This window comes from Pseudomonas sp. PvP100 (assembly GCF_017833055.1).
Taxonomy (GTDB): Bacteria; Pseudomonadota; Gammaproteobacteria; order Pseudomonadales; family Pseudomonadaceae; genus Aquipseudomonas; species Aquipseudomonas syringae.
This window is the reverse complement of sequence record NZ_JAFIBO010000001.1, coordinates 5,116,461-5,174,131: the sequence shown is the minus strand read 5'-3', so window position 1 is coordinate 5,174,131 and position 57,671 is coordinate 5,116,461. Positions and strand designations below refer to the sequence as shown.

Annotated in this window: 42 protein-coding genes and 1 riboswitch (1 of these 43 only partly in view); of the genes, 14 read left to right on the top strand and 28 right to left on the bottom strand. The window is 60.8% G+C overall.

Annotation, left to right across the window (positions count from 1 at the left end; all coding sequences use genetic code 11):
• From JOE39_RS22325 to JOE39_RS22310, 4 genes are all read right to left on the bottom strand, one after another.
• Positions 1–289 carry the 5' end (the start) of a YqiA/YcfP family alpha/beta fold hydrolase gene (locus JOE39_RS22325; protein ID WP_003366268.1) on the bottom strand. 329 nt of this gene lie to the left of the window's left edge, so 289 of the gene's 618 nt are visible here — the first part of the coding sequence; the start codon lies at positions 287–289; the stop codon falls past the left edge of the window.
• 88 nt (positions 290–377) lie between these two features.
• Positions 378–1,184, bottom strand: coding sequence for a 3',5'-cyclic-AMP phosphodiesterase (gene cpdA / locus JOE39_RS22320; RefSeq protein WP_232924100.1), 807 nt, complete (start codon positions 1,182–1,184; stop codon positions 378–380).
• 145 nt (positions 1,185–1,329) lie between these two features.
• Entirely contained in the window at positions 1,330–1,782 is a 453-nt protein-coding gene (locus JOE39_RS22315) for a DUF1249 domain-containing protein (protein WP_003393560.1), read from the bottom strand.
• On the bottom strand, positions 1,773–2,390 hold the full coding sequence (locus JOE39_RS22310; RefSeq protein ID WP_003342963.1) for an NUDIX domain-containing protein: 618 nt from the start codon (positions 2,388–2,390) through the stop codon (positions 1,773–1,775). Before JOE39_RS22310 ends, JOE39_RS22315 begins: the two co-directional genes overlap by 10 nt.
• Positions 2,391–2,597: 207 nt before the next feature.
• Here JOE39_RS22310 and JOE39_RS22305 point away from each other — a divergent pair, with 207 nt between their 5' ends.
• Positions 2,598–3,344: an RsiV family protein gene (locus JOE39_RS22305; RefSeq protein WP_024664965.1), complete on the top strand. Its 747-nt coding sequence runs from the start codon at positions 2,598–2,600 to the stop codon at positions 3,342–3,344.
• On the opposite strand, the gene cytX is transcribed toward JOE39_RS22305, so the two are convergent.
• Both cytX and thiC read right to left on the bottom strand, forming a co-directional pair.
• Positions 3,313–4,602 carry a putative hydroxymethylpyrimidine transporter CytX gene (cytX, locus tag JOE39_RS22300; protein ID WP_210078262.1) on the bottom strand — a complete coding sequence of 430 codons (1,290 nt, stop codon included), beginning with the start codon at positions 4,600–4,602 and terminating at the stop codon, positions 3,313–3,315. The genes JOE39_RS22305 and cytX overlap by 32 nt on opposite strands.
• A gap of 740 nt (positions 4,603–5,342) precedes the next feature.
• Positions 5,343–7,232, bottom strand: coding sequence for a phosphomethylpyrimidine synthase ThiC (gene thiC, locus JOE39_RS22295; RefSeq protein ID WP_010407496.1), 1,890 nt, complete (start codon positions 7,230–7,232; stop codon positions 5,343–5,345).
• Positions 7,233–7,386: 154 nt separating this feature from the next.
• A riboswitch (TPP riboswitch) is annotated at positions 7,387–7,491 on the bottom strand.
• 167 nt (positions 7,492–7,658) lie between these two features.
• Between thiC and JOE39_RS22290 the strand changes: the two genes are divergently transcribed.
• Positions 7,659–9,098: a TolC family outer membrane protein gene (locus JOE39_RS22290; protein ID WP_003392099.1), complete on the top strand. Its 1,440-nt coding sequence runs from the start codon at positions 7,659–7,661 to the stop codon at positions 9,096–9,098.
• A 122-nt stretch (positions 9,099–9,220) separates the two neighbouring features.
• Here JOE39_RS22290 and waaA read toward each other — a convergent pair whose 3' ends face one another.
• Positions 9,221–10,501 carry a lipid IV(A) 3-deoxy-D-manno-octulosonic acid transferase gene (waaA, locus tag JOE39_RS22285; protein WP_024650481.1) on the bottom strand — a complete coding sequence of 427 codons (1,281 nt, stop codon included), beginning with the start codon at positions 10,499–10,501 and terminating at the stop codon, positions 9,221–9,223.
• 69 nt (positions 10,502–10,570) lie between these two features.
• Here waaA and JOE39_RS22280 point away from each other — a divergent pair, with 69 nt between their 5' ends.
• The 4 genes from JOE39_RS22280 to JOE39_RS22265 are packed head-to-tail and all read left to right on the top strand — an operon-like array spanning position 10,571 to position 13,932.
• Entirely contained in the window at positions 10,571–10,903 is a 333-nt protein-coding gene (locus JOE39_RS22280; protein WP_003346798.1) for an SMR family transporter, read from the top strand.
• Between the two features lie 48 nt (positions 10,904–10,951).
• Positions 10,952–12,127, top strand: a complete 1,176-nt coding sequence (locus JOE39_RS22275) for an FAD-dependent oxidoreductase (RefSeq protein ID WP_210078264.1) — start codon at positions 10,952–10,954, stop codon at positions 12,125–12,127.
• On the top strand, positions 12,124–12,939 hold the full coding sequence (locus JOE39_RS22270; protein WP_024683371.1) for an aldo/keto reductase: 816 nt from the start codon (positions 12,124–12,126) through the stop codon (positions 12,937–12,939). Before JOE39_RS22275 ends, JOE39_RS22270 begins: the two co-directional genes overlap by 4 nt.
• Positions 12,940–12,975: 36 nt before the next feature.
• A complete protein-coding gene (locus JOE39_RS22265; RefSeq protein ID WP_003422356.1) occupies positions 12,976–13,932 on the top strand; it encodes a hypothetical protein in 957 nt (318 codons plus the stop codon).
• 101 nt (positions 13,933–14,033) lie between these two features.
• On the opposite strand, the gene hldE is transcribed toward JOE39_RS22265, so the two are convergent.
• Together hldE and msbA are read right to left on the bottom strand one after the other, a co-directional pair.
• On the bottom strand, positions 14,034–15,458 hold the full coding sequence (gene hldE / locus JOE39_RS22260; protein ID WP_003404685.1) for a bifunctional D-glycero-beta-D-manno-heptose-7-phosphate kinase/D-glycero-beta-D-manno-heptose 1-phosphate adenylyltransferase HldE: 1,425 nt from the start codon (positions 15,456–15,458) through the stop codon (positions 14,034–14,036).
• A 124-nt stretch (positions 15,459–15,582) separates the two neighbouring features.
• Positions 15,583–17,385 carry a lipid A export permease/ATP-binding protein MsbA gene (gene msbA / locus JOE39_RS22255; protein WP_003414429.1) on the bottom strand — a complete coding sequence of 601 codons (1,803 nt, stop codon included), beginning with the start codon at positions 17,383–17,385 and terminating at the stop codon, positions 15,583–15,585.
• Between the two features lie 115 nt (positions 17,386–17,500).
• Here msbA and JOE39_RS22250 point away from each other — a divergent pair, with 115 nt between their 5' ends.
• Positions 17,501–18,139: a toluene tolerance protein gene (locus JOE39_RS22250; protein WP_044312568.1), complete on the top strand. Its 639-nt coding sequence runs from the start codon at positions 17,501–17,503 to the stop codon at positions 18,137–18,139.
• A 48-nt stretch (positions 18,140–18,187) separates the two neighbouring features.
• Here JOE39_RS22250 and JOE39_RS22245 read toward each other — a convergent pair whose 3' ends face one another.
• Genes JOE39_RS22245 through JOE39_RS22215 form a run of 7 tightly spaced genes read right to left on the bottom strand, consistent with a single transcriptional unit; the run spans position 18,188 to position 26,312 of the window.
• Positions 18,188–19,357, bottom strand: a complete 1,170-nt coding sequence (locus JOE39_RS22245) for a hypothetical protein (protein WP_004414793.1) — start codon at positions 19,355–19,357, stop codon at positions 18,188–18,190.
• Positions 19,347–20,120, bottom strand: coding sequence for a glycosyltransferase family 2 protein (locus tag JOE39_RS22240; protein ID WP_210078266.1), 774 nt, complete (start codon positions 20,118–20,120; stop codon positions 19,347–19,349). Before JOE39_RS22240 ends, JOE39_RS22245 begins: the two co-directional genes overlap by 11 nt.
• 31 nt (positions 20,121–20,151) lie before the next feature.
• Positions 20,152–21,108, bottom strand: a complete 957-nt coding sequence (locus JOE39_RS22235; RefSeq protein ID WP_057445397.1) for a glycosyltransferase — start codon at positions 21,106–21,108, stop codon at positions 20,152–20,154.
• Positions 21,109–21,138: 30 nt separating this feature from the next.
• The gene (locus tag JOE39_RS22230; RefSeq protein ID WP_024665100.1) at positions 21,139–22,548 is read right to left on the bottom strand and encodes a PIG-L family deacetylase; all 1,410 of its coding nucleotides are present in this window, start codon (positions 22,546–22,548) and stop codon (positions 21,139–21,141) included.
• Positions 22,545–23,441, bottom strand: coding sequence for an antimicrobial resistance protein Mig-14 (locus tag JOE39_RS22225; RefSeq protein ID WP_210078268.1), 897 nt, complete (start codon positions 23,439–23,441; stop codon positions 22,545–22,547). Before JOE39_RS22225 ends, JOE39_RS22230 begins: the two co-directional genes overlap by 4 nt.
• Positions 23,441–24,571 carry a glycosyltransferase gene (locus tag JOE39_RS22220; protein WP_004409426.1) on the bottom strand — a complete coding sequence of 377 codons (1,131 nt, stop codon included), beginning with the start codon at positions 24,569–24,571 and terminating at the stop codon, positions 23,441–23,443. The genes JOE39_RS22225 and JOE39_RS22220 overlap by 1 nt, the downstream gene beginning before the upstream one ends.
• Positions 24,555–26,312, bottom strand: coding sequence for a carbamoyltransferase (locus JOE39_RS22215; protein ID WP_003431977.1), 1,758 nt, complete (start codon positions 26,310–26,312; stop codon positions 24,555–24,557). Before JOE39_RS22215 ends, JOE39_RS22220 begins: the two co-directional genes overlap by 17 nt.
• 301 nt (positions 26,313–26,613) lie before the next feature.
• Between JOE39_RS22215 and JOE39_RS22210 the strand changes: the two genes are divergently transcribed.
• Positions 26,614–32,739, top strand: coding sequence for a membrane-targeted effector domain-containing toxin (locus tag JOE39_RS22210; protein ID WP_210078270.1), 6,126 nt, complete (start codon positions 26,614–26,616; stop codon positions 32,737–32,739).
• A gap of 88 nt (positions 32,740–32,827) precedes the next feature.
• On the opposite strand, the gene JOE39_RS22205 is transcribed toward JOE39_RS22210, so the two are convergent.
• The 8 genes from JOE39_RS22205 to glnE all read right to left on the bottom strand — a co-directional run bounded on the left by JOE39_RS22205 (position 32,828) and on the right by glnE (position 42,898).
• Entirely contained in the window at positions 32,828–34,273 is a 1,446-nt protein-coding gene (locus JOE39_RS22205) for a lipopolysaccharide kinase InaA family protein (protein WP_010419751.1), read from the bottom strand.
• Positions 34,273–35,052 carry a lipopolysaccharide kinase InaA family protein gene (locus JOE39_RS22200; protein WP_010419753.1) on the bottom strand — a complete coding sequence of 260 codons (780 nt, stop codon included), beginning with the start codon at positions 35,050–35,052 and terminating at the stop codon, positions 34,273–34,275. Before JOE39_RS22200 ends, JOE39_RS22205 begins: the two co-directional genes overlap by 1 nt.
• A complete protein-coding gene (locus JOE39_RS22195) occupies positions 35,049–35,783 on the bottom strand; it encodes a lipopolysaccharide kinase InaA family protein (protein ID WP_003392143.1) in 735 nt (244 codons plus the stop codon). Before JOE39_RS22195 ends, JOE39_RS22200 begins: the two co-directional genes overlap by 4 nt.
• Positions 35,783–36,589 (bottom strand): lipopolysaccharide core heptose(I) kinase RfaP, encoded by an 807-nt coding sequence (gene rfaP, locus JOE39_RS22190; protein WP_010419759.1) that lies wholly within the window; start codon positions 36,587–36,589, stop codon positions 35,783–35,785. Before rfaP ends, JOE39_RS22195 begins: the two co-directional genes overlap by 1 nt.
• Positions 36,589–37,710, bottom strand: coding sequence for a glycosyltransferase family 4 protein (locus JOE39_RS22185; RefSeq protein ID WP_010419762.1), 1,122 nt, complete (start codon positions 37,708–37,710; stop codon positions 36,589–36,591). The genes rfaP and JOE39_RS22185 overlap by 1 nt, the downstream gene beginning before the upstream one ends.
• Positions 37,710–38,774: a lipopolysaccharide heptosyltransferase I gene (waaC, locus tag JOE39_RS22180; protein WP_003318175.1), complete on the bottom strand. Its 1,065-nt coding sequence runs from the start codon at positions 38,772–38,774 to the stop codon at positions 37,710–37,712. Before waaC ends, JOE39_RS22185 begins: the two co-directional genes overlap by 1 nt.
• 2 nt (positions 38,775–38,776) lie before the next feature.
• The gene (gene waaF, locus JOE39_RS22175) at positions 38,777–39,811 is read right to left on the bottom strand and encodes a lipopolysaccharide heptosyltransferase II (protein ID WP_161421449.1); all 1,035 of its coding nucleotides are present in this window, start codon (positions 39,809–39,811) and stop codon (positions 38,777–38,779) included.
• Between the two features lie 129 nt (positions 39,812–39,940).
• Positions 39,941–42,898 (bottom strand): bifunctional [glutamate--ammonia ligase]-adenylyl-L-tyrosine phosphorylase/[glutamate--ammonia-ligase] adenylyltransferase, encoded by a 2,958-nt coding sequence (gene glnE / locus JOE39_RS22170; RefSeq protein ID WP_210078273.1) that lies wholly within the window; start codon positions 42,896–42,898, stop codon positions 39,941–39,943.
• Positions 42,899–43,282: 384 nt separating this feature from the next.
• On the opposite strand from glnE, the gene aceE reads away from it, so the two are divergent.
• From aceE to yccS, 5 genes are all read left to right on the top strand, one after another.
• Complete coding sequence (aceE, locus tag JOE39_RS22165) at positions 43,283–45,928, top strand: pyruvate dehydrogenase (acetyl-transferring), homodimeric type (protein ID WP_003392156.1); 2,646 nt, start codon at positions 43,283–43,285, stop codon at positions 45,926–45,928.
• Positions 45,929–46,070: 142 nt separating this feature from the next.
• Positions 46,071–47,717, top strand: a complete 1,647-nt coding sequence (aceF, locus tag JOE39_RS22160; protein WP_024683423.1) for a dihydrolipoyllysine-residue acetyltransferase — start codon at positions 46,071–46,073, stop codon at positions 47,715–47,717.
• A 338-nt stretch (positions 47,718–48,055) separates the two neighbouring features.
• Positions 48,056–49,393, top strand: a complete 1,338-nt coding sequence (gene dbpA / locus JOE39_RS22155; protein ID WP_003414398.1) for an ATP-dependent RNA helicase DbpA — start codon at positions 48,056–48,058, stop codon at positions 49,391–49,393.
• A 281-nt stretch (positions 49,394–49,674) separates the two neighbouring features.
• Positions 49,675–50,853: an NAD(P)/FAD-dependent oxidoreductase gene (locus JOE39_RS22150; protein WP_198705521.1), complete on the top strand. Its 1,179-nt coding sequence runs from the start codon at positions 49,675–49,677 to the stop codon at positions 50,851–50,853.
• Between the two features lie 137 nt (positions 50,854–50,990).
• On the top strand, positions 50,991–53,189 hold the full coding sequence (yccS, locus tag JOE39_RS22145; RefSeq protein WP_057445400.1) for a YccS family putative transporter: 2,199 nt from the start codon (positions 50,991–50,993) through the stop codon (positions 53,187–53,189).
• Here yccS and JOE39_RS22140 read toward each other — a convergent pair.
• A complete protein-coding gene (locus JOE39_RS22140; RefSeq protein ID WP_024663299.1) occupies positions 53,167–53,907 on the bottom strand; it encodes a transporter substrate-binding domain-containing protein in 741 nt (246 codons plus the stop codon). The two genes, yccS and JOE39_RS22140, sit on opposite strands and share 23 nt — an antisense overlap.
• Before the next feature lie 228 nt (positions 53,908–54,135).
• Here JOE39_RS22140 and JOE39_RS22135 point away from each other — a divergent pair, with 228 nt between their 5' ends.
• On the top strand, positions 54,136–54,594 hold the full coding sequence (locus JOE39_RS22135) for a GNAT family N-acetyltransferase (protein WP_003305636.1): 459 nt from the start codon (positions 54,136–54,138) through the stop codon (positions 54,592–54,594).
• Between the two features lie 7 nt (positions 54,595–54,601).
• Here JOE39_RS22135 and JOE39_RS22130 read toward each other — a convergent pair whose 3' ends face one another.
• Genes JOE39_RS22130 through JOE39_RS22120 form a run of 3 tightly spaced genes read right to left on the bottom strand, consistent with a single transcriptional unit; the run spans position 54,602 to position 57,620 of the window.
• Positions 54,602–54,898, bottom strand: a complete 297-nt coding sequence (locus tag JOE39_RS22130; RefSeq protein WP_003392169.1) for a winged helix-turn-helix domain-containing protein — start codon at positions 54,896–54,898, stop codon at positions 54,602–54,604.
• A 26-nt stretch (positions 54,899–54,924) separates the two neighbouring features.
• Positions 54,925–55,449 carry a M48 family metallopeptidase gene (locus tag JOE39_RS22125; protein WP_003392171.1) on the bottom strand — a complete coding sequence of 175 codons (525 nt, stop codon included), beginning with the start codon at positions 55,447–55,449 and terminating at the stop codon, positions 54,925–54,927.
• Positions 55,450–55,481: 32 nt separating this feature from the next.
• A complete protein-coding gene (locus tag JOE39_RS22120) occupies positions 55,482–57,620 on the bottom strand; it encodes an EAL domain-containing protein (protein ID WP_032663053.1) in 2,139 nt (712 codons plus the stop codon).
• Positions 57,621–57,671 lie beyond the last annotated feature (51 nt).

The window sequence follows — 57,671 nt, the reverse complement described above, 5'->3', positions numbered from 1 at the left end:
GATTGACTGCCGGGTTGATCAGCACCGCCTTGAGGCCGTGCCGCTGCGCCAAATGAGTCGCATAGTAGCCGCCGAGGGAGCTGCCGACCAGTAATGGCCGTCCCAGCGCCGTGATAGCCGCTTCAAGCTGGAGCATGGCCTGACGCGGATGGTGATGCAGTTCAGGGACTTGCAAACGATCAGCCAGACCCAGGGATTTCATCAGCGCGCTTAATTGACAGGCCTTTCTCGACAAGGCCGAGCTGTTCAAGCCATGGATGTATAGCAGTGAAGGTGTGTCGCTCGTCACGCTGTCGCTCCCGGGTGCAAGGCAAAGCCGTGTAGTTTACAGGGACTTACGCTACAGCACCTCACCGGAAACGTATCCGCCTGCCCGATCAATAGCCGGTGCCGCCGTAATCGACCTCGAATTCCAGGCCGACCACTCGGGAAACAGCCGTTTCCAGCCGTCCATCGTCATGCAGTCGCAGCCAGCGATAGCCCGGCGCCGTAGTGTCCACCTTGAAATCCACACTGCCCGGGGCGAACTGAATGCAGGTCGAAGGCGACGCCAGCAGGCGCACGCCGTTACGCATCTGGTCGAACTCTTGATGCACATGCCCCCACAGTATGGCGCGAACCTGCGGAAAACGATCGAGCACGGCAAACAACGCATCGGCATTGCGCAAGCCGATCGGCGCCATCCACTCACAACCAATCGCCACCGGGTGATGGTGCAGGCAGACCAGGTGATGCCGGTCAGGCGCTTCGCTCAGCGACTGTTCCAGCAACTGCAATTGCGCAGCCGCGAGAAAACCCGGCACCGAACCGGGCACCGCTGAATCCAGCAGCGTCACCCGCCATTGACCGATATCCACCACAGGGTCGAGCAGCCCATGATGCTGCGCAACCTGTTCCATCTGCGGCAGTTCGTCGTGATTACCGGCGAACCAGCGCGCTGGCGCATCGATCCGCCCGCTTATCTGACGAAACGCTTCGTAAGACGAAGCACTGCCGTCCTGGGAGATATCGCCGCTGGCGACCACAAGATCGATGTGCGGCTGCTCGGCCAGCACCCGATCAACGACTTTTTCCAGACTGTCCCGCGTACTCATGCCCAACAACGCCTCGTCCGCCTCGGCGAACAAGTGGCTATCGGATATCTGCACCAGCAAAACTGACGATGAAAAGGCTGCGCTCGGCAAGACCGTCTCCCAGAGAGGATTCAGCGCGATTATGTGATGCGGCAACGGGCGGGTAAACCGGGAATGTGCGTGCGGACGAGCATTTGGTCACATTTGCTGATTCACGGTCTTGGGTGGCAAGAAACATCAGTGTGTCGAGAAGCGATCAGCGCACCGCCTCAAACTCATGCCCACACGCCAGGCAATGACTCAGCCATTCGCCCAGAAACAGGTTGAGCTGGGCTTTTTCGTCTGGTTGGTGCATGTCGGCGTTGGGGTAGGGATAGATGCCCCGGAAGCGCCGTGCATGTTCGGCGCCGATGACTTCGGCCATGCGTGCGTCGTGGTAGACCTGTACTTCGAGCTTGGGCACCGGTAGCCAGGGCAGGCTGTGTTCCTGGCAGACCTGCAAGGTGGTGGTGTACGGGCAGTCGAGCAGCACTTCGACTGCCAGCACGCCGAGCATCTGATCACCCTGGGTAACGGCGACGCGGCGTGAGCGCTGTTCGTTGCGCATGTCGGGTAGCAGGCGCATCAGGCGCGCGTAGTTGGCCTCGCACGCGGCCTGCAGTCCGGCAAGATCGACACGGTAGCGTTCGCGCACTGGACTCACGACCATAAACCCCTTATCTCTGCACGATTCAGCGCCAGCCATTGCAAGGCGATGATCGTCGATGCGTTCTTGATTATTCCGTCTTTCATCGCCTGCATGGCGTCATCGAATGACCAGACCGTGACCCGGATGTCTTCGCCTTCGGATTCCAGCCCGTGCAAGCCGCCCGCGCCTTCGCTCGTGCAGCGCCCCAGAAACAGGTGAACATACTCGTCGCTGCCACCCGGCGAAGGGAAGTATTTGGTGATCGGCCACAACGCTTCGAACTTCAGCCCAGCTTCCTCTTCCGCCTCGCGATGAGCAACTTCTTCCGGCTGCTCGTCCTTGTCGATCAGACCTGCGACCAGTTCGACCAGCCAGGGGTTGTTGGTCTTTTTCATGGCGCCTACGCGAAACTGCTCAATGAGCACGACTTCGTCACGTTTGGCGTCATAAGGCAGCACGCAGACGGCGTCGTGGCGAACGAACAGTTCGCGGCTGATTTCCTTGCTCATCCCGCCCGCGAACAATTCGTGGCGCACATGCAGCTTGTCCAGCTTATAGAAGCCCTTGAAGCAGTTTTCACGCTTTATGGTTTCAAAAGCGCTTGGTGCAGATCGTGTGGTCTGGGTCATGGGTTTCTCGCTTGCCGCCGTGTTTGACATCGGGCCATCCTAACGCGCATCGGCAGTCAGATGCAGCCCCCTTGAAGATGCAGGGTAGACGGCCGGGACTTAAAACAATTCTAATCTGCCATGATCGAACCGAAGACGTTGTTTACAGTCCAACCAGCCTGCATACGTACAACGCAACCGCCTTTACTGACACTGCCAAGGATCAACATGTCGTTATTGAGGATCACTTCACTGGCTTGCCTGGCCCTGTTGCTCGGCGCCTGCCAAAGCCTCTTCACGCCCAACATGCGCGCACCGCTGCAAGTCCAGCGCGATGCTTCCGAGCTGATCAAGCCGGGCTGCACCACGGCCGACTGCCCGTTGGTGAACATCGATACCGTGCATTTCCCCGATGAGCCGCGCCTGGACGCCATTGTTCAGAAAACGTTACTGCAACTGACCGTTGCCGACAGCAGCGCATCGCCGCCTGTGTCGATCAAAGCCTATCAGGAACAGTTTCTGAGCCAGGCCCAGGGTCGCAACGCCAGCTATCTGCAGGCCAAGGTACGCGAGCAGCATGACGGTATCGTAGTGGTCGAACTGTCCAGCTATCTGGAGACCGGCGGTGCCCACGGCAACCCGGGTCGGGCGTTCATCAACTATTCGCGTCAGCAGCAGAAAGTCCTGACCCTGGCTGACATGATCATCCCGGGCAAGGAAAGCGAGTTCTGGCAGAAAGCCCAACTGGCCCACCAGGGCTGGCTGGTATCGACCAAGATGAATGAAGACAGCGAGTTCATGAAGACTTGGCCGTTCAAGCGCACGCCCCACATTGCGCTGACCTACGGTGCAGTGATCCTCAAGTACTCGGTCGATACCATCGCGCCGTATTCGATGGGTCACATCGAGCTGAAGATTCCTTATCCGCAGCTCAATGGCATTCTCAAGCCGGAACTGTTCCCCGGCCGCGGTTGATCGCACCGCCGATCAGCAGCTGCAACACGCCAGCGACAATGAGCGCTGGCAGTGTTGCGCCCACTTCAGGATAAAGATTGGCCAGCAGATGATAGGTGCTGAGCCCGCCGAGCCACGCCAGCAGGCTCATCCAGCGCAAACCGCCCTCCGCTACCTGACCACTGCGACCACGCAGGATGAAATGGTCAACCAGCACGACGCCGAACAGCGGCGCGAATACCGAGCCGATCAATAACAGAAAGTTCTGATACTGCGCCAACGGTGCCAGACAGGCGATCAGCGTACAGACCACGCCAATCGCCAATGCCAGATGCTCGACTTTGATGCGTGACAGCAGAGCACTGGAGACTGCAGCCGAGTGAATATCGGCGAACGCATTTTCCGTCTCGTCCAGCAGAATCAGGAGCAGCGGGATACCCAGGCCTGCGCCGGCCAGCGCCAGCAGCAAGGCATTGACCTCGCCGCTCGGGGCGAATGCCAGGGTGTAGGCGACGCCCAGGCTCATGAGCCAGAAGTTGCCGATGAAAAAGCCGGCAGCCGTGCCGCCAAAGACACTTTTCGCACGCTGCCCGAAGCGTGAGTAGTCGGCAATCAGCGGCAGCCACGACAGCGGCATGGCGATGGCAATGTCGAACCCCGAGGCAAACGGCAGCGAACCATCGCCGGAGGTTGCCCACAGCGCGGGCAGATCAGCCTTGGCCAGCAGGTTCCAGGTCAGCCATGCACACGCCGTCAAGAGTATCCACAGGCCCCACTTGCGCAGAAACCGGCGCACGAAGGTCAAGGGTCCGCTGACGGCCAACAGCGTGGCCAGTGCGCCGAACAACAGCGTCCAGAGCAGCGGACTGCTCCACAGGCTGCCCTCTGCAAAGGCCCGAGCGCCGAGCAGACTGGCTGCGTCGCGCATGACGATGATCTCGAACGAGCCCCAACCGATCAGTTGCAGCAGGTTCAATACAGCGGGTAGCGACGCGCCCTTGCTGCCCAGGCTGAGCTTGAGCGCAGCCATGGACGACAGGCCGGTATCGCTGCCGATCACGCCGACGCTGGCGAGCAGCAAGACGCCCACCAGCGTGCCGAGGAAGATCGCCAGCATCGAGCCGGACATGCCCAGCTCTGGTGCCAGCAAGGCCCCGGTCTGCAACACCATCAGGCCAATGCCGAGGGAAAACCACAGGGAAAACAGATCCCGCCCGCCGAACACGCGCTGGCTGGCGGGGACGGGGGTGTCGGGAGAATAGGTGCCGGGTGTATTCACAGGGGTGTCTCGTGTGGAAAGTCTAGGAACCGGGTGCAGACGCACTGCACCTTCAGAATCGGACGCAGAGCGGGCTTCTGGCCGTAGGCCGTAGGAGCGAACTTGTTCGCGAAAGGGTCGTTACATCCGCTGAAGATGTATCGCCCGGAATAAAGCTTTCGCTCCTACGCCCTTCGGGCAGAAGCCAAGCCCTTTCGCGAACAATGCGGATCGCCGCCCCGGTCGCTCCTACGCCCTTCGGGCAGAAGCGTGCTCTGCGTCCGATGCATCGCTATGCACAAGTCCGCTTCTGATTCTGGCCGAAGGCCGTGGGAGCGAACTTGTTCGCGAAAGGGTCGTTACATCCGCTGAAGATGTATCGCCCGGAATAAAGCTTTCGCGAACAAGTTCGCTCCTACGCCCTTCGGGCAGAAGCCAAGCCCTCTCGAGAACAATGCGGATCGCCGCCCCGGTCGCTCCTACGCCCTTCGGGCAGAAGCGTGCTCTGCGTCCGATGCATCGCTATGCACAAGTCCGCTTCTGATTCTGGCCGAAGGCCGTGGGAGCGAACTTGTTCGCGAAAGGGTCGTTACATCCGCTGAAGATGTATCGCCCGGAATAAAGCTTTCGCGAACAAGTTCGCTCCTACGCCCTTCGGGCAGAAGCCAAGCCCTCTCGCGAACAATGCGGATCGCCGCCCCGGTCGCTCCTACGCCCTTCGGGCAGAAGCCAAGTCTCTCTCCCGGAGTGGCTATCGCTCTCTACACCTTCTTGTACAACTGGCTGCCTTCCTGCTTGAAGCGCTCGGCCTGTTCGGCCAGTCCCTTGGCGACGTCGACGTCTACCGCTTCAATCCGCTGATTGGCGGCGTACTCGCGGACTTCCTGAGTGATCTTCATCGAGCAGAATTTCGGCCCGCACATGGAGCAGAAATGCGCGACCTTGGCCGAATCCTTGGGCAGGGTTTCGTCGTGGTACGAACGCGCGGTGTCCGGGTCCAGGCCGAGATTGAACTGATCTTCCCAGCGGAACTCGAAACGCGCCTTGCTCAAGGCGTTGTCGCGGATCTGCGCACCCGGATGGCCTTTGGCAAGGTCCGCTGCATGAGCCGCGATCTTGTAGGTGATGATCCCGGTTTTGACATCATCCTTGTTCGGCAACCCCAGATGTTCCTTGGGCGTGACGTAACACAGCATGGCGCAGCCGAACCAGCCGATCATGGCCGCCCCGATGCCCGAGGTGATGTGGTCGTAACCCGGCGCGATGTCGGTGGTCAGCGGGCCAAGGGTGTAGAACGGCGCTTCGTCGCAGCATTCCAGTTGCTTGTCCATGTTCTCCTTGATCAACTGCATCGGCACATGGCCAGGGCCTTCGATCATGGTCTGCACATCATGCTTCCAGGCGATCTTGGTCAATTCGCCCAGCGTTTCCAGTTCACCGAACTGCGCCGCATCGTTGGCATCGGCAATCGAGCCAGGACGCAGGCCATCGCCCAGCGAGAAGCTGACGTCGTAGGCCTTCATGATTTCGCAGATGTCTTCGAAATGCGTGTAAAGGAAGTTTTCCTTGTGGTGCGCCAGGCACCATTTGGCCATGATCGAACCGCCACGGCTGACGATACCGGTGACACGCTTGGCAGTCAGCGGCACGTAACGCAGCAGCACCCCGGCGTGGATGGTGAAGTAATCGACGCCCTGCTCGGCCTGCTCGATCAGCGTGTCGCGGAACAGCTCCCAGGTCAGGTCCTCGGCTGCACCCCCCACTTTTTCCAGCGCCTGATAGATCGGCACCGTACCGATCGGCACTGGCGAATTTCGGATGATCCACTCACGGGTTTCGTGAATGTGCTTGCCGGTGGACAGGTCCATGACCGTGTCCGAGCCCCAGCGGATGCCCCAGGTCAGCTTGGCGACTTCCTCTTCGATGGAAGAGCCCAGTGCGCTGTTGCCGATGTTGCCGTTGATCTTCACCAGGAAGTTGCGACCGATGATCATCGGCTCAAGCTCGACGTGGTTGATGTTGGCCGGGATGATCGCGCGGCCCCGGGCAATCTCTTCACGTACGAACTCGGCAGTGATTTCTTTCGGAATGCTCGCGCCAAAGCTGTGCCCGGCATGTTGCTGGGTCAGCAGACCTGCGGCGCGGGCTTCCTGGAGCTTCATGTTCTCGCGGATGGCGACGTATTCCATCTCGGCAGTAATGATGCCCTGACGCGCGTAGTGCATCTGGCTGACGTTGGCGCCGGCCTTGGCCCGGCGTGGGTTGCGTACATGAGCAAAGCGCAGCGCGGTGAGTTCGGCATCGCTCAGGCGTTGCTGGCCGAAGTTGGAGCTCAGGCCCGGCAGACGCTCGGTGTCATTGCGCGAGTCGATCCATGGCGAACGCACGTCAGCCAGGCCTTTGCGCACGTCGATGATCACATTGGGGTCGGTGTAGGGGCCGGAGGTGTCATAGACCGTGACCGGGGCGTTAATCTCGCCGCCAAAGTCAGTCGGGGTGACGTCGAGGGTGATTTCGCGCATCGGCACGCGGATGTCCGGGCGCGAGCCCTGAACGTAGATTTTCTGCGAACGGGTAAACGGCTGTACCGATCCGGAATCGACCTGCGCCGACTCACTCAAATGGGCTGCGTTTTTTGCTTTTATACTCATCACGGCTCTCCAGACATCCAGTTGCGGATTTATTGTCGGAGTGACCTGACATGACGGACGGGTGCACCAATGCTGGTGCTGAGTATCGAAAGGAGGCGAAACTGTTCATTATTTGAACAATCGACCCCGGACGGCACTCAAGAGGACTCGCCGGGAGACGAGAAATCTTGTTCCCTACGCAGGCGCTAACCTGATCAGGTTCAACGGGATCCGGTTTAACCGATCTCAGCCTCATAGCAAGGCACCCCGACAAGAACGCTGCCAGTCTATGACGGGGTGCCGTCGCAACGCCAGCCTATTTGCACGGGGCTCGATAAATGGCGCAAATCGACGATTGTTGCCAAAAGCGTCTGGCTCTACACTCCCTAGCCCGGTTTCTCTTCAACCCGAGCTCTAATTACTTTCTTCATGAACAGGGAATGCCTCATGTTGCGCAAACTTTCGTTGGTCGTGGCTGTTTCGTTTGCGTCCAGCGGGTTGACTTGGGCAGCCGAATTGCCAAGGCCAACGCAGACAGGGCTGTTGAGCGTTTATCAGCAGGCAGTGGACAACAACGCCGACCTAGCAGCCTCACGCGCCGATTATGATGCGCGCAAGGAAGCCGTGCCGCAGGCCCGCGCCGGTTTGCTGCCGAACATTTCCGGCAGCGCCCAGAACAGCAGTACCCGGACCAGCATCGATCAGCCCAGAGCCGTGGCCACCCGCAGCGGCAACCTCTACCAGGCCACGCTGAGCCAGCCAATCTTCCGCGCCGACCGCTGGTTCCAGCTGCAGGCTGCCGAAGCGAGCAACGAACAGGCGGCGCTCGAGCTATCGGCTACCGAGCAGAATCTGATCCTGCAATCGGCGCAAAGCTATTTCAGCGTACTGCGTGCACAGGACAATCTGGCCTCGACAAAGGCCGAGGAAGCGGCCTTCAAGCGCCAACTGGATCAGGCCAACGAGCGCTTCGATGTCGGCCTGTCGGACAAGACCGATGTACTGCAGGCGCAGGCCAGCTTTGACACGTCACGCGCCAGCCGACTCATTGCCCAACGCCAGGTCGACGATGCCTTTCAGGCGCTGGTGACGCTGACCAACCGCGAATACAACTCGATCGAAGGCATCGTGCATACCCTGCCGGTGCTGGCACCGACGCCCAATGACGCCAAGGCCTGGGTCGATACCGCCGCGCAGCAGAACCTCAATCTGCTGGCCAGCAACTACGCAGTCAATGCCGCCGAAGAAACCCTGCGTCAACGCAAGGCCGGACACGCGCCGACGCTCGATGCCGTGGCGACCTATCAGCGTGGCGATAACGATGCACTGGGTTTCAGCAACCCCAACTACACTGGCCGCAACTACGGCGGCGATGTCGAGCAGCGCAGCATTGGCGTGCAGTTGAATATCCCGATCTACAGCGGCGGGCTGACCAGCTCACAGGTACGCGAAGCCTATGCGCGCCTTAGCCAGAGCGAGCAACGCCGTGAAAGCCTGCGTCGTCAGGTGGTGGAAAATACGCGCAACCTGCATCGCGCGGTGAATACCGATGTGGAGCAGGTCCAGGCCCGCAAACAATCGATCATTTCCAACCAGAGCGCGCTGGAAGCCACTGAAATCGGTTATCAGGTCGGCACCCGCAACATCGTCGACGTGCTGGATGCGCAACGCCAGCTGTATGCCTCGGTGCGGGACTACAACAACACGCGTTACGACTACATCCTCGACAACCTGCGCCTCAAGCAGGCAGCAGGCACCCTGAACCCGGGCGACCTGCAGGACCTGTCGCGCTACCTGAAGGCCGACTACAACCCGGACAAGGACTTCCTGCCGCCGGACCTGGCGACTGCCGCGCAGAAGAACTTCGAGCGACCTGCAAAGCGCTGACAGGTGACGCAGAGCGTCACGAAATGCATTCCCACGCTGGAGCGTGAGGAACGAGAATCTCAACTATCGTGCCGACGCTCTGCGTCGGCATGCCGTTCCGGACGCTCCGCGTCCTCCCCGACTCAGCGCCTGCTCATCAATCGCCCGATCCCGTCGAGCAGGCGTTGCAGTGCGCCCTGATTGGCTTTCATCACCGCAAGCCCGGCATCGGCCATGTTGCGCGCCTGCTGCGGCTGGTCGAAAAGGCCCTGCACGGCGGCGGCCAGCGCTGCTGCATCGTTGACCTCTTGCAATGCACCGGCCTTGCGCAGCATTGCGGCAATCTCAAGAAAGTTGAACAGGTGCGGACCGCTGAGTACCGGCATGGCCAGTGCTGCAGGCTCCAGCAGGTTGTGCCCGCCGTTGGGCACCAGGCTGCCGCCAACAAAAGCGATGTCAGCCAGCGCATAGAGAAACAGCAATTCCCCCATGGTATCGCCCATCAGCACCGAGACATCCGCCGTGACAGCCTGCGCGGTTGAGCGTCTTACCGTCGCAAAACCCTGTTGCTGACACAACGCATGCACGCTGTCGAAACGTTCGGGGTGGCGCGGCACCAGAATCAGTAGCGCATTGGGGTGACTGGTCAGTAACGTGCGATGAGCCGCCAGCACGCTTTCATCCTCGCCCGCATGCGTGCTGGCCGCGATCCAGACCGGACGCTGCGTGGTCTGCCATTGTTCACGCTGCTGGGCGGCACGCTGCAGAAGTTGCGGGTCGATGCTCAGGTCGAACTTGATCGAGCCGGTCACCGCCACGCACTCGGGGCGTGCGCCCAAATCACGAAAGCGCTGCGCCTCAGCTTCAGTCTGCACCGCGAACCAGGCCATTTCCGCGAGCATCGGTCGCGTCAGCCCGGCAAAGCGCGCGTAACCCCGCGCCGAACGCTCCGACAGCCGGGCATTGGCGAGCACCACGGGAATCCCGCGCAGGGAACACTGATGGATGTGGTTGGGCCACAGCTCGGTTTCCATGATGATCCCCAGCCGTGGCTGTACCTGATCGAGAAAACCCGCGGCCGCCCACGGCAGGTCGTAGGGCAGGTAGCAATGCTGAATCCGCGGCTCGCTGGCGAACAGCGCCTTGATTCGTTCCGAACCTGTGGGCGTCATGCAAGTCACAGTGATCGGCAATTGCGGATATTGCACCAGCAGCGACCGAATCATCGGCGCTGCGGCGATGCTTTCACCCACCGACACCGCATGCACCCAGATACCGCCCCGCTGCATGACCGGCAAGCCGCGGGCGAAGCGCTCGCCGATGCGCTGGCGATACGCCGGGGCCTTGCGCGCACGCAACCACAGACGCAGGGCAACCAGCGGCAGGCCGAGATGGAACAGTACGGTATAAAGAGTTCTATTCATGGGCGCGGAGTTTATCAGCCCGCCATCACAAGTCGCTAGAATGCGCAGCCTGACGAAAAGGAATGCACCATGAACGCTTATTACCTGTTGGCTATCGCCGTTTGCGCGGAAGTCATCGCCACCACGTCCATGAAAGCGGTGAAGGGATTCAGCACCCCGCTGCCCCTGGTGCTGCTGATTACCGGCTATGCGATCGCGTTCTGGATGCTGATTCTGGTGATGCGCACAATCCCGGTGGGCATCACTTACGCCATCTGGTCGGGCATGGGCATCGTCATGGTGAGCATCGCGGCGTTCTTCATCTACGGCCAGAAACTCGACCTGCCCGCGCTGCTGGGCATGGGCATGATCGTGGCAGGCGTGGCAGTCATTCAGCTGTTCTCGAAAACCGCCGGGCATTGAAAACCCGATCCTTTATAATGCTGGTACTTTTCGCTCACTGAGGTGCTCATGCCATCGGTTATTTCCACTGACGTGCTGATTGTCGGGGCTGGCGTTGCCGGTCTCTGGCTCAATGCCCGGTTGCGTTGTCAAGGGTTCTCGACAGTGCTGGTAGAAAGCGCCAGCCTGGGTGGCGGGCAAAGCCTCAAGTCTCAGGGGATCATCCATGGCGGCGCCAAGTACGCGCTGCACGGCGCGCTGTCGGGTGCCTCCGAAGCCATTGCCGACATGCCGCGCCGCTGGCGTGAGGCCCTCGATGGCAAGGGCGAGCTGGACCTGTCCAGTGTACGCCTGCTGTCCGAGGCCCATTACCTGTGGTCGCCAGGCACCATCGCCGGCAACCTCACCAGTTTCTTCGCCAGCAAGGCCGTGCGCGGCCGTGTGGATCAGGTCAAGGGCGAGCAACTGCCGCCAGCCCTGCAAAACCCCAAATTCAAAGGCAAGGTCTATCGACTGGCCGAGCTGGTGGTCGATGTACCCAGTCTGATCGGGCGGCTTGCCGAGCTGGCCGGTGACAGCCTGCTGGCCGGTCAGCACATCGAGCCGCTCTTCGAGGGCGATGAGCTGATCGGTCTGCGCGTCGATGGTCGCGATATCCATGCGCAGCGCATCGTGCTCAGTGCCGGTGGCGGTAATGCCGATCTGCTGAACGCACTGGGCGTGTCGCAACCGCAGATGCAGCGCCGTCCGTTGCACATGGTGCTGGTCAAGGGGCCGACCTTGAAGCCACTGTACGCTCATTGCCTGGGTGGCGGCCCCAAGCCACGCATTACCGTGACCACGCACCCGGCAGCAGATGGCCAGTGGGTGTGGTATCTGGGCGGCGATCTGGCCGAAGCCGACGGCGTTGCCCGCCAACCGGACGCGCAGATCGCCGTCGCACGCAAAGAGCTTGAGGCGCTGCTGCCGTGGGTCGACCTGAGTCAGGCGCAGTGGGCGACCCTGCGTGTTGATCGTGCCGAGCCGGCTCAATCAGGGCTGGTGCGCCCGGACAACGCCTTCCTCGACAGCCAGCAACGCCTGATGATCGGCTGGCCGACCAAGCTGGCGCTGGCACCGGACTTCGCCGACCGGGTCCTGTCGCAGCTGTCCAGAGACGGCATCCACCCGACCCCGCAAGCTGCGCTGAGCGATGTGCCACGGCCTCCGATGGCCATACCTGTCTGGGATGAACTGCTGCCATGAGCCTGAAAACCCTGCACGATCTGCATCGCCCGCTGGGCAGTACCGGCCTGAACGTATCGCCGCTGGGGCTGGGCACCGTCAAACTGGGGCGCGACCAGGGCGTCAAATACCCCAGCGGCTTCAAGATTCCCGATGACCAGCAGGCGCAGATGCTGCTGCGCATGGCCCGCGACATGGGCATCAACCTGATCGACACGGCACCCGCCTACGGTACCAGCGAAGAGCGCCTGGGGCCGCTGCTGCGCGGTCAGCGCCAGGACTGGGTAATCGTCAGCAAGGTTGGCGAGGAGTTCGTCAACGGCCAGTCGAGCCATGACTTCAGCGCCGCCCATACACGCACATCGGTCGAGCGCAGCCTGAAACGTCTTGAAACTGACTTTCTCGATCTGGTTCTGGTGCATTCGGACGGCAACGATCTGGCGATCCTCAACGACGCCGGGGTATATCAAACGCTCGCCGACCTCAAGCGCGAAGGCAAGATTCGCGGCTTCGGCTTTTCCGGCAAGACCGTCGAAGGCGGCCTGCTGGCGCTGCGTGAGGGTGACTGCGCAATGGTCACTTACAACCTCAACGAGCAGGATGAAAAACCGGTACTGGATTACGCGCAGGCTCATGGCAAAGGCATTCTGGTCAAGAAAGCACTGGCCAGTGGTCATGTCTGCCTGACACCCGGCATGGACCCGGTCCACGCCAGTTTCCAGCTACTGTTTGAACATCCGGCGGTTGCCAGTGCTATTGTCGGCACCATCAACCCGTTGCACCTGGCACACAACGTTGCAACTGCCGCTGCCGTGATTTGCCGTCAAGCCTGATTGAGGCGGCCGACCCCAACGCAAGAAGGAGCCGTTATGCCGCGAACACTGATCCGGAAGAATCCCAGCAACTTCAAGACCCTGCCGCTGTTTGTCGAGGCCACTGCGGAAAGCCTGAGCTACCAGAGCGTCGGCATGCCGATGAACTTCGCGCAGACCTTGCAGCGGCGGCGCAAGATCGACGTGCCGGACACCGAACACTTCGCCACCGAACTGGCCAATCTGGGGGTGTCCGTTCGCCTGACCGTCAATTGGCAGAACCGCGATTACTGGGTGCTGGTTCGCCAACGTCGTCAGGACCGCGGCGACGTCGTGCTCAAGCTGATCTCGGGTTACGTCCCGGCCCATGAGCTGACACTGCCGCTGCACACCGCGATTCAGGAAGTGGCCGAAGAGTGCCTGATCGAAACACCGCAGGGTTGGCTCAGCGGGCTGTTCAAGGAGACCTGGCTGCCTGCGCCCTATGCCGCCGCGCTGCATTATCGCGAGGCCATGCCCTTTCGCCTGAGCCCCCTCTCCGGCGCCGCGAGACCGGTGCGAACCGGCAGCCTGACCCTGCTGGAACGTCCACGGGCCTATGTGCATCTGCCCACAGCGTCCTTGCAGCTGATTTACGACATGCGCCTGGAAATCCCCAAGGAAGCGCGCCCGGTCAGCCTTTTCCATGTCGACGAAGCCCTGGAAAACGATCAACTGGTCGCCCGCCTCAACCGCAGCAAACCTGACCTGTACCTGATGCCGCTGGAGAATGGCGCGCCTCTGCCTGAGCTGTATACGCTCAAGCGCGACAAGCTGATTCCGGCCGGTACAAGAGGGCTGTACCTGGCCGAGAGTTTCGCCGCGCAGGATGGCTGGGTGGTGCGTGAAGAGCGGATTCGCTGGAAAGACTGGCTGCGTCAGCAGGGCATGGCCCCACCAGCGAAGAAGTCAGGGCTGAAACGCCTGACCGGCAAGGCGCGAGAGCTGTTGCACTCCATTAGTGGCAAGCTGTAAGCCTCAAGCCTCAAGCCTCAAGCCTCAAGCCTCAAGCCTCAAGCCTCAAGCCTCAAGCCTTTTGATTTGATCTGCTTTGGCTTGTAGCTTGCAGCTAACCCCTACCCCTGCCCTCGAATCTTCTCGACAATGGCGGTGGTAGAGCTGTTTTCCACCAGCCCCAGCACACGCACTTCGCCGCCGTACGCCTGAACGATATCGGCACCGACCACCTGATCGACACCATAATCACCGCCCTTGACCAGCACGTCGGGCTTGACGTGGGTCAGCAGGTTTTCAGGGGTTCCTTCCGGGAAGCTGATGACCCAGTCCACTGCCCCCAGACCTGCCAGCACCGCCATGCGCCGCTCAACGCTGTTGATCGGTCGGCCTGGCCCTTTCAGGCGGCTGACGGACGCATCGTCGTTGACGGCAACGATCAGGCGATCACCCAGGGCGCGCGCCTGCTCCAGGTAGGTCACATGACCGGCGTGGAGAATGTCGAAGCAGCCGTTGGTGAAAACGATCCTTTCCTTGTGCGCGCGTGCGTCATCGACCGCCAGCAGCAGTTGCTCCAGGCCCAGTACACCGCGCTCGGAGCCCTCTTCACGCTGAATGGCCCGGCGCAATTCAGGGGCACTGATGGCCGCGGTACCCAGCTTGCCGACCACAATGCCCGCCGCCAGGTTGGCCAGAGCCACCGCATGCGGCAACTCTTCGCCGGCAGCAATCGCTGCCGCCAGGGTAGAGATCACCGTATCACCAGCACCGGTCACATCGAACACTTCGCGGGCACGGGCCGGCAGATGCAGCGCCTGCTGATCAGGACGCAGCAGGGTCATGCCATGTTCGCCACGGGTCACCAGCAGCGCGCCGAGATCGAGCTCCTGCATCAACTGCGCACCCTTGGTGACCAGTTGTGCCTCATCGACACAATGGCCGACGATGGCCTCGAATTCGCTGAGGTTCGGCGTGATCAGGCTGGCACCGCGATAGATCGCGAAGTCCTTGCCCTTGGGGTCGGCCAGCACCGGAATGCCGCGCTTGCGGGCGGCCTGAATCAGCGCCTGATGGTTTTTCAGGGCGCCCTTGCCGTAATCCGACAGGACCAGCACCTTGATGCCATCCAGCAGGCTGTAGACCTCTGCGCTCAGGGCCAGCGGGTCAGTCCTGAACGGTTCTTCGAAATCGATACGCAACAATTGCTGGTGGCGACTCATGACACGCAGTTTGACGATGGTCGGCTGATCGGCGATGCGCTGAAAGCGCGCCAGCACACCAGCAGCCTTGAGGCTGTTGGTCAGACTCTCGGCAGCTTCGTCATCCCCCGTCACACCGACCAGCGAAGCCGGTGCGCCCAGCGCAGCGATGTTCAAGGCCACGTTGGCAGCGCCACCCGGACGGTCCTCGATCTGATCGACCTTGACCACAGGTACTGGCGCTTCAGGGGAAATACGCGAGGTACCACCATGCCAGTATCTGTCGAGCATGACATCGCCCACCACCAGGACAGGGGCCTGATCAAAGCGCGGCATGGATAGCTTCATGGAACAACCCGTACTTGAAAAATGGACAGGGGCGGAATCTTAGCACAGGGGTTTGCAACCGACAGGCTGTTGAATCACACCGCTGAAAGGCAGGCGGGCTGTGTCAGCCCGCCTGATAATGAGGTCAAACCGCGCCGGCAGGCGCTGGCTCGTCCAGCCCCATGGCATGCAGGCGGGCGTAATAGCCGTTCTGCGCCAGCAGCTCCGAGTGCGTACCGCGTTCGACGATCTGCCCGGCGTCCATGACCAGAATCAGGTCGGCCTTCTCGATGGTCGAAAGGCGGTGGGCGATGACCAGCGTGGTACGGCCCTTCATGACGTGGTCCAGCGCCGCCTGAATGTGCCGCTCGGACTCGGTGTCCAGCGCCGAGGTGGCTTCGTCGAGAATCAGCAACGGGGCGTTCTTGAGCAGCGCGCGGGCAATGGCCAGACGCTGGCGTTGACCGCCTGACAGCAGCACACCGTTTTCGCCCACCTGGGTATCGAAACCCTGCGGCAACTGGTCGATGAACTCCTTGGCGTACGCATCAGCGGCGGCCGCTTCGATGTCGGCACGCGGCGCACCGGCCAGATCGCCGTAGGCAATGTTGTTGGCAATCGTGTCGTTGAACAGCGTGACGTTCTGATTGACCTGAGCGATGTGCCTGCGCAGGTTACGCAAGCGATAATCGTTGATCTCGACGCCATCGAGCAGGATGTTGCCCATGTCGTGCCCGTAGAAACGCGGAATCAGGTTGGCCAGGGTCGACTTGCCGCTGCCGGAGCGTCCTACCAGGGCAATCATCTGTCCCGGCGCGGCGGAGAAACTGATGTCGTTCAACACCTGACGCGCCGTCTGCGGGTAGAAGAAGCTGAGGTTCTTCACCTCGAGGTGGCCGGTCACGCGCTCACGCTCGATGGTGCCGGTGTCGACTTCCTCTTCCACATCCAGCTGTTCGAAGATGCTTTCGGCACCGGCGACGCCTTTCTGGATCGTGGAGCTGACTTCCGACAGCTGACGAATCGGCTTGGGCAGCAGGCCCGCAGCGGTGATATAGGCGACCAGATCACCCGCAGTCGCTTCACCACGCAGGAACAGCACGAGGAACATCAGCACCGCCATGGCGCTGTAGATCACCAGTTGCAGCATCGGCGTGTAGATGGCGCCGGTCTTGGTCATGCGCAGCTGCTTTTTGGTGTTGCTGTTGCTGGCCTGGGCAAAGCGCGCCTGCTCGTAGGACTCGCCACCGAAGCTGCGGACTACGCGATAGCCCTGAATGGTTTCCGAGGCAACATGCGTGACATCGCCCATCGCCACCTGGATCTTCTTGCTCTGCTTGCGGAATTTCTTGCTCGCGGTGCCGACCATGACGGCAATCAACGGCAAAATCGCGAGCATCACCAGCGTCAGCTTCCAGTTCATCATCAGCAGATAGATGAACAGGAACACCACGGTCAGGCCTTCGCGAATCACCACCTTGATGGCATCGGTGGCTGCACCGGTCACCATCGTGACGTTGAAGGTGATGCGCGAGATCAGATGGCCGGAATTGGTCGTATCGAAGTAGCGATTGGGCAACACCAGCAGCTTGTTGAACAGCTCTACGCGCAGGTCATGCACCAGCCCGAGGGAAACCTTTGCCAGGAAATAGTTGCCCAGAAACGAGCCCAGCCCCTGCCATGCGGCGATCAGCACGATCAGCAGCGGCACGGCCTGCAACAGCTGCAACTCGCGCAGATAAGGAACATTGGGAAACAGCACCGCTTCAGGATTGGTCAGGCCATCGACGAAATATTTCAGGATGCCGGCGAGCATCGGCTGGGTCGAGGCGAAAATCACGAAACCAATGATGCTGAGCAGGAAAATGCCCACATACGGACGCACATAAGACAACAGGCGGAAATAGATTTTCACGCTGGAGGTTGCGGACGATTCGGAGGTTGTCATGAGAATCCGTCGTGTTAAAAAGAGGCCGAATTGTATCACAGCGGTTTTCGCGGCTGCCTGCTGCGGTAACATAGGCGGCTCGTCCATTACCAAGGGCGTAAAAACCGGAGTATCGATGCAAGCGCTTGACCACGCCCATTACCTTGAACAGGTTCAAGGTGCCGAAGTACTTGAAGCCGACGGCACGGGCGACAAGGTACTCCGCCTGCGTGACGGCTCCATGCTGAAACTGTTTCGGCGCAAACGCCTTGTCAGCTCAGCAGCCTGGTACCCCTACGCGCAGCGCTTCGCAGACAACTGTGAAACGCTGGCCAAACGCGACATTCCCTGCCCGCGCATACGCTCGGTCAGCCGCATCGCCGAGATCGAGCGCGATGCCGTGCATTATGATCCGCTGGCTGGCTTCACCCTGCGCCAGCTACTGGGCAGTGCGGTGGCCGACGACAAGCTGCGCAGGCAACTGGGAAGCTTTATTGCCGGGCTGCACGAAAAAGGCATCTACTTTCGCTCGGCCCATCTTGGCAACGTGATCCTCACGCCCGAAGGCAGCCTCGGCCTGATTGACATCGCCGACATGAAAACCTATCGCCGCGCCTTGCGCAAAAGCCTTCGCTTGCGCAACTTCAAGCACATGCTGCGCTATCAGGAAGACCGTCAATGGCTGCTGGACAACGGCAACCCGGCCTTTCTCGATGGTTACATGAGCGCTCAGTCCCTCTGCGACACCTCTGAACTGGCCCAGGCTGTTCAATAACCTGCCCCATGAAAAATGGCCGCTTTCGAAGCGGCCATTTTTTTGAGGCTATTGCTGCTGCCTGAGCCGATGCGTCTGCACCACTCGCCCCAACACCATGGACGCCGGTAACAGCACCAGTACCCAGAGCTCGTCTGGATTGCCGACCAACTGGGCTCCGTCGAAGTTAAGCATGACCAACGCGCACACAAGATAAAGACCCCAGGCATCGCCATTGCGCACGGAGTCCCACAGCGTTATCGCCATCACGACCAGAAACATCACCAGCGAAGCGGCGCCGGTGTACAGCCCCAGCGACACGAAAATATTGTGCGGGTGCTGGATCGGTATGCCGCCCGTCAGGGTCTGGGTGGTGTAGAAATCCACACCGCAGCCCAGCATCCAGCCACAGCGACGCCATTCACCGGTCATGATTTCAAACAGCTCGATGCGATAGGAATCACCTCTGACCATCAGCAGGGCGACCCACTGTTCATCCTTGACGAACCAGAAGGCGGCTGCCGCCACGACGCCCAGCGCCAGCAAGACCACTGTCGTGCGCAGCGGGAAACGGTAGAGCGCATAGGCGGTGCAGACAGCAAACAGAACGGCGCAACCCACCAGCGCAGTACGTGTCTGCACGATAAAGGCGGTTATCACCAGCGTGACAAGAACGGCGCAGACGGCCTCGACCCAGCGACGCTCTTTTGCCCACAACGGCATGGCCAACGCAAGGCTGCAGACCAGCCAGGCACTGGCGTAGATCACGTTCTCCATTCGCCCAGGCAGAATCGCCACACGCTGGCCGAACTCGAACTGCCCGGTCACCCAGCTGTGAATACTGCTCAGCAGAATGTACAGGCACAGCGCCCAGAACATGCTGCGCACGAAGACCCCGCGCCTGAAGAAGCCGTTGTCGGTAATCCCGGCGACGACAAAGACAAACAGGCTGACGTAGATGATGTGCTTGTAATACTGGAACTCCTGCGCCTGTAGCGCGGGGACCAGAAAGCAGGCCATGAACACCGCCCAGGCAATGCCCAGAGGCTTGGCAAACACGCCAGCGCCGCGGTACTTGATCAAGAAGAACAAGCCCGGCAGCGCCGTGAATGCATAAAACAGATTGTTGGTGATCTTGGCTGAGGGGTTGAGGATGAAACTCAGCAGGAAGATGACGATGGCAGCCGTAAAATACTGCTGTACTTTGCTGCCGGGCATTCTTATCGGGTCAACTGACATTATTAAGCAACCAACCTGCTACTAGGCCAGCGAGCACAGCGACGATCAGCTTGACGCGATCCCGACGTTTGCGACGCTGTTTGTCAAGCCGCTCCTGCGGCAACTCCACGTGCTCACCAAACCCGGTGTGCAACACGGCATCATTTTCCAGAATCAGAGCGTAACGGTTTTGCGCAGCGAATAATTGTGAAAGTTTCTTCTCACCACCGTGCCCGGCATAAGGCGCATGCTGCAGGTAATCAGCCAGGCGGCGCAGCCCCGGATTGAAGGAAAACCCCTGCCATTCAGGCTTGTGCGAGCCCAGCTTGTAAAACGCAATACCCTCGACCACTTCACGCTCGTTGAGGTAAACGTAAGGGCTGTGGATACGCAGATCGTGATTGTAGCTGCGCAACCAGACCTGTAAGGCTTGCGGATCGTGTTTCAGCAGCGTCATCGACTCTTCGATGAAGTGCGGACGGTAGAAATCCCAATCGTCTTCGCAATGGAACACCCAGGACGTTTCGATCAGCGAATAGGCCGCGTCGACAGAGCGCATCTGCCCCAGCTTGGGGTTGTTGATGATGAAACGCGTATGCGGGTGCCAGTGCTCGGGAACGCAGGCCTGAACCCGGTCATCGCCGGAGTCTTCGGTAATCAGCACATGGCGTATGGGCGCAGTGTTGAAATGGTCGAACGTTTCCAGGGTGCGCTTCAACAGGTCGAATCGACCACAGCTGGTGACCACCAGCGTAATGTCGCTGTTTTCGCTGAATACCATCATTCGTTCCCAATCATTGAATATTCATAATTCCCTACCATCCCAATCGTGACCGCAGACGATCGATCCAGCTCGCCGCCGGCATGCTGCGCAGTGGCGCATGCATGGCTTCCACGATGGCTTTTCCGAGGGCATGGAATGTAAAGCGTTCCTCGACCAAAGTCTGCCCATTACAAGATATTTCGCCGGCCAGTGTGACGTTATCGCGCAATTTCGCCAGTTTTTCGCGAAGTTCGGGAATGTCGCGATAGAGCACGATGTTGTGCATGTCGACAAAGCCCAGCGCGCGGTTTTCTTCAGCGCCCTGATCGAAGGCAAGCAGCACGCAGCCGCACGCCATGGCCTCGAAATTCTTGATCATGTACTCGCCCATGCCCACGTCGGCACTGACGAAAAAACGGATGCGGTTCAGGGTGTCGCAATACTCTTCGCCGGACTTGGTCCGCGTGACGAGCAGATTCTCGACCTGGCCCAACTCATCCAGCAACGCCTTGCGACCGCTGTAGGCCACGCTGTTGGTGCTGCCCACGAAAGCCAGTTCGATGTCACGCTCGCGTGCCTGCAACTGCAGCAGGCTCTGGTCATAGCCCTTGGGCACGAACACCGCATCGAAGCCTTCCTGGCGCAGCCGTTCGCTGACCATGAACCCCGAGCAGATCACTCGCGCCCAAGGCAGCTTGCGATAGTGCGCGCTGAACTTGCCGGTGTATTTGCACGGAATGTAGTTCTGGTAGGCATCGTGTTCGAGGATGACCAGATTGGGAATCGTGCGGATGAAGCCGACCTGACGCACTTCCTGCTTGAAACGCAGGAAAAACACGATCCGGTCATAGCGGCTGACGTCCACCTCACGGCGGAAATAACCACGCAGGTTGCGTTGCTCCGCAGAGCTCAGCCAGCGCACTTCGCATTCACAATGTGCAGCGATGCCGTCATAGAGACGGTCCAGAATCGCACGCTGCTCTTTCTGGACCAGCAGTAGAACTTTCATGGTTTTCCTTGCAGTACTGCGCCTGCTGAATCAGAGATCACGGCTGCACCAGAACAACTCGTGTCGTCGCACCGCCTTGCGGAAGAATTCGTTTTCGCCCTCGGCCGGCCAGTGGCGACCGGCCAGAACCCGCTGCAGCGCACGGCGCACACGGCGCTTGAACGGCATCGGCGGCAGCAGGTCATGCATCATCCCCAGCGCCATCGCCTTGTCGCGTTGCGCGGCGACCGACAATTGAAGGCTGTACGGCACCAGCGCCAGCGCGGCATCGAATACCGGCGGCAGGCTGATGCCGCTGTAGGCATCGCCCATCGGCCAGCGGTCGTTGTCGTGCAGGTGATTGGCATAACCGAGCACCACGTCCGGCTGCCATTCGAGCCCGAGCAGCGCTTCACGCACCGCAGCCTGGGCGCAGATGTGATCGGGATGGGGGTCGATGGCAGGGTGCGGCATCACCACAACCTGCGGCCGGGCCTTGAGAATCAGCGCGCGCAGGTCGGCGAGCAGGTTGTTCCAGGTCGGCTGGCCGTTGTCGCCGGGCAATGGCAGGGTATTGAACTGACGGAACAGGCGGGTATCGGTCAGATCCGCCTCACGCGAACCAATCGGCGTATCCGGCGCGGCCTGCATGGCAGGCAGTTGCAGGCAGAAATAGCCCAATTGAACACACTGCGACTCGGGCACCCCGCCCCAGCGCGCCACCGCGATACTGTCCCAAGCCCGCAAGCGGCCTTTCATGCGCGCAGCCTCGGCGCGCTCCATGCCCATCTGCTGATAATGCTCGGCCTCGATCTCACCGGCGGTCAGTGTGATGATCCACGCTTCCTCGGCCTGGCTGTAAAGCCCGAAAGCGGCCAGCTCGGCATCGTCGGCGTGCGGTGCGATGACCATGACACGCTGTTTTCGCGCATCCGGCTGACGAAACAGCCAGAGCCGCGGCGTGCCGGCCAGACGGCAGCAACGCCCGCGCAGTTTCAGCACACCTGCGGCCAGCGGCTCGCCCAGCCCGGTGAGGTTCAGATAGCGCACGCCGCAGACGCCACGCTCGAATGCCTGCTGGTCGTTCAGGCCCTGGCCTTGCAGCTCGACCACAGGGTCGAGAAAACGCCCGAGCCAGGTACTTTTGACCGTCAGCGCCAGTATCAGCGTCTCGTCGCCGTTCAGTTGCACAGCGGGGTCGATCAGCAACGTGCCGCCGTCCAGGCGTACACCCGGCACTTCGCTTTCGGCAGCAAAGGTGTACTGATAGTCGTCAGACGGCGAATAGAACAGATGATCAGCGAACCAGGCCTCATGAGCGACCCAGGCACACACGGCCAGCAGCGGGGCCAGCCACCAAGCCACCAGCACGCCCACCGCGATCAACAGGAGCAGCCCACCCAGCAACGCCAGCCGCTTGTTACGGCGATGGCGTTTGAGCAATTGCTGCTTGCGACTCAAATCTGGAACACCGGAACGGGGTTGCACCATCGGTCCTTGTACTCGCGGTCGGCACGACCGAAGGAAAAACGCAGTGATTTGCCCTGCGCGCGGGCGTTCTCCCAGGCGGACTGGGTATTGACAAAGCTGAGCACGCTGCCCGGACTGAAATCACGGGTTTGGGGATCGACACCGCCGTTGACGTACTCGATGCTGACCCACTGCGGCGCTTCGACGCGATACACCAGTTGAATGGCAATCGGCGCATCGTTGAGAAACACCACCGAACCGATCAGCAGCTCGCGCAACAGCTCAATGACCTCGGCCTTGTGCCGGGCACCGGTCGCCTCGAAGCCCCAGCGCCGCTGAAACAGATCGCAGTACATACTTGCCAGCTCCGCGCTACTGAACTCGCTGACAGGCCTTACCGTCCCGCCGGCCTCCTCCAGCAAGCGAAGCTCACGACGCTGGTTGTAACGAAATTTCTTGGACAGCTCTTCAGGCGTACGCGCCATCGCCAGGGATTCGATCTGTGGCTTGAAGGTACTGATGCGGGCTTCGTTGAGCGCAGACACATAGCGGGCCCGATGCCGGACCGGCACCTCGATATCGTTGGCCACCGGCAGAATCAGCTCGGCATTACCCAGGTCGAACAACCCTTTCTTGCCGTGGCGCTTGAGCTCGTCCTTGGACAGCGCCAGCGAGCGGCCCCAGGTGGCAATCGCCGCCTTCACTTCACCCCCCTGCTCCCAGGCCAGGTAACGCACAGCGATGCCGGAAAAGGCCGACAGGCGCGCGACCACCAGCGGATGAGTGGCGACGCTGCCGCCAAACCGCTGCCAGGCCTGCTCGTAGGCAGCCGCATCGATCTGCACCCAGCCACGCTCGCGCCAGCCCTTGAATCGATTGAGCATCAGGCCCCCGCTGTCAGGCTGGAGACTTGCGGCAGACGCCAGAAGACATTACGCACAGCGTGATCGGAAAAACGTTCGCGCAAGCGCAACAGCATGCGCTCGGCACAATCCTGACGTTGTTCGGCATCGAGGCCGGCCATATGCACCAAGCCGTGTGCCAGGCTGTGCACATCACCGAGCGGGAACAGCAGGCCAACGTCTTCGACCACTTCCTTCGCGCCGCCGCATGAGGTTGCAACCAACGGGACACCGGCGACCATCGCTTCCAGCAGGACCATGCCGAACGGTTCGTGGTCCGAGCTCAAGGCGAACACGTCGAAGGCCTTGAAGTAGCGGCGCGCGTCAGGCACCTGGCCGAGGAACAGCACCTGCGGGCCGATGCCCAGCTCCAGCGCCAGTGCCTTGAGGTCTTCTTCCAGGCGACCCTTGCCGAGAATCACCAGTTGGCTGTTCTCGGGAAGATCGGGCAGCGCTTCGGCAAAACCGCGCAACAGCGTGGCCTGATCCTTGTCGGGATGCAGGCGACCGACATTGGCGACGATCCAGGCCGACGCCGACAGGCCCAGCTCTGCGCGGGCATCTTCAGCGGAAAACTGGCTGCCCTGCAGTTGCTCGACATCGATCCGGTTGTACAGGGTCTGAATGCGCTCGGCCGGCCACTTGGGCAGGCTGCTGCGCATGTCGTCGCGAACCGCGTCGGAAACACCCAGCAGGCTCAGGCGCTTGCGAAACAGGTTGGCGAACAGCTTGCGACTGCGCCGGTGGTAATCGCCGAACGCATGATGCACACCGATCACCGGCAGCTTCGTTGCCAGCAGGGCGATGTACACCGGCTTGAAGCGGTGCGCGATGCAAAAGCTGAACGAGCGCGTCGCGGCGATCTTGCGCAGGTCGCGGATGGCGCCCAGCTTCAGGCCACGAATGGCACTGGAGCTGTACTCCATGAACAGCACTTCGTCCGAACCGCAGTCAGCCACGACATCCGGATCGGCGGCACCGGTCAGAAACACTGTCGTTACGCGATAGCCCTTGCCGGCGAACAGGCTGGCGTATTGCCGCGCGCAGTCCAGAAACGGCCCGTCATAGCCGTGACAGAACTGCAGTACGTGTCGTTCAACCGAGCGTGTCATAAGCCTCGACGCCCTCTTTGACCACCAGGATGTCTTCCATGATCAGGTACTCGAGGTCCGAGCCGAAGAACATGTTCAGCGCGTCGGTCGGCGAGCAGATCATCGGTTCGCCACGGCGGTTCAGCGAGGTGTTCAGGGACACGCCATTGCCGGTCAGGTTTTCCAGCGCTTTCATCATGTCGTAGTAACGCGGGTTGTATTCGCGCTTGAGCACCTGAGCACGGGAGGTGCCATCTTCATGGACGACTTCCGGAACTCGGGTTTTCCACTCTTCGGCCACTTCGAAGGTGAAGGTCATGAACGGCGCCGGGTGATCGATCTTGATCATCTGCGGGGCGACGGTGTCGAGCATCGACGGGCAGAAAGGCCTCCAGCGCTCGCGGAACTTGATCTGATGGTTGATGCGGTCGGCCACGCCGGTGACGCTCGGGCAACCGATGATGGAACGACCGCCCAGCGCGCGCGGACCGAACTCCATGCGCCCCTGGAACCAGGCAACCGGGTTGCCCTTGACCATGATCTCGGCAATCCGCTCCGGCGTGTTGTCGATCTGGCGCCAGACCGGCTTGCTCGGGTGACGGGCACAGGCCGCGATCACGTCTTCGTTGCTGTACGCAGGGCCGAGGTAGACGTGTTCCATCTTCTCGACCGGCACACCGCGGGCGTGCGAAACATAGGCCGCAGCACCCACCGCCGTACCCGCATCGCCGGACGCAGGCTGCACGAACAGTTCCTTGACTTCAGGACGGGCGATGATGCGCTGGTTCAGCTTGACGTTCAGCGCACAGCCACCGGCAAAAGCGATCTTGCCGGTCTCCTTGAGGATGTCACCCAGGTAGTGATCCATCATCTGCAGCGCGAGCTTTTCGAAGAGCGCCTGCATGCTCGCCGCGTAGTGAATATAGGGTTCGTCGGCCACGTCGCCAACGCGTTTCGGGCCGAGCCATTCGATCAGCTTAGGCGAGAAGTAGAAGCCCTTGCCGTTCTCTTTGTAGCGACGCAGGCCGATGACGTTGGCCAGCTCGGTATTGATGACCAGCTCGCCATTCTCGAAGGTCGCCAGACGCGAAAAGTCATACTTGCTGGCATCGCCGTACGGCGCCATGCCCATGACTTTGAATTCGCCGTCGAGCATCTCGAAACCGAGGAACTCGGTAATCGCGCCGTACAGGCCGCCCAGCGAGTCCGGATCGAAGAATTCCTTGATCTTGTGGATCTTGCCGTTTTCGCCATAGCCGAAGAAGGTCGTGGCGTACTCACCCTTGCCGTCGATGCCCATGATCGCGGTTTTCTCGGTGAAACCGGAGCAGTGGTAGGCGCTGGAAGCGTGGGCCAGGTGGTGCTCGACCGGCTCGATCTTGATCTTCTTCGGATCGAAGCCCAGTTGTTCGAGGCACCAGACAATCTTGTTGCGGTAGCGCTTGTAACGGCGGTTGCCCATCAACAGCGCATCGAGGGCGCGATCCGGCGCGTACCAGTAACGCTTGGCGTAATGCCAGCGGGCCTTGCCGAACAGGCTGATCGGGGCGAACGGAATCGCGACCACGTCGACGTCCGACGGCTTGATGCCTGCCTGTTCCAGACAGAACTTCGCCGACTCGTAGGGCATGCGGTTCTTTGCGTGCTTGTCACGAACGAAGCGCTCTTCTTCGGCCGCGGCAATCAGCTTGCCGTCGATGTAAAGCGCTGCGGAAGGATCATGGCTAAGGGCGCCGGACAGGCCAAGGATCGTCAATGCCACTAGTGTCTAGCCTCTTTAGTCTGCATGCAGGCGCAGGGCGCCCGAGAAAAGGTGTGCCCCCGCACAGCGGGCTGAGGGCAGCTAAAGGGCGGGATTATAGCGTAATGACCAACGATTGGCTCGACGCGCTGAAATGTCACCCAAGGCGGCCCGCCAGACGGTGTACGAAACGTCTCTTTCGCCACGCAGCATATTTATCTACGGCGTTGCTGCCCGTTGCATCTGATTAATTGAGGCCTTTAGTCACAGCCCCCAAGGCCGTCGATCAAACCTCAGCGCCTGGCGCAATGGAAAGCCTGTCATGACACATACACCACTCTCTCTGGATTTCACCCTTTCAACGCCGAGCCCTGTGCCGATGACGCCCGGCGATACCTGGCCTGACGCGTCCGCAGCGCTGAAAAGGCTCGACGAACTGCGCACCCTTCTGGCCAGGGAGCTAAACGCATTGCCCCAGGCTGGCGAAGCCTTGCTAAGCGCACTCACCGGCGCTGACGTGTCCGAGCGCGAACTGGAAATCTTCAGCCTGTTGCAACAGATCGACGACTACTGGACGGACCCGGGCGAAACCGGCGAAAGCCGTCGCGACCGCCTGGTACCGGCCTTGCAACGGGCCATGCTTGACGAAGCCCGCGTCAGGGTTCATGAGCGCGATCTCGACAGTGGCTACCTGGCCTGTTTGCCCGAGTCACCCGAGCAGGCGCAAGGCCCGGCGCTCGCCTACTCGACGCTGTGGGTGCAACTGCATGATGACGAACAGATTGAAATGGCCGGCGTACTGGTGATTTCCCAGGATCAGGGGCGCACGTTATTGATGCTGCCAGGTCTCGGCATCACCGGTTTTGCCACGCAGGCCATGCTGCTCGAAACACTTGCGCAGTGGCTCAACGCGCCAACGTTGCGCGATACGCTGCTCGGCAACGCGCAACGACAGCATCAGGAGCGGCTGGCCGAGATAGTTCAGGACGCCGACCTGTACCTGGAGCCCTTCACCGCTGCCGACGTGCAACTGCAGCCCGTTACCACGGCACCGTTCAAGCACGCGTTCGACCGGTTGCTGAACAAGCAGCGCAACGACATCCGTTACGCCTGCGAACAGCCGGGCACGGCGGATCGGCTCAAGCGTCAGTCGCTGATCCAGCAGGCCATCGACATGCCTGGCCTGCTGGGCCCCGCCGCCATGCTTGAACTGCGGGAACTGAGCAACAGACAACGTCAATACCAGCGAGACTTGCCCGAATGGATGAAGATCGCCAGCGCGGCTGACCTGCAGACCTATGCCTTGCACCTGCAACGCTACGACGCGGCACATGCTGCGATGCTGAGCATACTGGGCGGCGCAGCTTCCCCGGAGCAGTTTGCCGAAATGCAGTTGCGCACGCGCCTGGCCAATGATCTGGGCGTGGATCTGGACCCGCGGGCCTTGACCATCGACACCCGTCGCACACTGCCAGCGACGAGCGAGACCTACCGCGTGACGCTGCCGCTGACCGAACTGGCGCTCTATGGCCTGCATCCGGGTGACGAGACAGCAGGCTCGGACTTCCTCGACCAGACGCTCATCACCCTTGATGGCCAGCCGCTGGACGCCGCCTACTCGGCCTTGAACCCGGCCTACCTTGCCGCAGTGATTGACCAACTCGACCTGCGCGCGGTGTTTGGCAAGTTTCAACGCGAGGCCTATCAGCAGCAACACAACCAGCAGATGCTGCGCGCACTGGCGCGGACCCGACTGACCACGCTGGGCTGGGCGGCGAAGATGCAGGGGCATATCCAGCCCGAGGATTTTGCCATTGTCGCAGCGCTGACCAGCACGCCAGTGAGTGCGCCTGATCCCACGATGCGCGTGCAGCAGATCAAACTGAACGACCGCAACGTGATGGCCAGATTGCTGGTGTTTCGCAAGCAGGATGCTCAAGGCCAGACGCAACGGCTGATCATGTTCGCCAGCGAGGCGCCCGGACACCAGTATTTCAAGGCTTTCGACACCCAAACCCAACTGCTGCATGAGGTGATTGGCTGGACCGCATCGCCCACAATGACTACCTGGCTGCTCGATCAGGTAGAGGTCACTGCGCGCCCGGAACTGGACGCGCAACTGACGGCCCTCCGCGAGAAACCCCAGCCTGCAAAGGAATTTCTACAGTTCATCGATCACCCTGATTGCGAGACGGCATTGCGCAGTTTTACCGACGAACAGACTCGCATATTGATCTCCGAACAGGCCCGCCATACCCCGGACTGGTACCTGCGCGCCAGCCGCGCCCAGCGCCGGGAATTACTCGCCGTTGAACACGCCATCGAGGGCGCCCTCGGCAACTATCAGGCCCAGCCGCACACCAGGGTTCAGTCGTTCCAGGACTACGTACACCAGCGTGCCAGCCAGCAGATCGGCAAACTGCTGGGTGTCCCTGCCGGCACGGTAGACCCTGACCTGATCGTGATCACCAGCGAGCGCGAAACGCTGACCTACACCGACATGCTGCTCAAAGGCTACAACGACAGCATCGACCCCTTGCGCACGTCAGCAGCCACCGACGCCACGTTCAGCGGCCCGGAGGGTATCGACCTGAGCGCGCTGTCACCCGCAGCTGTTGCAGGCTCGGTGCGTGGCCAGTGGCTGGCGGACGAGTACATTGCGCTGATCAGAAACACCCTGCTGAACAGCGAAAACGATGGCTATGCCTACCGTCGCCAGTACAGCGTAATGATCACCCAACTGCAGATGAAGGCGGCTGCGCTGCGCAGCCTGCTGAAAGGTCATGTCGAGCCTGCGCAGTATGTCTGGCTCAAGCAATCACTGGATAACGCGCACCTGAGCGACTCGGCCTCACGGGAGCGTTTCCCCCTTTACCCCCTGCAAATACACGTGGATAAACCCCTGATCGCCTCGGGACTGACCGATGTCGATCAACTGGTTATCCCCAGCCCGCTGCTGACCCACATCGAAACCGTTCAGGGTTGCCTGATCATTTTGCCGACGCAGATCCGTCACGCCGCGCTGCTCTATACGCCGCAGGCACCTGACGGTATCGAATTCCGTCTGTTCAGCGATTTCGTGAGCTCGCTGGATAGTGAAGGGATGATCGATTACTACAAGGATCGCTGCCGCATCAAGGCGCGCCGGACCCTGTCGTTCTTCCTGCGGGACATGCAGAAAGGCAACGCCAACAAGCCTCCGGCCATCCCCAGGGCATTCATTTCAGACGTTGCCGATACCTGCTTCAACCGGCCGCTGGAGCGCAGGTTGCGCGATGTGGAAGAAACCACCAGCGGCCGCCACGACATGCTGGCCAAGCTGATCTGGGTCAGTGTCGAAATCATTGCCACGGCCCTGACCCTGCCCTTTCCACCGGCAAGCTTTGCGGTGGGCAGTCTGGTTTCATTGCATGACAGCGGGCAGGCACTGGCAGCGCTGAGCGCAGGCGACCGGGAGCGCGCCACGAACTACATGCTGTCGGCACTGTTCAACGGCCTCGGTGCAGGCAGCGATTTGCTGGTGGGTCTGAAAGGACTGGGCGTTTTGCACCAGCTTGAGAACGGCCAGCATTCGACCCCGGTGTTGCGCTCGTTCCAGCGCCAGCCTTCCCTGCCGCGTTACGAGGACCTGTACCCGGTAGAGCTGCAAGAGCAGGTGTTTCTGCTCGGCAAGCCCAACGTCCACGGGCATGCGGCGGTGTTCCAGGCACCTCATGTCGCCTCGGCACCCCCGCTGGCAACCGGTCAGTTTGCTGCGCGCGGGGGCGATGGCGCCTGGCAGCCGCTGCTCCCGCTACCACCAGTCGCACAGCAGGCGCCACCAGGGTTGCGCATCGATCTGGCCGTCGACATTTCGCTGGAGAACCTGCCACGTATCGCCGATGGTCACGCAAAAGGCGTGCATGCAATCAATGGAAAACATTACATCCAGCTGTCAGACCGGGCCTTTGAGGTTCAGTACGACGCATACTGGCGGTGCTGGCAAATCATCGACCCGGCCAATCCGTTCGCCTTCTTCGGCAAGCAGCCCGTTCGCCTGAATGATCAGGGCCAGTGGCTGCTCGTCGAACGGCAGCGCCTGCGCGGCGGTGGGCTGGACACTCCGGGCACTTATCGACCGCTACCAGAGGAAGCCAGCGCAAGCTCAAGCTCGCTGAACACCTTGAGCGACTATGAGATGCCGAGCGGCATGCGCGCGCACCTGGACATCGTTATCAACAAGGAGGTCTTCGATCCGACCGGTGCGGGCCTTGAAGTCTATTTCGAAACGTATTTCACCGAGGTGCGCCAGACCTTTACGGCGCGTCGGGAAAATCTCTATCAGGATGCCCAGGCCTTTTTTGCCCGATTCACGCCGCCACCCAGGCCGCCCCTGCCAACTTATAGTCTGCCCGGCAGCGTCGATACGCTCATCAAACACATCTTCAGTCACAATAACGGGCTGGTGTTCAGCGAAGCCCCGAAATCGGTGGCCAGCAAGCGTCTACTGCTGCTCAACATGCCCTTGCTCGCCGAGCAGCGGGTCGAGGTGCTGTACATCGAGCACCTGCTGACCGACAAACACCTGCGCAAGCTGGCCCGGTATCGCCAACTCGGTAAAAAAAGTCGCTCTGGCTCTCATGAACTCAAGTATTACCTGCAAGAGGCCAATCGCGGCGCCCTGAACAACGCAAGTAGCGAATTCGATTACTACCACCTGATCAAGGCAGCCCACCTCTACGGGATCGAAGTGCGCCCGTTCAGTTCGTCGATCAGCTATCCGTTTCTCGGCCACAGCGTGCTGGCGGCTGCCGATGACCCGACAGCCGCCATGAAAATGAGCAATTTCTTCGGGCACAGGCTCATCAGCCACGATATCGAGCCGGCCTCTGCCAGGCGCTGGGTAGCGCTGCTCGACCAGAAGCTGGCCACGACTCACGATCAGGTGCCCGGCATCGCCGAAATGCAGGGAGCCGTCAGTGTTCACGTCAAGGACATTCCCGCCGGACGTCCGACCCGCATCAGGCAAGGCGCGGGTGGGGCGCATGAACACACACCGACGCGCTGCGACTTCAGCATAGCGTTTGCCGACCCGACGCTGCCCGCCAAGCCACTGCCCCCTGCTACCGCTCTGGATAACCTGTTGATCCGCGAGCTGGGCGATCCGGCCGCGGTTGCCGAGGGTGAGCGCTGGGCGGGCGAGTACGGGTTTGTTCTGGACGAAAACGATACCTGGCTGCGCGTCGACCCCGATGACTGGAGCGTTGACAGGCCGATGACGGCCATTCAGCAATCGCTGACCGATGCCACCTATGAAATGCCGCTGGAGACCAGAGCAACACTGCATAACCTGGCGAACTTCGAAAAGAAGGGCCTTGATATGGAGTATTTTTTTGAAGACATCGAACTCGACACTGTGCGTAACACATTCGACCTGCTGCGCAAGAATCTACAACAGGACGCCGCCCGGATCAGCTCAGCTCAACTGCCGCCTCGCCCGACGTTACCAGCCATCGCACCGCAGACAAGCACTGCCGGACTGCTAGAAACCCTGTATCGCCATGCCGAAGGCCTGGTCATTGGCGAGTCACACGCTTCGGTCGCCAGCAAAAAGCTGATCATCGACAACCTGCCGTTGCTGTCACAGCAGAACGTCAAAACGCTGTACATGGAGCACCTGTTGAGCGACCTGCATCAGGCAGATCTGGATCGTTTCCTCGAAACCGGGCAAATGAGTAAAACCTTGCTGCATGACCTGAAAACCCTGGACCGCGGGCATCATACCGATCCGGACGGCATCTACACCTTCGAGCGGCTGATTATCGGGGCACGGCAGCAGGGTCTGGAAATTCGTGCCATCGATTGCGCAAGCAGTTACCACCTCAAAGGCATTGCCGGGGAACAGTCCATTACCCGCCAGCAAATGATGAATTACTTTGCCTCGCGCACGATCCGCAGGCACCAGGAGGTGGTGGGCTCGCACAAGTGGATCGCGCTGGTCGGTAACAGCCATTCCAATACCTATCAGGGCGTCGTGCCTGGCGTCGCCGAACTGCAAGGCGGGATCGGCCTGCGGGTCGTCGATGTGACACCGGGGCATTCGAGGGGAATAACGCTGGATCCGGGCGAGCTCGTCTCGGGCGGCATAGCGGATGACAAGGTCTACATCAAAGCTGATTATCGGGTGGAGATGGAGGTGCTGCGGTCACAGCCGGTCAGGCTGCCGAGCATCGAAAACCGCCTTTCCAGGCCGGGAATGTTTCTGGTGCAGGAGGGTGAAGGCAATCTGCCAACCATCATTCATCGCGCACGCGACACCTGGATTCACCACACACCGGTGCTGCGCAATGCCGAAGGCAAGCTGTACATCGAACGCCTGCGCTGGCCGCGCATCCACCTCAAACCCTTCGACGACATCGATGCACTGGTGGCAGCACTCGAAGCGATGAACCTTACGCGCATTACCTGATGATACCGATGCTCCGCGTCACACAGAGGACGCGGAGCGTCCGGAGCTGTAAGCCAACGCGGAGCATTGGCACGAGAGTCAGCTGGGCTCAGTCTGTCGCAAGCTTCGGCAAGCGCTGATCCAGCAACTGGTGCAGCGCGCTATGCGTTGGCCAGTTGCGCATGAAACGGGCCCGGTCTCGGGCGTAGGCCGCAGCGAATGACGATTTCGAACTGTGCTGCTGCATGGCGTCCAGGTCGATCATCGCCCAGCGATCGACGTGCCAGAACAGGTTATGCCCCTTGAAGTCGCCATGGCTGATACGCGCCTGGATAAGCTGCGCAAAAAGCCGATCCAGCGCCAGCAGTTCGACCTCTGGCGCATCACCGTTTTCCACATACGGAGCGAAGCGTTCGATGATGTCCGGCCCATTGATGAACTCGGTCACCAGCCAGGCCTTGCTGCGCAAGCCGAGAAAACGCTTTTCCTGCACGGCCAGCGGCTTGGGTGTGGCGATGCCGAGGAACATCAGCCGGTTGCCTTCGCGCCACGAATGCCAGGCCCGGCTGGGGCGCCAGAAGCGCTTGAGCCAATGGCTGAAATTCTTGATGTTGTAGCGCTTGATGACCAGCGGACGACCATTGATCTCAACCCGCCCGACACTCGCCGCGCCACCGGTCTTGTACAGATGGCCCTTGTCGAGCAAGGCATCCGCCTGACTCAGCACCGGCAGCATCGCAGGCTCTTCTTCGCGACGAATGGCGCGGAACACCGAAGCGCTGTCTTCGACACTGAACAGACTGCAGTCGCGCACGGTCTTGCTCATGAAGTCCTTGAGCCGCCAGCTGCGAACCTTGTCGATCTGCTTTTGCAGCGCTTCCATCGGCAAACCATGCTCGGCATTGCTCAACAGGTAATGCACCAACAGCTCTTCAGTAAACGGTTCGAAAGACCTGGGCAACTGGGCAAAGAACACGCCGAGATTTTCCAGCACTTTTTGCCGGGACAACGGCGTACCGGCCTGTTCAGCACGAATGCCGGCACCATCGATCAGGTACAGTTGCCCCTTATGGCGCAGCAGGTTGTCCAGGTGCAGGTCTTCCTGCCACAGGCCTTTTGCGTGCTGCCGGGCAATGGCCGATAGCGCCTCACCGAGCACCGCTTGCTGCTCGTCTGCCAGCGGTGGCAGGTGCTTAACAGCAGTCCAGGCATCACCCAGGCTGGGTGCCTGTTCCAGAAACTCGAACAACAGCCAGCCACCCTCACCGTCCTGCAAACCGTCGGCCAGCAAAAGCGGTGTGGTCAGGCCCTGTTCGGCAAGCAGCCTTACCCCGGCCAGCTCACGCTGAAAGTGTCGGGCCGCCTTGTCGCCCACCAGCAGTTTTGCCAGCACCGTTCGGCCTCGCCAGACACCGGCGCCGACATAGCGCTGCCCCGGCAATACCCGCAGCAGGGTCAGCAATTGCAGTTCAGCCGATCCGGCAGCATCGGCCAGCGTCAGGCTCATCGGCAACTCGGGGGTACGTCCGGCGGTCTTGAGTTCAGACAGGCGCATCAACGGGTCTCTTTATCATCGCGGTGTTGAAGGTATCGTTTGTGAGCGCCGCGCTTGCCCAGGCGCGTACTCCAGGCGTCGACCAGCAGGCTGTTCGGCGTGGCTTGCAGATAAGCCGCCAACAGCTCGCGCCGATCGGCCTCATTCCACATGGGCGCGCGGCGCAGCAGCGGTTCGAGGTCGCGGGCAAGGTCACGCCTGCCGAAGATCACCGGGCGGGTTTTTTCCAGGTCGATCAGTTGCGCCTGATACCCCGTACCGGCTGCCTGAAGAAAAATATGCTTGGGGTAGAAGCAGCCATGCACCTGTCCGGCGCCGTGCAGCGTGCGCGCCAGCTGGCCGCAGGCGTGCAGTATTGCCTGACGCTGAGGAGCGTCCATCTGGTTCCACTGCTGCAACAGTTCGTCAAGATCGGTCCAGCCGTCCAGCGCACGCGTCATCAGGATCGCCCGGCGTTCGCCGTCGACCTTGCGCTCGCCATAGAACACCGCCTGCAATGCCGGGATGCCCAGTTTGCGATAGCGACTGATGTTACGAAACTCGCGCGAGAACGACGGTTCGCCAAACGGGTGATGCAACGTGTGAGTCAGGTAGTTGCTCTGACGCTTGAGGTAAAACCCCTGACCGTCCAGGTCGAGGCGGAACACACTGCTCCAGCCGCCGCGCCCGGTATTGGGCTCATCGACCGCATCGAGTCGGATGTTCCAAAGCGATTCAAAATCAGCCAGGTTGTGACGCGCCAGTAAAGGCTGGTCGGCACTGGCAATAAAAACGCTCATTCACGGCCCTCGAAAAAGCTGACGATATGTCGAATACGTTTTTTGTCGGAGGCGTTCAAACGCGTTCGCTGGCGGTATTGCAGGTAGAAGCGCAGGCGCTGGGTGGCCGATAAGTGATACTTGGCGACCTTGTCCAGGCAGGCCAGATCCTTGGTGATCCGATAGCGCAGCATGAAGCTCCACCAGAATGCACCATTGGGGCAGTCGATGAAAAACAGCTTGCCCTCGTTATCGACCAACAGGTTGCGCCATTTCAAATCGTTATGTGTGAAATGGTTGTCGTGCATGATCCGGGTAAAGGCAGCCAGCTGGCGGCTGAGCGCGTCGACCCAGTGGCGATCGGCCAGTCGCGGATCCTTGCGTTGCGCAAGCGCCGACAAGTCTTCGGTGTTCGGCAAGCCACGTGTGATCAGTGCGCCGCGATCATACGCCGCGCCGTTGCGCTCCAGGCCCCAGGCCACGACTTCTGCGGTGGGGATGCCCCATTTAGCAAAGCGCTTGAGGTTCTGCCATTCGGACTTGACCCTCGGCTTGCCCATGTAGCGACGCAGCCCCTTGCCCGCGCCCACGTAGCGTTTGACATAGTAGTAAACCCCGGCGCGCTCGATGCGGATGACGTCGGACAGCGGATCGCGGGTCAACTGCTGTCCCTGCAAGGCAAATACGGCATCCAGGCTGCCAAATTCCGGTTCCAGGAACGCGTACTCGGGCTCGAGCTTCCAGCCCGCCATCAGAGTGCGTCTCCGTAGCGCACTTTACGCTGATACAACTTGTCGGCTTTTTTATCCAGCCAGGCCAGCAGCGTCGCTTCCTTGAGCAGGATTTCGCGCAACGGCTTCTGGAAATAGCCCTGGAGAAAACGCAGTTTGTCGCGGCGGGTCAGGCCGATGTCCAACGCTGAAAAATACAGCGCGGCCAGGTCCTTGTTGCGCCAGCGTGGCGTGATCGCACGGCGGGTCTGGGCACGGTGCAGGTCGATGACCGAGAGTTTGAAATCGTCAGCGGTCACCGGCTTGTCGGTGTGCAGCAAAAAATGGCAGATGTAGCAGTCGCGATGATTGACGCCTGCGCGGTGCATCATGCCGACCAGGCGGGCGACTTCGGCAATGAAGGCTCTCTTCAGACGCGGCTCGGGCGGCTCGTTGCGCCAGTTGAGGCTGACGTCTTCGAGGCTGGTGGTCGGTGCCAGTTCTTCGGTGACGATGAACGAGTGCTGCGCGGCAGGGTTGCTGCCACGCTCGCCATAGGCCACGGCGGTCATGGTCGGGACGCCGACTTCATGCAGGCGCTCGATGGCGTCCCATTCCTTGCCCGCGCCGAGTACCGGCAGCTTGGCGGTCGCCAGGTTCTTGGCGATCTCGCCCCAGCCAATGCCACGGTGAATCTTGACGAAGTAACCGCGCCCATCGACCTCGGTGCGCAGTGTGCGGCGCCCTTCCAGCTCGCGGTAGACCTCACCGCTCAGGCCTTCGACCTCGACGAACGCATCGTGCCCCGCCCACAGGCTCTTGAACGGCTCAGCAAGGAACAGCTTCATCAATAGTGCTCCGCCAGAATCACATCCGCAGCGTGTTGCGGCATGCTGTAAAGGTCTGCCGTGTCGGCAAAGGTCAGGCCATTGCGCGACCACGCGCTGCGTGCGGCATCGTCCTGAAGCATCTCCGACAGGTAGCGATTGAGCTGCGCCTGCTCGAACGGCTCATCCAGCACCCGCCCGCAATCGGCCTCGGCAATATAGTGAGCGTAACCACAGACCGCGCTGACCAGGACCGGCAAACCGGCAACCAGCGCTTCGAGCAGCACGGTCCCGGTGTTTTCGTTGTAGGCCGGATGAATCAGCAGGTCGGCGCCCAGCAGAAAACGCGGAATATCGCTGCGCCCTTTCATGAAGGTCACCTGATCACCCAGGCCGAGCGCCGAGCTCTGCAGTTGGAATACTTTGGGGTCGTCCTGCCCGATTACAAACAGTCGCGTGCGTTTCTTCAGCCCGGCGGGCAGAGCCGCGAGCGCCTTTAGGCTGCGATCCACGCCCTTGGTCTTGAAACCGGAGCCGATCTGCACCAATAACAGGTCATCGTCGGCAAGGCCGAACTCCTTGCGAAAGCCTGCACGGATCTCAGGTGCATCCGGCGGCGCACGGCGATCCAGGGAAATCCCCGGCGGCAGCAGATGAAAGCGCGACGGCGGGGTGTCGTAATGCTTGATGAACAGCGGCTGCTGCACTTCGGAAATCATCAGCACCTGGGTTTTCGAGTCCTTGGCGAACACTGCGCGCTCGTAGTCGGCAAAGTGGCGATAACGGCCCCACTTGCGATACAGCGGGCTGCGCAGGTTCTGCGCCTTGTCCTCGAAACAGCCGTCGGCGGCGTAATACACATCCAGGCCGGGCATCTTGTTGAAACCGATCAGGCGGTCCACCGGGCGTTTGGCCAGGTCTGCTTCCATCCAGGCGCTGAGCTTTTCGTTGCGCCGATGATTGAAGAACGCCTTGACCGGCGCCACCAGCACCTCGAAACCGGGAGGCACATCGCCTTCCCAGATCAGGGTATAGACGCGGATCTGATGGCCGCGCTGCTGGCACTCCAGCGCGATGCGCATGAAGTCGCGTTGCAGGCCGCCGAACGGGAAGTATTTGTAGAGTACAAAAGCCAGTTGCATCAGCCAGGTTCCTTTGCCAGCAACAGCGCGCCCAATTGGCTCGCTACTCGCTCGGGATTCAAGCGAGTGAAGCACATCGGCCACTCGCGCTTAAGGTCGAACCGGCGCTGATCGTCGGCGCTCGGTTGGTACGTGCATTTCTTTTGCAGGCACGGCGTACAGCCGGGGTAGTCGCTGGCCAGATGCACCTGCGACTTGCCGTAGGCCCCGGTCAGGCCCGGATTGGTCGGGCCGAACAGGGAAATGGTCGGCACATCCAGTGCAGCAGCCAGGTGGCCGATGCCAGTGTCTACCGCGACGCACGCCTGCGCGCTGGCCAGTACCCGCGCAACCCCTGCCAGATTGAGCTTCGGCAGCACGTGCGCACTGCTCAGACCCTCGGCAATACGCTCGGCGCGAGCTTTCTCTGCCGGATTGCCCCACGGCAACTGCACTTGCAGACCGCGCGCTGCCATCAATTCGGCCAGTTGCCGCCAGTACAGCTCGGGCCAGTGCTTGGTGTCCCAGGTCGTGCCATGCAGGAACAGCACGAACGGGGCCTGCAAACTGTCATCCAGGGTCGCCAGTGGCTTGAGACCGTAATCGCCCATGCCGGACGGCTGTGGATAACCAAGCGCCTGAGCGAACAGCTGACGCAGCCGTTCGACCGCATGCTGCCCGCGCGCCACTGGAAAAGCGCGATCATAAAAGCGACTGGCAACCGGCTCGCGTGCCGAATCGCGGTCCAGACCGGCCACCGGCGCATCGACATAGCGTGTCAGCCAGGCACTTTTGAACAGGCCCTGCGCATCGATCACCAGATCATAACGCTGTTCGCGCACCTGCTGTTTGAAGCGCCGCCATTCCCCGGACCTGAAGGTCTGCCAGAGGTGCTTGCGCCAGCGACGAATCGCCACCGGGATGACCCTGTCGACCGCCGGATGCCAGGCGGGAATTTCCGCGAAGCCTTCCTCGACCACCCAGTCGAAGCGAATGCCGGGCAGCGCGCGCGCCGCATCGGTCAGCGCGGGCAAGGCATGGATCACATCACCCAGTGAAGACGTCTTGATCAGCAGTACCCGCAAAATCAGGCAACCTCCACCGGCGTGCTACTCAGACGGCTGAGCGCCTGAATCACGGCGTCCGGCTCAAGCAGACGCATGCAGTTGTAATGGCCGAAACGGCAGGTGCGCTCGAAGCACGGGCTGCACTCGATGCCGAGTCGCACCACCTCGACCTCGTCGGCCAGCGGCGGCGTGAAGCCCGGCGAGGTCGAGCCGTAGACAGCCACCAGCGGACGGTTCAACGCTGCGGCCACGTGCATCAGGCCGGAATCGTTGGACACCACAGCGTCGGCGCACGACAGCAGGTCAATGGCTTCGGCCAGCGAGGTCTCGCCACTGAGGTTGACGGACTCCTCACGCAGGCCGGGAATCAGTTCCTGGCGAATGCTCTCACCGACCGGGTGATCCTTTTTCGAGCCGAACAGCCAGACCTGCCAGCCTTCGCGAATGCTCGCGTCGGCAACCTGTGCGTAATGTTCGGCGGGCCAGCGCTTGGACTCGCCGAACTCCGCGCCGGGGCACAGCGCCAGTACCGGGCGATCCAGCGTGAGGCCGAATTTGCCCAGTGCGGCATCGCGCGTGGTCGGGTCGATGCGCAGGCTCGGTTGCGGGTAAGGACGCGGCAACTCTGCGCCCTTGTCGAAGGCCAGGGCCATGAAACGCTCGATCATCAGCGGGTAACGCTGCTTGTCGAGGGTTCGTACGTCGTTGAGCAGGCCGTAGCGAAACTCCCCGCGCCAACCGGTGCGCTTCGGGATACCGGCAAAAAACGGCACTAGCGCCGATTTCAGCGAATTGGGCAGCAGGATAGCCTGATCGTATTGGCCAGCCAGAGATTTGCCGATCCGGCGACGGGTCGCCAGTTCCAGGGCACCGTGACCCAGCGGAAAACTGAGCGCAGCACGAACCTGCGGCATGCGCTCCAGTATCGGACGGCTCCATTCAGGGGCCAGCACGTCGATTTCGCACTCGGGATGACGCTGTTTCAGACACTGGAACAGCGTTTGTGCCATCACCATGTCACCGACCCAGCTAGGCCCAACGATCAGAATTTTCATGTTCTATCCAAAAACGACCAGAAACGATCAGGGAGGCCGATCAGACTGCGTGACGTTCCCACACAACCTGTCGCCTCCCTGTCATAGCTTTATAGAGTGTTGCAGCGGAATGTGGCGTTGCCGTGAGGCTCAGCTCAACCCCATCTGCGTCCAGATCCGCATCACCTCACGCCGCTGGGCATGAAACTGATCGCCGCTGACCACGCCCGCCTGCTTCTGCAAGGCCTGGCGATGTGCCGCCGAGCGATACGCCTTATAGGCTTCGCGCAGCAGGCCGGCATCCGTATCCGGCAGCAGCCCGGCCTCTTCCAGCCCTTCGAGAATCCGGATGTTGTCGGTGTATTGCAGCAGCGCGGGATGCTCTCTGGACCACGCCAAGGCGGCGTATTGCACCATAAATTCGATATCGACGATACCTCCGGCGTCCTGCTTGAGGTCGAATGGCACCGCCGCCTCGAAGGCATTGGCCGCCCTGCCGGCCGCTGTCGCGCGGGTCCCGAGGTTGTCACGCATCTTGGCGCGCATTTCGCTGACTTCGGCGCGCAGCTTGTCCAGATCGCGTTCGCGCCCCAGCACATCGGCACGGACCTTCTCGAATTGCTTGCCGACATCCCGGCTGCCGGTCATGACCCGCGCACGAACCAGCGCCTGATGCTCCCAGGTCCAGGCTTCATTGGCCTGATAGCGGGCGAAAGCGCCCAGAGAGCTGACCAGCAGGCCAGACGCCCCCGAAGGCCGCAGGCGCATGTCGACGTCATACAGCTGACCGGAGTTGGTTTGTGTGGTCAGCAAATGGATCACCCGCTGCCCCAGCCGGGTGAAGAACTGCGCAGTGTCGATCGGTTTGGCACCGTCGGTCTCAGCCTCAAGATCGCCATCATGAATGAACACCAGATCCAGATCGGAGCCGTGCCCCAGTTCGATGCCGCCGACCTTGCCGTAGCCGACGATCACGAAGCCCGGATCGCACAACGTGCCGTCCGGACGCAAAGGCGTACCGTGGCGGGCCACGCTGTAGCGCCAGGCCAGCGCGAGCACCTGATCGAGAATCGCCTCGGCCAGCCAGGTCAGGTAATCACTGACTTTCATCAACGGCAGGCTGCCGGATATCTCGGACGCCGCGACGCGCAGGCTGTGCGCCAGCTTGAAATGCCGCAGGGCCTCCATCTGTTGCTCGAGATCGTCCTCGGGGATACGAATCAGCCGCTCGCGCAGCTCGGCCGCCAGTTCCGGGGCCAGCGGCGGATTGAACAGGCGCCCCTCGTTAAGCAACTCATCGAGCAGCAACGGGAAACGCGCGATCTGTTCGGCAATCCACGGGCTGGCGGCACACAGGGTCAGCAGCTGTCGCAGCGCGTCGGGGTTTTCCGTGAGCAGCACCAGGTACGCCGAGCGCCGCGCGACGGCCTCGACCAAGGGCAGCACGCGCTCCAATACCAGGTCGGGCTTCTCATGTTCCACCGCCTGAGCCAGCAGACGGGGGATGAATGCGTCCAGCCGCTCACGGCTCAGACGCTGCATCGAACGCAGGTTGGGACTGCTGCGCAGGTTGGCCAGATGTTTCAGCGCCCTCTCGGCATCGACGAAGCCGGCCTGCAACAGTTGGCGACCCGCGGCTTCTTCGTCCTGGGACTCTTCCCACAGCGGCAGCCATTCGCCTCCCACCACCACTTCGTCATCTTCATCTTGCTCGTCGTCCGGATCAGCATCGGGGTCAGCAATGACCTGACGGAAGTGCCAGGCCACACGGCCACGCCAGTACATGAGCCGTTCGTGAAAGGCAGCCCAGTCAGCGAAGCCCATGATCAGCGCAACGCGCGCCTGATCCTGTTCGTTGTCCGGGAGCATCTGCGTCTGACGGTCGGCAATCGCCTGAATGGCGTGCTCGGTATAACGCAGAAACTCGTAGCCCTCACGCAGCTCTTCGGTCACGGCCGAGGGCAGATAACCCTGCCCCTCGAGGGTTTTCAGCACTTTGAACAGCGGCCGCTGCTGCAGACTCAGGTCGCGGCCGCCGTGAATAAGTTGAAAGGCCTGGGCGATGAACTCCACCTCGCGAATGCCGCCGGCACCCAGCTTGATGTTTTCCGCCATGCCCTTGCGCTTCACTTCCTGCTGAATGAGCTGCTTCATGGTGCGCAGCGCTTCGATGGCCGAGAAATCCAGATAGCGGCGATACACGAACGGACGCAGCATCGCCAGCAATTCGGCACCGGCCGCCTGATCGCCCCCGACCACGCGCGCCTTGATCATCGCGTAACGTTCCCAGTCCCGGCCCTGGTCCTGGTAATACTGCTCCAGCGCATTGAAGCTAAGCACCAGCGCCCCGGAAGAACCGTAAGGACGCAGGCGCATGTCGACCCGGAACACGAAACCGTCGACGGTCACCGGGTCGAGCGCCTTGATCAGCCGCTGTCCCAGGCGAATGAAAAATTCCTGATTGTCCAGCGCACGCTTGGTGCCGACGGTTTCGCCGCCCTCCGGGTAGCCGAAGATAAGGTCAATGTCCGAGGACAGGTTCAGTTCGACCGAGCCAAGCTTGCCCATGCCCAGAATGACCATGTGCTGCGGCTTTCCGGAATGACGACCGGTCGGGGTGCCGAACTGCTGGCAATGCCGGGGGTACAACCATTGGTAAGCCAGATCGATCGACGCATCGGCCATGTCCGACAGGTCACGGCAGGTTTCGATGAGATTTGCCTGACGGGTCAGGTCGCGCCAGATAATCCGTACTTGCTGGCGTGCGCGCTGTCGACGTAGATTACGCCCCAGTTCATCCTCGCTGGCGGCGCTCGACAGCGCTTCGGCAAGCTGACCGCGCAATTGGCCGGCAGAGAAGCTACGCTCCAGCTCGCCCGAATCGGCCAGCTGCAGAAGCATCTGCGGATCACGGCAGACTTGTTCGGTTACAAAATCACTGGCGGCGCAGACCCGGTCGAAGGCTGCCTGTCGCGCCTCGGGCCAAGCGTTGAAAGAAGCCAGCGCGTCCTCGGACAGGGCAGTCAGCGCAGCCTGAAACATCTGGCGGGCGCGGCTGATCGATGGCAGTAGAATGGCCGGAAATTCGGCCAGTAAAGGTAGGCTCATGGTCTATCCTTGATCGGCGTGCAGACGCCCGTCCGTCGTTACGGCGAGACGCGTCTGCCAGCACCGCTTGTCGAACAAAGGTTATAAATTGCTGGAAAAATCAAATTAGAAGCATAAAAATCCGCTTTTTACCTGCAAGATATTCAATAGCGATCAACAGTAACGTTTTAAGCTACACGACAACAGGAGCGATTGAGTCGCTTCTCTGTAGTTTTACTACTGGGTCCGATACTCGGAGGGCTGAAATCGTCGTCGATTTGTAGTAAAACTACACGCCGCCGGATCCCACCCTCCGGAAATCCAAGAATTTATGTCGTCTGCCCACAAGGCCAGTCGCAAACTCAGGCAACCGATTCTGGAAGCCTTTCCGCCCTGGAGCAAGCCATGCAAGACCTCGATCCCGTCGAAACCCAGGAATGGCTGGACGCCCTGGAATCGGTTCTCGACAAAGAAGGCGAAGACCGCGCTCACTACCTGATGACCCGTTTGGGCGAGCTGGCCACCCGTAGTGGTTCGCAGCTGCCGTACGCCATCACCACGCCATATCGCAACACCATTCCTGTCACCCACGAAGCACGCATGCCTGGCGACCTGTTCATGGAACGCCGCATTCGCTCGCTGGTGCGCTGGAACGCATTGGCCATGGTTGTCAAAACCAACATCGGCGACCCGGACCTGGGCGGCCACATCTCCAGCTTCGCCTCCAGCGCCACGCTGTACGACATCGGCTTCAACTATTTCTTCCAGGCCCCGACCGACGAACACGGCGGCGACCTGATCTACTTCCAGGGTCATGCATCGCCAGGCGTTTACGCCCGTGCATTCATGGAAGGCCGCATCACCGAAGAGCAAATGACCAACTTCCGTCAGGAAGTCGACGGCAATGGCCTGTCGTCTTACCCACACCCGTGGCTGATGAAAGATTTCTGGCAGTTCCCGACCGTATCGATGGGCCTTGGCCCGATCCAGGCGATCTACCAGGCGCGCTTCATGAAGTACCTGGAGCACCGCGGTTACATCCCGGAAGGCAAGCAGAAAGTCTGGTGCTTCCTGGGTGACGGCGAGACCGACGAGCCGGAATCCCTGGGCGCCATTGCCCTGGCCGGTCGCGAGAAGCTCGACAACCTGATCTTCGTCGTCAACTGCAACCTGCAGCGCCTCGACGGTCCGGTTCGCGGCAACGCCAAGATCATCCAGGAACTCGAAGGCGTGTTCCGTGGCGCCCAATGGAACGTCACCAAAGTCATCTGGGGCCGTTTCTGGGACCCACTGCTGGCCAAGGACGTCGACGGTATCCTGCAACGTCGTATGGACGAAGTCATCGACGGCGAATACCAGAACTACAAGGCCAAGGACGGCGCGTTCGTCCGCGAGCACTTCTTCAACTCGCCTGAACTCAAGGCCATGGTTGCCGATCTGTCCGACGACGAGATCTGGAAACTCAACCGTGGCGGTCACGACCCGTACAAGGTCTATGCGGCCTATCACGAAGCCGTCAACCACAAGGGTCAACCGACCGTGGTTCTGGCCAAGACCATCAAGGGTTATGGCACCGGCGCCGGCGAAGCGAAAAACACTGCGCACAACACCAAAAAGGTCGATGTCGACAGCCTGCGTCACTTCCGTGACCGTTTCGACATCCCGGTCAAGGACTCCGAACTCGAAGCCCTGCCGTTCTACAAGCCGGAAGAAGGCAGCGCCGAAGCCCGTTACCTGAGCGAGCGTCGTGCTGCGCTGGGTGGTTTCGTACCGCAGCGTCGTGCGCAGAGCTTCAGCCTGCCGACCCCGCCACTCGAAACCCTCAAGGCCATCCTGGATGGCTCGGGCGATCGCGAAATCTCCACCACCATGGCCTTCGTGCGCATCCTGACGCAACTGGTCAAGGACAAGGAAATCGGCCAGCGCATCGTGCCGATCATCCCGGACGAAGCGCGTACCTTCGGTATGGAAGGCATGTTCCGCCAGTTGGGCATCTACTCGTCGGTCGGCCAGCTCTACGAGCCAGTCGATAAAGAACAAGTGATGTTCTATCGCGAAGACAAGAAAGGCCAGATCCTCGAAGAAGGCATCAACGAAGCGGGCGCCATGTCCTCCTTCATCGCTGCCGGCACTTCGTATTCCAGCCACAACCAGCCGATGATTCCGTTCTACATCTTCTACTCGATGTTCGGTTTCCAGCGTATCGGCGACCTGGCCTGGGCCGCTGGCGACAGCCGCACCCGTGGCTTCCTGGTTGGCGGCACCGCCGGCCGTACCACGCTGAACGGTGAAGGCCTGCAGCACGAAGACGGTCACAGCCACATCCTGGCATCGACCATCCCGAACTGCCGCACCTTCGACCCGACTTACGGTTACGAACTGGCAGTGATCATCCAGGACGGCATGCGCCGGATGTTCGAAGAGCAGCAGGACGTTTTCTACTACCTGACCGTGATGAACGAGTCCTACGCCCAGCCAGCCATGCCGGCCGGTGTGGAAGAAGGCATCGTCAAGGGCATGTACCTGCTCGAAGAAGACACCAAGGAAGCGGCGCACCACGTCCAGTTGCTGGGCTCGGGCACCATCCTGCGTGAAGTTCGCGAAGCGGCGAAGATTCTCCGTGACGAGTTCAACATCGGTGCCGACGTGTGGAGCGTCACCAGCTTCAACGAGCTGCGTCGCGACGGTCTGGCTGCAGAGCGCAACAACCGCCTGCACCCTGGCCAGAAGCCGCAGCTGAGCTATGTCGAGGAATGCCTGAACGGTCGCAAAGGTCCGGTCATCGCATCCACGGATTACATGAAGCTGTTCGCTGATCAGATTCGTCAGTGGGTTCCAACCAAGGAATACAAAGTCCTGGGCACCGACGGTTTCGGCCGTAGCGACAGCCGCAAGAAGCTGCGTCACTTCTTTGAAGTCGATCGTCACTTCGTGGTGCTGGCAGCCCTGGAAGCCTTGGCTGATCGTGGCGATATCGAACCTAAAGTCGTGGCTGAAGCCATCGCCAAGTTCGGCATCGATCCTGAAAAACGCAATCCACTGGACTGCTAAGAGTCTGCTTCAAGAGCGCTGATCAGAGCGTAAACAGCCGAGGATGCGGAATTTACTCGACGTAAATGAGCATCCAACGCTGTTTCGTTGTAACTGAACCAGCGTATTCGTGAGTGAACAGGTTCTCCTAAGGAGAGACATAGTGAGTGAGTTAATTCGTGTACCCGACATCGGCAACGGTGAAGGCGAAGTCATTGAATTGATGGTCAAGGTCGGTGATCGCATCGAAGCCGACCAGAGCGTTCTGACGCTTGAGTCGGACAAGGCGAGCATGGAAATCCCTGCGCCCAAGGCTGGCGTCATCAAGACCATGAAGGTCAAGCTGGGCGACCGCCTGAAAGAAGGCGACGAGCTGTTCGAACTGGAAGTGGAAGGCGAAGCGGCTGCGGCCCCGGCGCCTGCTGCCGAACCTGCCGCAGCCCCTGCTGCTGCCGAAAAGCCGGCTGAAGCGGCACCTGCACCTGCGGCCGCCGCAGAGCCTGCTCCGGCAGCCAGCGCCAGCGTTCAGGACATCCACGTGCCGGACATCGGCTCGTCGGGCAAGGCCAAGATCATCGAACTGATGGTCAAGGTTGGTGACAGCATCCAGGCCGATCAGTCGCTGATCACCCTGGAATCCGACAAGGCCAGCATGGAGATCCCTTCTCCGGCAGCAGGCGTTGTCGAGAGCATCGAAGTCAAGCTGGACCAGGAAGTCGGTACCGGCGACCTGATCCTGAAACTGAAAGTCGAAGGCGCCGCGCCTGCCGCAGCTCCGGCCCCTGCCGCCAGCGCACCCGCTGCTGCCCCGGCCAAGGCTGAGGCCGCAGCTCCTGCTCCCAAGGCAGAGGCAGCACCTGCGCCGGCCGCTCCAGCGGCTCCGGCAAAAGACGGTGCCAAGGTTCATGCAGGCCCGGCCGTTCGTCAGTTGGCTCGCGAATTCGGCGTCGAGCTGAGCGCAGTCAGCGCCACCGGCCCGCACGGCCGCGTGCTGAAAGAAGACGTTCAGGCTTACGTCAAAACCATGATGCAGAAGGCCAAGGAAGCTCCAGCAGGCGGCGCAAGCGGCGGCTCGGGCATCCCGCCGATTCCGGAAGTCGATTTCAGCCGTTTCGGCGAGATCGAAGAAGTACCGATGACGCGACTGATGCAACTCGGCGCTTCCGGTCTGCACCGCAGCTGGCTGAACATTCCTCACGTCACGCAATTCGACCAGGCCGACATTACCGACCTGGAAGCTTTCCGTGTGGCGCAGAAAGGCGCTGCCGAGAAGGCTGGCGTCAAGCTTACCGTTCTGCCGCTGCTGCTCAAATCCTGCGCCCACCTGCTCAAGGAGCTGCCGGACTTCAACGCGTCGCTGGCACCTAGCGGCAAGGCAGTGATTCGCAAGAAGTACGTGCACATCGGCTTTGCCGTGGACACCCCGGACGGCCTGCTGGTCCCGGTCATCCGCGACGTCGACCAGAAGAGCCTGTTGCAACTGGCCGCCGAAGCCGCCGCACTGGCGGAAAAGGCACGCAACAAGAAACTGACTGCGAACGACATGCAGGGCGCGTGCTTCACCATCTCCAGCCTCGGCCACATTGGCGGCACCGGCTTCACGCCGATCGTCAACGCGCCGGAAGTGGCGATCCTCGGTGTGTCCAAGGCAACCATCCAGCCCGTCTGGGACGGTAAAGCCTTCCAGCCGAAACTGATGCTGCCGCTGTCGCTGTCCTACGATCACCGCGTGATCAACGGCGCAGCTGCTGCCCGCTTCACCAAGCGCTTGAGCGAATTGCTGGCGGATATCCGCACAATCCTGCTGTAAGCCCTGCAGGCCCGTCCCCGGACGGGCCTTGCTGTACACCTTTGCGAGCTGCCACGCTCGAACCTCAACCCCGCCCTCCAGCGGGGATTTTTTTGTCTGGCTATCGCGCCCATGCTCCGTGCTCATTGTTGGATCCTGTGTGACCGGGGCGGCGATCCGCATTGCTCACGAACCATCTTCTGTAGCTGTACGGGCCCCTTCGCGAGCAAGCTCGCTCCCACGACCTTTATCGCGGTGCCAGGTCTGACTGGCGGGTGATACACTACGCGACATTTTTGTTTTGCAGGTTCACCGTCGTGACTAACACCGCTTTCAATTCTCTGCCTCTGTCCGCTGCCATGCTGGCTAACCTGGAGTCGCTTGGTTATGCCGAAATGACACCGATTCAGGCGCAGAGCCTGCCGGTGATCCTCAAGGGCATGGACCTGATCGCGCAAGCCAAGACCGGCAGCGGCAAGACCGCTGCGTTCGGCATCGGCCTGCTCAACCCGATCAACCCGCGTTTCTTCGGTTGCCAGGCACTGGTCATGTGCCCGACCCGCGAACTGGCGGATCAGGTGGCCAAGGAAATCCGCCGTCTGGCGCGCTCCGAAGACAACATCAAGGTGCTGACCCTGTGTGGCGGCGTTTCGTTCGGCCCGCAGATCGGCTCGCTGGAGCATGGCGCGCACATCATCGTCGGTACTCCGGGTCGCATACAGCAGCATTTGCGCAAGGGCTCGCTGGTCCTGGACGGCCTGAACACGCTGATTCTCGATGAAGCCGACCGCATGCTGGACATGGGTTTCTACGACGCCATCGCCGACATCATCGAGCAGACCCCGCAGCGCCGCCAGACCCTGCTGTTCTCCGCGACCTATCCGGTCGGCATCAAGCAGTTGTCCTCGAAATTCATGCGTGATCCACAGACCGTAAAAGTCGAGGCACTGCACGCCGACAGCCAGATCGAGCAGATTTTCTACGAGATCTCCCCGGAGCAGCGCCTGGAAGCCGTGGTCAAGGTACTCGGCCATTTCCGGCCGACGTCCTGTGTGGCGTTCTGTTTCACCAAGCAGCAGGTGCAGGAAGTGGTCGATCACCTGACCGCCAAGGGCATGTCTGCCGTCGGCCTGCATGGCGATCTGGAACAGCGTGACCGTGATCAAGTGCTGGCGATGTTCGCCAACCGCAGCACTTCGGTACTGGTCGCCACTGATGTGGCCGCGCGCGGTCTGGATATCGACGCGCTGGACATGGTGATCAACGTCGAGCTGGCGCGTGATTCGGAAATCCACATCCACCGTGTCGGCCGTACCGGTCGTGCAGGCGAGAAAGGCATCGCGGTCAGCCTGGTGGCCCCGTCGGAAAGCCAGCGCGCCCGTGCCATCGAAGAGTTGCAGAAAGCGCCGTTGAACTGGCAGCAATACGACAGACTGAGCATCAAGGAAGGCGGCAAACTGCTGCCCGCCATGACCACGCTGTGCATCGGCTCGGGCCGCAAGGACAAGCTGCGTCCAGGCGACATCCTCGGCGCATTGACCGGCGAGGCAGGCATTCCCGGCACTCAGGTCGGCAAGATCGCGATTTTCGACTTCCAGGCCTACGTTGCCGTCGAGCGCAGCATGGCCAAACAGGCCCTGGAGCGTTTGAACAATGGCAAGATCAAGGGCAAGTCGCTGCGCGTGCGGATTTTGTAAAGTTTATCGTTGACCCTGATAGTCCCTACACGCCGCGCCGAGCGTCATATACAGGCCCCGAAGGTCCTGAAAACGCGGTTTTCAGGCTTCTGCCCGCAGGGCGTAGGAGCGAACTTGTTCGCGAAGACGGTAGTTCAGACGATAAATCTTCGGAGGACCTACCGGCCCTTTCGCGAACACGTTCGCTCCCACGGCCTTCGGCCAGAATCAAAAACAGGCTTGTGCATAGCTTGGCGCGGAGCATGGGAACGATCGTGACCTGAAGATCGAGGAACCACGCTGTGCCCGTTACTGACGTTGTAATCATTGGCGCCGGCGCTGCCGGTCTGATGTGTGCGTTCACCGCTGCCGCTCGCGGGCGCAAGGTGATGTTGATCGACCACGCCAACAAACCCGGCAAGAAGATCCTGATGTCCGGTGGCGGGCGGTGCAACTTCACCAATATGTACACCGAACCGGCCAACTTCCTGTCGCAGAACCCGCATTTCTGCAAATCGGCCCTGGCCCGCTACACCCAATGGGATTTCATCGCGATGGTCGCCAAACATAGCGTGCCTTATCACGAGAAAAAGCTCGGCCAACTGTTTTGCGACAACAAGTCCAGCGACATTCTGGAAATGCTTCTGGAAGAGTGCCGCCAGGCCGGTGTCAGCCTGCACATGGACACCTCCGTGCAGCAGATCGAAAAGACCGACGCCGGCTACAGCCTGCAGACCACGCTGGGCACCCTGAACTGCCAGTCGCTGGTGATTGCCACGGGCGGGCTGTCGATTCCGACGCTGGGCGCCACCGGCTTTGGCTATCAGGTCGGCAAGCAGTTCGGCCACACGCTGCTGCCGACCCGTGCCGGGCTGGTGCCGTTCACCATCACCGATCAGCTCAAGGAGCTGTGCACCGAACTGTCAGGTACCTCGGTGGATTGTCTGGTGAGCTGCAACGACACCAGCTTCCGCGAAAACATCCTGTTCACCCACCGCGGCCTCAGTGGCCCGGCGATCCTGCAGATCTCCTCGTTCTGGCAGCCCGGTGACACCGTGGAGATCAACCTGCTGCCCGATCATGACGTGCCCGCCTGGCTCAACCAGCAGCAGGCCGAGCGCCCCAACAGTGAACTGAAAACCCTGCTGGGCGAGATTTTCACCAAGAAGATGGCCAACCTGATCGCCGAACACTGGTTCGTTTCCAAACCGATGAAGCAGTACACCCACGCCGAACTGGCCGAGATCGCCGAAAAGCTGGCGAGCTGGCAGGTGGTCCCGGCGGGCACCGAGGGTTATCGCACGGCCGAAGTGACGCTGGGCGGTATCGACACCCGCGAAGTGTCGTCCAAGACCATGGAATCGCTGAAAGCCCCCGGCCTATATTTCGTGGGCGAAGTGCTGGACGTGAGCGGTCATCTGGGCGGCTTCAACTTTCAGTGGGCGTGGGCCTCGGCCTATGCTGCCGCACACTACGTGTGACGTAGTCGCTGATACGCAACATCACCACACTACAAACCGGTATAAATTTTGCGCGGCGGATGTACAGCCAGTCATTTGGTCTGTACATATCCTCCTGCACGATCGATCAATTGCGAACAGGGCCGTCAAGCTAACCCATGGCATCGAAATCTCTCCGTCATACATTCCGTCGATTGTGGGCGCTGGATAAATTCAGCTATAGCGTTCGAGTCTTTATCGCACTGACCGGCAGCATGGCGCTGTGCTGGTATCAAAACGAAATGGCGTTACTGATCCCGCTGTTTCTGGGGATTATCGCCTGCGCCCTGGCCGAGACCGACGACAGCTGGCAGGGCCGACTCAACGCACTGGCCGTGACACTGGTGTGTTTCAGCATCGCCGCCCTCGCCGTCGAATTGCTCTTCCCCTACCCCATCCTGTTTGTCTGTTCACTGGCGCTGGCCAGCTTCTGCCTGACCATGCTGGGCGCGCTGGGTGAACGCTATGGCGCGATTGCCTACGGCACGTTGATCCTTTCGGTCTACACCATGATCGGCGTCGATCAGCGTGGCGGTGAAGTGCTGGACTTCTGGCATGAACCGATGCTGCTGGTGGCGGGCGCAGCCTGGTACGGCCTGCTGTCGGTGCTGTGGCAGATGCTGTTTTCCAACCAGCCGGTGCAACAGGCGCTGGCGCGACTGTTTCGCGAGCTGGGCCAGTACCTGAAACTCAAGTCGACCCTGTTTGAACCAATTCGCACACTCAACGTGGAGGCCCGTCGCCTGGAACTGGCGCAGCAGAACGGCAAAGTGGTCGCCGCGCTGAACTCCACCAAGGAAATCATCCTGCACCGCGTCGGCAGCGGCCGCCCCGGCTCCAAAGTCAGCCGCTACCTGAAGCTGTACTTCATCGCCCAGGACATCCACGAGCGCGCCAGCTCGTCGCATTACCCCTACAACTCACTGGCCGATGCGTTTTTCCACAGCGACGTGCTGTTCCGCTGCCAGCGCCTGCTGCGTCAACAGGGCGTTGCCTGCCAGGCGCTGTCGGAATCCATCCAGCTGCGGCAGCCGTTCGTGTATGACCCAAGCTTCGCCGAAGCCATGGAAGACCTGCACGCGTCCCTTGAGCACCTGCGCATCCAGAGCAACCCTGCGTGGCGCGGCCTGCTGCGTTCGCTGCGCGCGCTGGCCGCCAACCTTGGCACTCTGGATCGTCTGATCAGCGACGCCAGCAACCCGGACGCCGTGGCCGATGCCACCGACAGCAGCCTGCTGGACCGCTCGCCGCGCAACCTCAAGGATGTCTGGACACGCCTGCGCCTGCAGATGACCCCGACTTCGCTGCTGTTTCGTCACGCGCTACGCCTGCCGCTGGCATTGACCATCGGTTACGCGATGGTGCACCTGATTCACCCGTCACAGGGCTACTGGATCATCCTGACCACGGTGTTCGTCTGCCAGCCCAGCTACGGCGCTACCCGGCTCAAGCTCGGCCAGCGGATCATCGGCACCGCGATTGGCCTGACGGTCGGCTGGGTGCTGTTCGATCTGGTCACCAGCCCGATTCTGCAATCGATGTGCGCCGTGCTGGCCGGGGTGGTGTTCTTCGTCAACCGGACCACGCGCTACACCCTGTCGACTGCAGCCATCACGGTGATGGTGCTGTTCTGCTTCAACCAGGTCGGCGACGGTTACGGCCTGTTCCTGCCCCGGCTGTTCGATACGTTGCTGGGCAGCCTTATTGCTGGCCTGGCAGTGTTCCTGTTTCTGCCGGACTGGCAGGGGCGGCGCCTGAACAAGGTGCTGGCCAACACCCTGACCTGCAACAGCATCTACCTGCGGCAGATCATGCAACAGTACGCCAAGGGCAAGAGTGACGATCTGGCCTACCGACTGGCGCGGCGCAATGCCCACAACGCCGACGCCGCGCTGTCGACCACGCTGGCCAACATGCTCATGGAGCCCGGTCACTTCCGCAAAGAGGCCGACGTGGGCTTTCGCTTTCTGGTGCTGTCGCACACGCTGCTCAGCTACCTTTCAGGCCTCGGCGCGCATCGTGATACGCAATTGCCGAGTGATGTGCGCGAACACCTGATCGATCACGTCGGTGCCACGCTGGCCGCCAGCATCGACGAGATCGCTGCTGGGCTGGCCGAGAAAAAGCCGGTTGCGGTGCAGAGCGATGTCGAGGAAGGGTTAGCCGCGCAACTGGAGCAACTGCCCGAAGACATGGACGAAAGTCAGCGACTGGTGCAAGCCCAACTGGCGCTGATCTGCCGCCAGCTGGCCCCGCTGCGCACCCTCGCCGCGCACTTGATCAAAGCTCCGGAGGCTACTGCAACCCATGCAGTCTGAGCAGTTCATCATAGGTGCCATCCGCTTTCATGGCGGTAATTTCGCGATCGAAGTCGGCGACGATCTTGTCGTGGTGGGGATTTTTCAGGCTGACCAGAATATGCAGGCTGTTCTCGCTCAGCGAGCCCGGTAGAAACTCGACCCGGTCACGAACCTCGTCCGGTTCCATCGCCAGGTTGTAACGGGCGACGTATTCGTCTTCAAGGGTCAGGTCGACACGCTCGGCAGCAAGCATGCGTATGGCGGTGGAGAAGTTTTGCACAGGGACTTTCTGCAACTGGGTGTCGCTGTCAAAAGCAGGGGTATAAGCGTAACCGCGCACGACAGCGATGACGTACTTGTGCAATTGCTCATGGGTCAGGGCACCAATCGGCGATTCCTTGCGCTTGATGAAGCGCACCCGATTGAGCAGGTATTGCGCAGAAAACTGGCCAACTTTCGTACGCTCCTCGCTGAACCAGGCATTGATCAGCACATCGTGACGCCCTTCACTCAAGCCCAACATCGCTCGCGCCCATGGCACTTGCTCGTACAGCGTGGTGTATCCAGCACGACGCAGCGCCGTATTGACGATATCGGTCGCCAGCCCGCCGTTGAGCAGCAGCGCGTCGGTAAAGGGAGGCCAGGGGTCGGCGACTAGACGCAGCTTTTCAGCTGCGTTGGCCTGCGCCATCAGCAGAACGACCAGCAACCCCACGGCTCGAAGCGACTGCAACATGCTCAGGTTCCTGAAAGGGGCGGCATACCCAATTTAATCCTATCGGCAGGGAAACGCTCGCGCGTTAAGGCGCCTGCCGTTTTTAATTGAAGACCTCAAGCAGGCAGTGGACAAGCCGGGCAAGCAACATGATCAACCGGCGCACCCTTCAGAACGTTGACGGCGATTATTGGGAATGTCGCCGGATACGTTTAGACTTCGCTTCTGGTTTCCCTGCGAGTCTGCGACATGTCTATCAAATGGATCTGCAAACATCACACCGAGCTAAGCATCGAGCAACTCTATGCCGTGCTGCAACTGCGTGCCGAAGTGTTTGTGGTCGAGCAGCAATGCGTGTATCTGGACGTCGACGGACAGGACCTGACGGGCGATACCTGCCACCTGATGGCCTGGCAGGAAGACAAGCTGGTCGCCTACCTGCGTTTGCTCGACCCCATCCAGCAAGGCGGCGACGTGACCATCGGCCGGGTGGTGACAGCGCCTTCGATTCGCAGCAGGGGCATCGGCCATGAGCTGATGGAGCAGGCCCTGGAAAACGCCGAACGCAAATGGCCCGACCAGCCCATCTATCTATCGGCCCAGGCGCATCTGCAAGGCTATTACAGCCGCTACGGCTTCAATCCGGTGGGCGAGGTCTACCTGGAAGACGACATTCCGCATATCGGCATGCGTCGCGATCTGGACTGAAAACCGCTCAGGGATACTCCAGCACGGCCTTGATGCGTGGCAGATTGTCGGCAATCCAGCCCTTGTCAACAGCGCCCCAGTCACGGATCCGGTAGCTGCCGGCGTGATTGCGGCCGCCTTCGAGCTGTTCGAAGTCACACACAATATCCAGATCGGCGAGCGCACTGATGGTGTCCTGCGCGGTACGACGCGGCATGCCGGTTGCCGCCATCAGTTCCGGGACACTGCTGGCGATCTGTGAATCGATCAGGTAAGCCACGTACAGGCGGCGATAGAAACTGCTTTTGGTCTTGCTGACCTGCATCTTCGAATCCTTTTTCAGTGCCTGGCTCAGCATGGCGCTCGTGCGGCCTGCAGATCACGGTACGTCAGGTACACGCGCAAATCGAACTCCAGTTGGTGATAACCGGGCAACATGTACTCGCACAACTGATAGAACGCCTTGTTGTGATCCGACTCACGAAAATGTGCAAGCTCGTGCACAACGATCATTTTCAGAAATTCCGGCGGTGCTTCCTTGAACAGCGCGGCCACACGAATTTCGTTACTGGCCTTGAGCTTGCCGCCCTGCACTCTGGATATCTTGGTATGCAGGCCCAGCGCGCGATGGGTCAGGTCCAGGCGATTGTCGAAAAGCACCTTCTTGATGGCTGGCGCGTTGCGCAGGTGATCCTGCTTGAGCGCCAGCGCATAGGCGTAAAGGGCCTTGTCGCTCTGGACCTGATGCCGCGCGGGGTAGCGCTGCTGTAGATAATCTGCCAGGCGATCCTCGGCAATCAGCTGCTGCACCTGATCCTGCAGGGCCTGCGGATAGGCCTGCAGGTATTTGAGCGGAGCATGGCTGGATGCAGTCATAGGGCCTTTGCGTGAGATCGAAAAACGCCATTCTACAACAATCCGCTCTGCCTCAAGCCCGCCACGTCAAAGTGCCCGGGAAAGCGCAACGCGTCCTCCGGCACCATCGGATGAGCGATCAGAAAGCCCTGTATGACCTGACAGCCGTTGTCGGCCAGCCACTGATACTGCTCGGCTGTCTCGACGCCTTCGGCAATGACCAGCATGTCGAGGTTGCGGCTCAGGTCGATGATACTGCTGGCCATCGCCGCCTCGCGCTTTGACCCGACGATGTTGGCCACAAAACGCCTGTCCAGCTTCAAGGTGTCGAGTTGCAGATTGCGCAGGTGCGACAACGAGCATTCGCCCGTACCAAAGTCGTCGAGCGCAATGCGCACACCGACCTCATGCAGCAACTTCAGCTGTTTGTGGCTGTGTGTCAGGTTGTTGACCAACGCGGTTTCAGTGATTTCCACCTCTATTTGCCCAGGCTTCAGCTCGAAGCGATCCATGGCGCGTTTTAATTCCGAAGCCAGATTGGGCAGACAGAATTGCGTGGGACTGACGCAGACACTCAGCACCATGTCGGGCGCGAAGATGTGGCTCCATGCCTGACGCTGCTCGGCGCCCTGATCAAAGATCCAGCTGCCGAGCCGATTGATTAGCCTGGTCTCTTCCAGCAGCGGAATGAACAGCGCAGGCGGGACCTCTCCGACCGCAGGATGCTGCCAGCGCAGCAAGGCCTCGAAACCACGCAAGCGACCATCCGCCACGTGAATCTGGGGCTGGTACACCACTGAAAAATCCCGACCGTCGATGGCCGTACGCACGCTTTCCTCAAGCATCAGGCGCGAGCGGGCGCGCCCGTTCATGTTCTGATCATAGAATCGATATTGCTGCCGCCCGGCACGCTTGGCTTCGTACATGGCGATATCTGCCGCGCGCAGAAGACCGTCCAGATTCGAGCCGCAGTCCGGAAAGGTTGCAATACCGACGCTGGCACCCAGCGTGATCTCGACGCCGTCGACCTGGCGTCTTCCGGATACCCGCTCAATGAGCTTTTCGGCGATCTTGGCCGCCTGTTCGGGGTAATCCAGCCCGTCGATCACGACAGTGAATTCATCGCCGCCGATGCGTGCCAGCACATCATAGGGGCGCATGGTGGCCTTGAACTGCTCGGCGACCCAGAGCAATACCTGATCACCCGCTTCATGGCCCAGTGAGTCGTTGATTTGCTTGAAGCCATCCAGATCCATGAACAGCACGACCAGGTATTTATCGGCACGCTCGTTGCGCAACAGCATGCTTTCAACGGCCTGATAAAGCCCTCGGCGATTGAGCAGGCCAGTCAATGCATCGGTGACAGCCTGCTTTTCAAGCTGCTGATAAAGATCACGGACCACCGACATATCGAGAACCGTCAGCACCATTGCCTTCTGTTCGGCAGGCAGCGCCGCGCAGGACAACGCTACGGGCAGTTGCGTGCCTTGCGCCGTACGCAGAATGGCGTCGTGCACGCGATAGGTGTCGGACTTGCGATAGTGCTGGTAAAAACCCGAGTCCAGCCAGTGCCCCACCTTCGGTTCGATGATGTAGTCCAGCACCTGGGTGCCGCGTAGGTGATCGACTGAAGTGTTCAATAACTGACAGATAGCCGGATTGGCAAAGCTGATGGTGCCCGCTTCGTCAACGACCAGAATGCCTTCGGCGACATTGGCCAGCACCGATGCGTTGAACGCACGGGCCGACTCCAGCTCCAGCGACAGCTGTTGCAGCGCACGGCGGTTGCGCTGCTGCTCGAGCAGGGTCTGCACCTTGGGCTTGAGCACATTCGGGTCGAAAGGTTTGAACAGATAGTCCGTCGCACCATTCGCATAGCCCTTTTGCACCGCATCCTGGGTCTGCTCATTGGCGGTGAGAAAGATAATCGGCGTAAGACGGGTGCGCTGACTGCCGCGCATCAGTCGCGCGACCTCGAAGCCGTCCATGCCCGGCATCTGCACATCCAGCAAAACCAGGTCGACTTCCTGCTCGAGCAGTACGGTCAATGCTTCTATTCCGGAACTTGCAGTCACAATGTGCCAGTCCGTTCTTTGCAGAACAGCACACATCGTCACCAGATTTTCCGGGTAATCGTCTACAACAAGTAAAACTGAAGAGCCATCATCTGGCTGGTTTGGCACGCGTTCCATGCTGCTTCTCTTTGTGGGCATGACGCCTGAGACTCAGGACGACCGTCATAC

Bases quoted from the DNA above. Each gene is read 5' to 3' on its own strand.
- JOE39_RS22315 (WP_003393560.1), bottom strand. From the start codon at position 1,782: ATGGTCGTGAGTCCAGTGCGCGAACGCTACCGTGTCGATCTTGCCGGA.
- JOE39_RS22310 (WP_003342963.1), bottom strand. From the start codon at position 2,390: ATGACCCAGACCACACGATCTGCACCAAGCGCTTTTGAAACCATAAAG.
- JOE39_RS22305 (WP_024664965.1), top strand. From the start codon at position 2,598: ATGTCGTTATTGAGGATCACTTCACTGGCTTGCCTGGCCCTGTTGCTC.
- thiC (WP_010407496.1), bottom strand. From the start codon at position 7,232: ATGAGTATAAAAGCAAAAAACGCAGCCCATTTGAGTGAGTCGGCGCAG.
- JOE39_RS22290 (WP_003392099.1), top strand. From the start codon at position 7,659: ATGTTGCGCAAACTTTCGTTGGTCGTGGCTGTTTCGTTTGCGTCCAGC.
- waaA (WP_024650481.1), bottom strand. From the start codon at position 10,501: ATGAATAGAACTCTTTATACCGTACTGTTCCATCTCGGCCTGCCGCTG.
- JOE39_RS22280 (WP_003346798.1), top strand. From the start codon at position 10,571: ATGAACGCTTATTACCTGTTGGCTATCGCCGTTTGCGCGGAAGTCATC.
- JOE39_RS22275 (WP_210078264.1), top strand. From the start codon at position 10,952: ATGCCATCGGTTATTTCCACTGACGTGCTGATTGTCGGGGCTGGCGTT.
- JOE39_RS22270 (WP_024683371.1), top strand. From the start codon at position 12,124: ATGAGCCTGAAAACCCTGCACGATCTGCATCGCCCGCTGGGCAGTACC.
- JOE39_RS22265 (WP_003422356.1), top strand. From the start codon at position 12,976: ATGCCGCGAACACTGATCCGGAAGAATCCCAGCAACTTCAAGACCCTG.
- hldE (WP_003404685.1), bottom strand. From the start codon at position 15,458: ATGAAGCTATCCATGCCGCGCTTTGATCAGGCCCCTGTCCTGGTGGTG.
- msbA (WP_003414429.1), bottom strand. From the start codon at position 17,385: ATGACAACCTCCGAATCGTCCGCAACCTCCAGCGTGAAAATCTATTTC.
- JOE39_RS22250 (WP_044312568.1), top strand. From the start codon at position 17,501: ATGCAAGCGCTTGACCACGCCCATTACCTTGAACAGGTTCAAGGTGCC.
- JOE39_RS22245 (WP_004414793.1), bottom strand. From the start codon at position 19,357: ATGTCAGTTGACCCGATAAGAATGCCCGGCAGCAAAGTACAGCAGTAT.
- JOE39_RS22240 (WP_210078266.1), bottom strand. From the start codon at position 20,120: ATGATGGTATTCAGCGAAAACAGCGACATTACGCTGGTGGTCACCAGC.
- JOE39_RS22235 (WP_057445397.1), bottom strand. From the start codon at position 21,108: ATGAAAGTTCTACTGCTGGTCCAGAAAGAGCAGCGTGCGATTCTGGAC.
- JOE39_RS22225 (WP_210078268.1), bottom strand. From the start codon at position 23,441: ATGCTCAATCGATTCAAGGGCTGGCGCGAGCGTGGCTGGGTGCAGATC.
- JOE39_RS22220 (WP_004409426.1), bottom strand. From the start codon at position 24,571: ATGACACGCTCGGTTGAACGACACGTACTGCAGTTCTGTCACGGCTAT.
- JOE39_RS22210 (WP_210078270.1), top strand. From the start codon at position 26,614: ATGACACATACACCACTCTCTCTGGATTTCACCCTTTCAACGCCGAGC.
- JOE39_RS22205 (WP_010419751.1), bottom strand. From the start codon at position 34,273: ATGCGCCTGTCTGAACTCAAGACCGCCGGACGTACCCCCGAGTTGCCG.
- JOE39_RS22200 (WP_010419753.1), bottom strand. From the start codon at position 35,052: ATGAGCGTTTTTATTGCCAGTGCCGACCAGCCTTTACTGGCGCGTCAC.
- JOE39_RS22195 (WP_003392143.1), bottom strand. From the start codon at position 35,783: ATGGCGGGCTGGAAGCTCGAGCCCGAGTACGCGTTCCTGGAACCGGAA.
- rfaP (WP_010419759.1), bottom strand. From the start codon at position 36,589: ATGAAGCTGTTCCTTGCTGAGCCGTTCAAGAGCCTGTGGGCGGGGCAC.
- JOE39_RS22185 (WP_010419762.1), bottom strand. From the start codon at position 37,710: ATGCAACTGGCTTTTGTACTCTACAAATACTTCCCGTTCGGCGGCCTG.
- waaF (WP_161421449.1), bottom strand. From the start codon at position 39,811: ATGAAAATTCTGATCGTTGGGCCTAGCTGGGTCGGTGACATGGTGATG.
- glnE (WP_210078273.1), bottom strand. From the start codon at position 42,898: ATGAGCCTACCTTTACTGGCCGAATTTCCGGCCATTCTACTGCCATCG.
- aceE (WP_003392156.1), top strand. From the start codon at position 43,283: ATGCAAGACCTCGATCCCGTCGAAACCCAGGAATGGCTGGACGCCCTG.
- dbpA (WP_003414398.1), top strand. From the start codon at position 48,056: ATGCTGGCTAACCTGGAGTCGCTTGGTTATGCCGAAATGACACCGATT.
- yccS (WP_057445400.1), top strand. From the start codon at position 50,991: ATGGCATCGAAATCTCTCCGTCATACATTCCGTCGATTGTGGGCGCTG.
- JOE39_RS22140 (WP_024663299.1), bottom strand. From the start codon at position 53,907: ATGTTGCAGTCGCTTCGAGCCGTGGGGTTGCTGGTCGTTCTGCTGATG.
- JOE39_RS22135 (WP_003305636.1), top strand. From the start codon at position 54,136: ATGTCTATCAAATGGATCTGCAAACATCACACCGAGCTAAGCATCGAG.
- JOE39_RS22130 (WP_003392169.1), bottom strand. From the start codon at position 54,898: ATGCAGGTCAGCAAGACCAAAAGCAGTTTCTATCGCCGCCTGTACGTG.
- JOE39_RS22125 (WP_003392171.1), bottom strand. From the start codon at position 55,449: ATGACTGCATCCAGCCATGCTCCGCTCAAATACCTGCAGGCCTATCCG.
- JOE39_RS22120 (WP_032663053.1), bottom strand. From the start codon at position 57,620: ATGGAACGCGTGCCAAACCAGCCAGATGATGGCTCTTCAGTTTTACTT.